Annotated in this window: 56 protein-coding genes, 3 tRNA genes and 1 pseudogene (1 of these 60 only partly in view); 34 read left to right on the top strand and 26 right to left on the bottom strand. The window is 63.0% G+C overall.

Annotated elements, in window-relative coordinates:
* From Q0L62_RS06325 to Q0L62_RS06310, 4 genes are all read left to right on the top strand, one after another.
* Positions 1-1,138, top strand: the 3' portion of a protein-coding gene (locus Q0L62_RS06325; RefSeq protein WP_296677978.1) for a TolC family protein. 260 nt of this gene lie to the left of the window's left edge; 1,138 of the gene's 1,398 nt are visible here — the last part of the coding sequence; the start codon falls outside the window, past its left edge; its stop codon occupies positions 1,136-1,138.
* 104 nt (positions 1,139-1,242) lie between these two features.
* Positions 1,243-3,375 (top strand): type I secretion system permease/ATPase, encoded by a 2,133-nt coding sequence (locus Q0L62_RS06320; RefSeq protein ID WP_296677975.1) that lies wholly within the window; start codon positions 1,243-1,245, stop codon positions 3,373-3,375.
* Positions 3,372-4,499 carry a cell wall hydrolase gene (locus tag Q0L62_RS06315; RefSeq protein WP_296677972.1) on the top strand — a complete coding sequence of 376 codons (1,128 nt, stop codon included), beginning with the start codon at positions 3,372-3,374 and terminating at the stop codon, positions 4,497-4,499. The genes Q0L62_RS06320 and Q0L62_RS06315 overlap by 4 nt, the downstream gene beginning before the upstream one ends.
* Positions 4,496-5,758 (top strand): HlyD family type I secretion periplasmic adaptor subunit, encoded by a 1,263-nt coding sequence (locus Q0L62_RS06310; RefSeq protein WP_296677969.1) that lies wholly within the window; start codon positions 4,496-4,498, stop codon positions 5,756-5,758. The genes Q0L62_RS06315 and Q0L62_RS06310 overlap by 4 nt, the downstream gene beginning before the upstream one ends.
* A gap of 85 nt (positions 5,759-5,843) precedes the next feature.
* Here Q0L62_RS06310 and Q0L62_RS06305 read toward each other — a convergent pair whose 3' ends face one another.
* Positions 5,844-6,767 (bottom strand): transglutaminase-like cysteine peptidase, encoded by a 924-nt coding sequence (locus Q0L62_RS06305; RefSeq protein ID WP_296677967.1) that lies wholly within the window; start codon positions 6,765-6,767, stop codon positions 5,844-5,846.
* Between the two features lie 181 nt (positions 6,768-6,948).
* On the opposite strand from Q0L62_RS06305, the gene Q0L62_RS06300 reads away from it, so the two are divergent.
* The 3 genes from Q0L62_RS06300 (at position 6,949) to Q0L62_RS06290 (ending at position 8,683) form a co-directional block, all read left to right on the top strand.
* Positions 6,949-7,506, top strand: coding sequence for a hypothetical protein (locus tag Q0L62_RS06300; protein ID WP_296677964.1), 558 nt, complete (start codon positions 6,949-6,951; stop codon positions 7,504-7,506).
* Between the two features lie 68 nt (positions 7,507-7,574).
* Positions 7,575-8,195, top strand: a complete 621-nt coding sequence (locus Q0L62_RS06295) for a 6-phosphogluconolactonase (protein ID WP_296677963.1) — start codon at positions 7,575-7,577, stop codon at positions 8,193-8,195.
* On the top strand, positions 8,183-8,683 hold the full coding sequence (locus Q0L62_RS06290; protein ID WP_296677960.1) for an NUDIX domain-containing protein: 501 nt from the start codon (positions 8,183-8,185) through the stop codon (positions 8,681-8,683). The genes Q0L62_RS06295 and Q0L62_RS06290 overlap by 13 nt, the downstream gene beginning before the upstream one ends.
* On the opposite strand, the gene dinB is transcribed toward Q0L62_RS06290, so the two are convergent.
* Positions 8,637-9,767 (bottom strand): DNA polymerase IV, encoded by a 1,131-nt coding sequence (dinB, locus tag Q0L62_RS06285; protein ID WP_296677958.1) that lies wholly within the window; start codon positions 9,765-9,767, stop codon positions 8,637-8,639. The genes Q0L62_RS06290 and dinB overlap by 47 nt on opposite strands.
* A 51-nt stretch (positions 9,768-9,818) precedes the next feature.
* On the opposite strand from dinB, the gene Q0L62_RS06280 reads away from it, so the two are divergent.
* Entirely contained in the window at positions 9,819-11,072 is a 1,254-nt protein-coding gene (locus tag Q0L62_RS06280; RefSeq protein WP_296677955.1) for a multidrug effflux MFS transporter, read from the top strand.
* Here Q0L62_RS06280 and Q0L62_RS06275 read toward each other — a convergent pair.
* Positions 11,069-12,595 (bottom strand): acyl-CoA carboxylase subunit beta, encoded by a 1,527-nt coding sequence (locus tag Q0L62_RS06275; RefSeq protein WP_296677952.1) that lies wholly within the window; start codon positions 12,593-12,595, stop codon positions 11,069-11,071. The two genes, Q0L62_RS06280 and Q0L62_RS06275, sit on opposite strands and share 4 nt — an antisense overlap.
* 145 nt (positions 12,596-12,740) lie before the next feature.
* Between Q0L62_RS06275 and Q0L62_RS06270 the strand changes: the two genes are divergently transcribed.
* Positions 12,741-13,613 carry a c-type cytochrome gene (locus Q0L62_RS06270; protein WP_296677950.1) on the top strand — a complete coding sequence of 291 codons (873 nt, stop codon included), beginning with the start codon at positions 12,741-12,743 and terminating at the stop codon, positions 13,611-13,613.
* A gap of 88 nt (positions 13,614-13,701) precedes the next feature.
* On the opposite strand, the gene Q0L62_RS06265 is transcribed toward Q0L62_RS06270, so the two are convergent.
* Complete coding sequence (locus tag Q0L62_RS06265) at positions 13,702-14,934, bottom strand: aminotransferase class V-fold PLP-dependent enzyme (RefSeq protein WP_296677947.1); 1,233 nt, start codon at positions 14,932-14,934, stop codon at positions 13,702-13,704.
* 208 nt (positions 14,935-15,142) lie between these two features.
* Between Q0L62_RS06265 and Q0L62_RS06260 the strand changes: the two genes are divergently transcribed.
* Entirely contained in the window at positions 15,143-16,501 is a 1,359-nt protein-coding gene (locus Q0L62_RS06260; RefSeq protein WP_296677945.1) for an MFS transporter, read from the top strand.
* Here Q0L62_RS06260 and Q0L62_RS06255 read toward each other — a convergent pair.
* Entirely contained in the window at positions 16,498-17,172 is a 675-nt protein-coding gene (locus tag Q0L62_RS06255; RefSeq protein WP_296677943.1) for an RlmE family RNA methyltransferase, read from the bottom strand. The two genes, Q0L62_RS06260 and Q0L62_RS06255, sit on opposite strands and share 4 nt — an antisense overlap.
* Positions 17,169-18,212: a Ppx/GppA phosphatase family protein gene (locus Q0L62_RS06250; protein WP_296678081.1), complete on the bottom strand. Its 1,044-nt coding sequence runs from the start codon at positions 18,210-18,212 to the stop codon at positions 17,169-17,171. Before Q0L62_RS06250 ends, Q0L62_RS06255 begins: the two co-directional genes overlap by 4 nt.
* A gap of 327 nt (positions 18,213-18,539) precedes the next feature.
* On the opposite strand from Q0L62_RS06250, the gene Q0L62_RS06245 reads away from it, so the two are divergent.
* Positions 18,540-18,613: transfer RNA gene (locus tag Q0L62_RS06245), tRNA-Gln, on the top strand.
* A 16-nt stretch (positions 18,614-18,629) separates the two neighbouring features.
* On the opposite strand, the gene Q0L62_RS06240 is transcribed toward Q0L62_RS06245, so the two are convergent.
* The 4 genes from Q0L62_RS06240 to Q0L62_RS06225 are packed head-to-tail and all read right to left on the bottom strand — an operon-like array spanning position 18,630 to position 20,545.
* Positions 18,630-19,274 (bottom strand): NrsF family protein, encoded by a 645-nt coding sequence (locus Q0L62_RS06240; protein WP_296677940.1) that lies wholly within the window; start codon positions 19,272-19,274, stop codon positions 18,630-18,632.
* 4 nt (positions 19,275-19,278) lie between these two features.
* Positions 19,279-19,806: a sigma-70 family RNA polymerase sigma factor gene (locus tag Q0L62_RS06235; protein ID WP_296677938.1), complete on the bottom strand. Its 528-nt coding sequence runs from the start codon at positions 19,804-19,806 to the stop codon at positions 19,279-19,281.
* Positions 19,803-20,252: a DoxX family protein gene (locus tag Q0L62_RS06230; protein ID WP_296677936.1), complete on the bottom strand. Its 450-nt coding sequence runs from the start codon at positions 20,250-20,252 to the stop codon at positions 19,803-19,805. The genes Q0L62_RS06235 and Q0L62_RS06230 overlap by 4 nt, the downstream gene beginning before the upstream one ends.
* Before the next feature lie 17 nt (positions 20,253-20,269).
* Positions 20,270-20,545 carry a DUF2282 domain-containing protein gene (locus Q0L62_RS06225; protein ID WP_296677933.1) on the bottom strand — a complete coding sequence of 92 codons (276 nt, stop codon included), beginning with the start codon at positions 20,543-20,545 and terminating at the stop codon, positions 20,270-20,272.
* A gap of 19 nt (positions 20,546-20,564) precedes the next feature.
* Between Q0L62_RS06225 and Q0L62_RS14435 the strand changes: the two genes are divergently transcribed.
* The 4 genes from Q0L62_RS14435 (at position 20,565) to Q0L62_RS06205 (ending at position 23,610) form a co-directional block, all read left to right on the top strand.
* Entirely contained in the window at positions 20,565-21,017 is a 453-nt protein-coding gene (locus Q0L62_RS14435) for a hypothetical protein (RefSeq protein ID WP_367183262.1), read from the top strand.
* 88 nt (positions 21,018-21,105) lie between these two features.
* Positions 21,106-21,945, top strand: coding sequence for a DUF692 domain-containing protein (locus Q0L62_RS06215; protein WP_296677930.1), 840 nt, complete (start codon positions 21,106-21,108; stop codon positions 21,943-21,945).
* A complete protein-coding gene (locus Q0L62_RS06210; RefSeq protein ID WP_296677927.1) occupies positions 21,942-22,694 on the top strand; it encodes a DNA-binding domain-containing protein in 753 nt (250 codons plus the stop codon). The genes Q0L62_RS06215 and Q0L62_RS06210 overlap by 4 nt, the downstream gene beginning before the upstream one ends.
* Before the next feature lie 31 nt (positions 22,695-22,725).
* Positions 22,726-23,610: a TIGR00730 family Rossman fold protein gene (locus Q0L62_RS06205; RefSeq protein WP_296677924.1), complete on the top strand. Its 885-nt coding sequence runs from the start codon at positions 22,726-22,728 to the stop codon at positions 23,608-23,610.
* 9 nt (positions 23,611-23,619) lie between these two features.
* Here the strand turns inward: Q0L62_RS06205 and thiD are convergent, their stop codons facing one another.
* The 3 genes from thiD to glmM are packed head-to-tail and all read right to left on the bottom strand — an operon-like array spanning position 23,620 to position 25,933.
* Positions 23,620-24,369 carry a bifunctional hydroxymethylpyrimidine kinase/phosphomethylpyrimidine kinase gene (gene thiD / locus Q0L62_RS06200; RefSeq protein WP_296677922.1) on the bottom strand — a complete coding sequence of 250 codons (750 nt, stop codon included), beginning with the start codon at positions 24,367-24,369 and terminating at the stop codon, positions 23,620-23,622.
* A complete protein-coding gene (locus Q0L62_RS06195) occupies positions 24,369-24,596 on the bottom strand; it encodes a DUF1272 domain-containing protein (protein WP_296677920.1) in 228 nt (75 codons plus the stop codon). Before Q0L62_RS06195 ends, thiD begins: the two co-directional genes overlap by 1 nt.
* Positions 24,593-25,933 (bottom strand): phosphoglucosamine mutase, encoded by a 1,341-nt coding sequence (glmM, locus tag Q0L62_RS06190; RefSeq protein ID WP_296677917.1) that lies wholly within the window; start codon positions 25,931-25,933, stop codon positions 24,593-24,595. Before glmM ends, Q0L62_RS06195 begins: the two co-directional genes overlap by 4 nt.
* Before the next feature lie 99 nt (positions 25,934-26,032).
* Here glmM and Q0L62_RS06185 point away from each other — a divergent pair, with 99 nt between their 5' ends.
* Complete coding sequence (locus Q0L62_RS06185) at positions 26,033-27,286, top strand: cation:dicarboxylase symporter family transporter (RefSeq protein WP_296677914.1); 1,254 nt, start codon at positions 26,033-26,035, stop codon at positions 27,284-27,286.
* Here the strand turns inward: Q0L62_RS06185 and Q0L62_RS06180 are convergent.
* Both Q0L62_RS06180 and Q0L62_RS06175 read right to left on the bottom strand, forming a co-directional pair.
* Entirely contained in the window at positions 27,283-28,407 is a 1,125-nt protein-coding gene (locus Q0L62_RS06180; RefSeq protein WP_296677912.1) for an AI-2E family transporter, read from the bottom strand. The genes Q0L62_RS06185 and Q0L62_RS06180 overlap by 4 nt on opposite strands.
* 66 nt (positions 28,408-28,473) lie before the next feature.
* A complete protein-coding gene (locus Q0L62_RS06175; RefSeq protein ID WP_296677909.1) occupies positions 28,474-29,631 on the bottom strand; it encodes an N-acetyltransferase in 1,158 nt (385 codons plus the stop codon).
* Positions 29,632-29,770: 139 nt separating this feature from the next.
* Here Q0L62_RS06175 and Q0L62_RS06170 point away from each other — a divergent pair, with 139 nt between their 5' ends.
* Positions 29,771-30,850, top strand: coding sequence for a fatty acid desaturase (locus Q0L62_RS06170; RefSeq protein WP_296677907.1), 1,080 nt, complete (start codon positions 29,771-29,773; stop codon positions 30,848-30,850).
* 12 nt (positions 30,851-30,862) lie between these two features.
* Here the strand turns inward: Q0L62_RS06170 and lptG are convergent, their stop codons facing one another.
* The gene (lptG, locus tag Q0L62_RS06165; protein WP_296677904.1) at positions 30,863-31,960 is read right to left on the bottom strand and encodes an LPS export ABC transporter permease LptG; all 1,098 of its coding nucleotides are present in this window, start codon (positions 31,958-31,960) and stop codon (positions 30,863-30,865) included.
* Entirely contained in the window at positions 31,960-33,177 is a 1,218-nt protein-coding gene (gene lptF, locus Q0L62_RS06160) for an LPS export ABC transporter permease LptF (RefSeq protein ID WP_296677901.1), read from the bottom strand. Before lptF ends, lptG begins: the two co-directional genes overlap by 1 nt.
* Here lptF and Q0L62_RS06155 point away from each other — a divergent pair.
* Genes Q0L62_RS06155 through Q0L62_RS06145 form a run of 3 tightly spaced genes read left to right on the top strand, consistent with a single transcriptional unit; the run spans position 33,158 to position 34,821 of the window.
* Entirely contained in the window at positions 33,158-33,325 is a 168-nt protein-coding gene (locus tag Q0L62_RS06155) for a hypothetical protein (protein WP_296677898.1), read from the top strand. The two genes, lptF and Q0L62_RS06155, sit on opposite strands and share 20 nt — an antisense overlap.
* Positions 33,312-34,019: a VIT family protein gene (locus tag Q0L62_RS06150; RefSeq protein WP_296677896.1), complete on the top strand. Its 708-nt coding sequence runs from the start codon at positions 33,312-33,314 to the stop codon at positions 34,017-34,019. The genes Q0L62_RS06155 and Q0L62_RS06150 overlap by 14 nt, the downstream gene beginning before the upstream one ends.
* Positions 34,020-34,059: 40 nt before the next feature.
* Positions 34,060-34,821: a hypothetical protein gene (locus tag Q0L62_RS06145; RefSeq protein WP_296677893.1), complete on the top strand. Its 762-nt coding sequence runs from the start codon at positions 34,060-34,062 to the stop codon at positions 34,819-34,821.
* 12 nt (positions 34,822-34,833) lie between these two features.
* On the opposite strand, the gene clpS is transcribed toward Q0L62_RS06145, so the two are convergent.
* The 3 genes from clpS to Q0L62_RS06130 all read right to left on the bottom strand — a co-directional run bounded on the left by clpS (position 34,834) and on the right by Q0L62_RS06130 (position 38,151).
* Positions 34,834-35,226, bottom strand: a complete 393-nt coding sequence (gene clpS, locus Q0L62_RS06140) for an ATP-dependent Clp protease adapter ClpS (RefSeq protein ID WP_296677891.1) — start codon at positions 35,224-35,226, stop codon at positions 34,834-34,836.
* 143 nt (positions 35,227-35,369) lie between these two features.
* The gene (locus Q0L62_RS06135; protein ID WP_296677888.1) at positions 35,370-36,143 is read right to left on the bottom strand and encodes a phasin family protein; all 774 of its coding nucleotides are present in this window, start codon (positions 36,141-36,143) and stop codon (positions 35,370-35,372) included.
* Between the two features lie 139 nt (positions 36,144-36,282).
* Positions 36,283-38,151 (bottom strand): class I poly(R)-hydroxyalkanoic acid synthase, encoded by a 1,869-nt coding sequence (locus tag Q0L62_RS06130; protein WP_296677885.1) that lies wholly within the window; start codon positions 38,149-38,151, stop codon positions 36,283-36,285.
* Positions 38,152-38,360: 209 nt separating this feature from the next.
* On the opposite strand from Q0L62_RS06130, the gene Q0L62_RS06125 reads away from it, so the two are divergent.
* The 3 genes from Q0L62_RS06125 to Q0L62_RS06115 all read left to right on the top strand — a co-directional run bounded on the left by Q0L62_RS06125 (position 38,361) and on the right by Q0L62_RS06115 (position 41,216).
* Entirely contained in the window at positions 38,361-39,560 is a 1,200-nt protein-coding gene (locus Q0L62_RS06125) for an LL-diaminopimelate aminotransferase (protein WP_296677882.1), read from the top strand.
* A 110-nt stretch (positions 39,561-39,670) separates the two neighbouring features.
* Positions 39,671-40,384 (top strand): winged helix-turn-helix domain-containing protein, encoded by a 714-nt coding sequence (locus Q0L62_RS06120; protein WP_296677880.1) that lies wholly within the window; start codon positions 39,671-39,673, stop codon positions 40,382-40,384.
* A 19-nt stretch (positions 40,385-40,403) separates the two neighbouring features.
* A complete protein-coding gene (locus tag Q0L62_RS06115) occupies positions 40,404-41,216 on the top strand; it encodes a crotonase/enoyl-CoA hydratase family protein (RefSeq protein ID WP_296677877.1) in 813 nt (270 codons plus the stop codon).
* Here the strand turns inward: Q0L62_RS06115 and Q0L62_RS06110 are convergent.
* Complete coding sequence (locus tag Q0L62_RS06110) at positions 41,201-41,731, bottom strand: molybdenum cofactor guanylyltransferase (RefSeq protein ID WP_296677875.1); 531 nt, start codon at positions 41,729-41,731, stop codon at positions 41,201-41,203. The two genes, Q0L62_RS06115 and Q0L62_RS06110, sit on opposite strands and share 16 nt — an antisense overlap.
* A gap of 10 nt (positions 41,732-41,741) precedes the next feature.
* Positions 41,742-41,882 carry a hypothetical protein gene (locus Q0L62_RS06105; protein ID WP_296677873.1) on the bottom strand — a complete coding sequence of 47 codons (141 nt, stop codon included), beginning with the start codon at positions 41,880-41,882 and terminating at the stop codon, positions 41,742-41,744.
* Between the two features lie 95 nt (positions 41,883-41,977).
* On the opposite strand from Q0L62_RS06105, the gene Q0L62_RS06100 reads away from it, so the two are divergent.
* The 7 genes from Q0L62_RS06100 to Q0L62_RS06070 all read left to right on the top strand — a co-directional run bounded on the left by Q0L62_RS06100 (position 41,978) and on the right by Q0L62_RS06070 (position 48,277).
* Positions 41,978-43,363 (top strand): RNB domain-containing ribonuclease, encoded by a 1,386-nt coding sequence (locus Q0L62_RS06100; protein WP_296677871.1) that lies wholly within the window; start codon positions 41,978-41,980, stop codon positions 43,361-43,363.
* Positions 43,364-43,440: 77 nt separating this feature from the next.
* Positions 43,441-43,514 (top strand) — tRNA-Cys (locus tag Q0L62_RS06095).
* A gap of 13 nt (positions 43,515-43,527) precedes the next feature.
* Positions 43,528-43,603 (top strand) — tRNA-Thr (locus Q0L62_RS06090).
* 58 nt (positions 43,604-43,661) lie between these two features.
* The gene (locus tag Q0L62_RS06085) at positions 43,662-45,599 is read left to right on the top strand and encodes a TonB-dependent receptor (protein WP_296678077.1); all 1,938 of its coding nucleotides are present in this window, start codon (positions 43,662-43,664) and stop codon (positions 45,597-45,599) included.
* A gap of 39 nt (positions 45,600-45,638) precedes the next feature.
* A complete protein-coding gene (locus tag Q0L62_RS06080) occupies positions 45,639-46,412 on the top strand; it encodes a class II aldolase/adducin family protein (protein WP_296677866.1) in 774 nt (257 codons plus the stop codon).
* Between the two features lie 13 nt (positions 46,413-46,425).
* On the top strand, positions 46,426-46,962 hold the full coding sequence (locus Q0L62_RS06075) for a (2Fe-2S)-binding protein (protein ID WP_296677864.1): 537 nt from the start codon (positions 46,426-46,428) through the stop codon (positions 46,960-46,962).
* A gap of 34 nt (positions 46,963-46,996) precedes the next feature.
* Complete coding sequence (locus Q0L62_RS06070) at positions 46,997-48,277, top strand: NADH:flavin oxidoreductase/NADH oxidase family protein (protein ID WP_296677861.1); 1,281 nt, start codon at positions 46,997-46,999, stop codon at positions 48,275-48,277.
* On the opposite strand, the gene Q0L62_RS06065 is transcribed toward Q0L62_RS06070, so the two are convergent.
* Entirely contained in the window at positions 48,274-50,307 is a 2,034-nt protein-coding gene (locus Q0L62_RS06065) for a TonB-dependent siderophore receptor (protein WP_296677859.1), read from the bottom strand. The two genes, Q0L62_RS06070 and Q0L62_RS06065, sit on opposite strands and share 4 nt — an antisense overlap.
* A 201-nt stretch (positions 50,308-50,508) precedes the next feature.
* On the opposite strand from Q0L62_RS06065, the gene Q0L62_RS06060 reads away from it, so the two are divergent.
* Positions 50,509-50,853 carry an arsenate reductase family protein gene (locus Q0L62_RS06060; protein WP_296678074.1) on the top strand — a complete coding sequence of 115 codons (345 nt, stop codon included), beginning with the start codon at positions 50,509-50,511 and terminating at the stop codon, positions 50,851-50,853.
* Here Q0L62_RS06060 and Q0L62_RS06055 read toward each other — a convergent pair.
* Complete coding sequence (locus tag Q0L62_RS06055) at positions 50,850-52,229, bottom strand: MFS transporter (protein ID WP_296677856.1); 1,380 nt, start codon at positions 52,227-52,229, stop codon at positions 50,850-50,852. The two genes, Q0L62_RS06060 and Q0L62_RS06055, sit on opposite strands and share 4 nt — an antisense overlap.
* A gap of 101 nt (positions 52,230-52,330) precedes the next feature.
* Here Q0L62_RS06055 and Q0L62_RS06050 point away from each other — a divergent pair, with 101 nt between their 5' ends.
* Positions 52,331-52,957, top strand: coding sequence for a class I SAM-dependent methyltransferase (locus Q0L62_RS06050; RefSeq protein ID WP_296677854.1), 627 nt, complete (start codon positions 52,331-52,333; stop codon positions 52,955-52,957).
* Positions 52,958-52,960: 3 nt separating this feature from the next.
* Here the strand turns inward: Q0L62_RS06050 and Q0L62_RS06045 are convergent, their stop codons facing one another.
* Complete coding sequence (locus tag Q0L62_RS06045; protein ID WP_296677851.1) at positions 52,961-53,776, bottom strand: hypothetical protein; 816 nt, start codon at positions 53,774-53,776, stop codon at positions 52,961-52,963.
* Positions 53,777-53,841: 65 nt separating this feature from the next.
* Here Q0L62_RS06045 and lipB point away from each other — a divergent pair, with 65 nt between their 5' ends.
* Both lipB and Q0L62_RS06035 read left to right on the top strand, forming a co-directional pair.
* Positions 53,842-54,510 (top strand): lipoyl(octanoyl) transferase LipB, encoded by a 669-nt coding sequence (gene lipB / locus Q0L62_RS06040; protein WP_296677850.1) that lies wholly within the window; start codon positions 53,842-53,844, stop codon positions 54,508-54,510.
* A 7-nt stretch (positions 54,511-54,517) separates the two neighbouring features.
* Positions 54,518-54,766, top strand: coding sequence for a hypothetical protein (locus Q0L62_RS06035; RefSeq protein WP_296677847.1), 249 nt, complete (start codon positions 54,518-54,520; stop codon positions 54,764-54,766).
* 45 nt (positions 54,767-54,811) lie between these two features.
* Here Q0L62_RS06035 and Q0L62_RS06030 read toward each other — a convergent pair.
* Positions 54,812-54,999, bottom strand: a pseudogene (locus Q0L62_RS06030) (CoA ester lyase); the annotation flags it as partial.

The raw sequence follows: 54,999 nt of genomic DNA, 5'->3' as shown, positions 1-54,999 counted from the left end.
TCTGACCGGGATTCAGAACAACGAGCTTTATCCGGTCACCGGTGAAGTGCGCGCCGAATGGACGCTGATCGACTTTGGCCGCCGCCGGGGCGAACTGTTGCGTCAGGCTGCGCGTGTCGACGGCGCTTCGCTGCGGGTCGTCGAACGTTCGGAGTTCATCGCGCTTCAGGTTGCACGCCAGTACCTTGACGTGCTGCTTCAGCAGCGTGTTGTGGCCGCCAGCATGGACAACGTTGCCTTCCACGAAGCGCTGGTGAAAGATCTGGGATCGGGTGTCGAACAGGGTTCGATCTCGATTGCCGACCAGCAACAGGCGCAGGAACGCCTTCAGGCCGCCCGCGTCCGCACGATTGAGGCCGAGCAGGCCCTGACCGAGGCGAAGATCAGCTTGCGAACGCTTTCGGGTCTCGACATCGATGCGGTGATCCAGCCGCCCTTGCTGAACGAGGCCATGCCAGGATCGGTGGCCGAAGCGGTTGGTCTTGCCCGCACGCAAAACCCGCTGGTCCGCGAAGCCGAAGCCGATGTCGATGCCAGCCATGCCCTGGCCAACAGCGTCAAAGCGGATCAGTTGCCCAAGATCGGGATCGATGTGACGGGGCGGATCGGCCACGACATTGACGGAGTCGACGGGGCTACCCGCGACGTCCAGGGCCGCGCCTTCCTGCGCTGGAACATCTTCGATGGCGGGATCAATCGCGCCAATTACCAGGAGATGGTCCGCCGCGCGAGCGAGAGCCGCTACCGCCTTTACACAGTGGTGCGCCAATCGGAAGAAGATGTGCGCACAGCCTGGTCCAAGCTCGACAGCCAGACACGGATCACCAGCGACCTCGAAACGCAAAGCAAAGTCAGCGACGACCTGCTGCTTTCCTATCGCAGCCAGTTCAGTGTTGGCCGCCGCTCGCTGCTTGATGTGCTCGATTCGCAGAACGCGCGCTACAACACGCAGGTCCGCCTTGAAACGTCGCGCTTTTCAGCGATCTTTGCCCGCTACCAGACGCTGGCCGCGACCAATCGCTTTCTTTCGGCGATGAATATCGCGCCCGGCGCCGGTGCGGGCGAGAAGGAACGTGATCGCTTCAACTATGGCCCGGCCAAGCCGGCTGAGCTCGAATACCGCACCCGGCCCAAGTAAACGGGCGCGGGTGTACGGGGCGGCTATCCACCCCGCATGATCGAAGTGAGTCCCTGCCTCCTCTTCCCCGGGGGCAGGGGCATCGCACAACAGGAACTGACCATATGGCCGATGGGCCTTCTGCTTTTACCGCCCAAGCTGACCCGCTGGTCGCCGCACTGGCCCAGCTGGCAGAGCGGTTTGGCGTACCGTTTTCACAGGCCATGCTGGCGGGCCTGGCGCTGGATGCTCGGGGGCAGCTGCCGCTGCATCAGGCCGAACCGGCGCTTGAGGTTCTGGGTCTCAACAGTGATGCGCAGCGTCCCAAGCGTCTGCCGCACCGGGCTTCCAGCTATCCTGCGCTGATCGCGCTGGGCGATGATCGGATCGCGGTAATCCACGAACTGCGCGACGGTGATGCGCTGGTCTGGCGTCCGGAAACAGGGCAATCGCAATGGGAGCCGATGAAGGCGCTGGAAAGCGACTATGCGGGCTGGATGTCGACGGTGTTCGGCGATCCCTCTGCCCTGCGCGCCGAAGGTCAGCCGTGGGAAGTCGGCGCCCGCACGCACTGGTTCTGGTCGGAAGTCGCAAAGTTGCGACGCCGTTTTGCCCCGGTCTGGGTGTCGACCCTGATCATCAACATGCTGGCGCTGGCGCTGCCGCTGTTTTCGATGAATGTGTATGACCGCGTCATTCCCAACCGCACCCAGGCAACTCTCTGGGTGCTGGCGGTGGGCGTGCTGGGGGCCTTTGCGATCGAATATGCGCTGCGCCGTGCGCGCTCGGCCGTGCTTGACGAGATCGGACACGAACTCGACATGAAGCTTTCGCAAAAGATCTATTCCAAGATCCTTGCTGCCCCGCTTGCCGACCGAAAGGGCCACACTGGCAACATGGTCGCACGCGTGTCCGAATATGCGCTGGTGCGCGATTTCTATGCTTCGACCACGATTATGCTGGTCATTGATCTTCTCTTTCTTGTCTTGTTCGTTGCGCTGATCGCGTGGATCGCGGGTTGGCTGGCCCTGGTCCCGCTGATTGCCATGGCAATCATGGCGCTGATCGGCCTCAGGCTACGCGGCCAGGTTATCCATGCTGCGCGCGAAGCGCAGGCTGACCACGGCCTTCAGCAGACACTGTTGGTGGAATCGATCGCCGGGCTTGAAACCTTAAAGTCCATTGCGGGGGAAGGTGCGATGTTGGGGCGCTGGCGCAAGCTGGCGGAACTTGGCGCCCATTCGCAGCAGCGGTTGAAAGACGTCAGCACCACTGCCATCGGCATGGCCAGTACGTTCCAGCAGGTGTCCAACATCGCACTAATCGTAGGCGGATATTACCTGTTCGATGCGGGCAAGATCACCATGGGCGCGATCGTTGCAATCGTCATGCTGTCGTCGCGTTCGCTGGCCCCGGCCGGTCAGCTGGCATTTTTGCTCACCCGCGGTCAGCAGGCACAGCAAACCCTGCAATCAATCCAGAAGCTGTGGGATGCACCGGACGAACGCCGGATGGGCAGCGCATCGCTGACCCCGTCGGTGCGTTCAGCCACCATCCGTCTTGAAGACGCCGCGTTCAGCTATCCCGAGGCGTCGGGCGAATCGCTGAAGGACATTAATCTGACCATCAACCCCGGGGACCGGATCGCGATTGTCGGGCGGGTCGCATCGGGCAAATCGACCCTGGGCAGGTTGCTGTGCGGGCTGTACCAGCCCGGCGCCGGGGCCATGCTGATCGACGGGATCGACAGCCGCCAATACCGTCCCCAGGAACTGCGCGATGCTTTTCGCTTTGTCGGCCAGGATGCCAGCCTGTTCTCTGGTACGATCAAGGACAACTTGGCACTGGGTGCGGGCGTGGTCGATGACGCAGCGATGATTGATGCGCTGCGCTTTGTCGGTGCGGACCAGTTCCTTAGCCAGGACGCTGGCGGGTTCGACCGCGGGGTGGGTGAGGCAGGCAGCTGTCTGTCGGGCGGCCAGCGCAGTTTCCTGACGCTGGCACGCGCCTTTGTCCGTCCATCAAAGCTGCTGTTCCTGGATGAACCTACAGGCGCGATGGACAGCCAGACCGAGAAACTATTCGTCGACCGGCTGTCCCAATCGCTGACATCTGACCAGACACTGATTATTTCGACCCACCGACCGGCACTTTTTGCCATTTGCAACCGCCTGATCGTACTCGACAAGGGGCGGATTGTGGCCGACGGACCAAGGGATGAAATCATCGCATCTGCTGGAGTGGGGCTCAAGCCATGACCACGCATAACGCTTCGCTTCTTGACCTGTCGCTACCGCTTGATCTTGCGGACACAGGCACGGCCGTGCGCCGCTGGAAGCCAGAACATTGGCTTTTGGCAGCGATCGCCGCGTTGGTTGCAATGCTCGGTTTGTCGTTTGCGGTACCTTCGCTGACCCGCGCTTTTGCCGCTGGCCAAGCCGCGCCCCAGGTCAGCATCGACCTTGCTGAGGTGGGTAACGTTGCCAACATCTCGGTCGACGACAAGGACCAGATCGTGGTCGAAGGCCAGGCCGCAAAAGATCAAAACGCCGCTATCCCGACGCTCAACCTGCCGCTCGAACAGGTCAAGGCGTTTGGCCTTGCCGCGGCGAAGAACGAAACGTACTCCACTGCGCTGAAATGCCTGACGCAGGCGGTTTATTATGAGGCGGCGGTTGAGCCGTTGCAGGGCCGCCGCGCCGTGGCCCAGGTCATCCTGAACCGCATGCGCCATCCTGCCTATCCCAAGAGCGTATGCGGTGTGATTTATCAGGGCGCAGAACGCCGCACCGGTTGCCAGTTCAGCTTCACGTGCGACGGCGCCCTGCTGCGTACGCCGGCTGCGGGGCCGTGGCATGAGGCAGAAACGGTTGCCAAGGCGGCGCTGGCTGGCTCGGTCGAATCCAGCGTCGGTACCGCAACCTTCTATCATGCCGATTACGTTCTGCCGAAATGGGCTTTCCAGCTTGGCAAGATCGGCCAGATCGGTCGTCACATTTTTTATCGCTTTGGCGGCGCCTGGGGTGCGGCCGCAACGTTCAATGGCCGCTATGCCGGGACCGAACGCATTCCCGCGCTTGATTTTTCCGCCCTGCGCGATCGCGCCCTGGCCGATGGGCTGACGGTAGACAGCGCCGTGGCAGCGGCAGAACAGTTCACACCTGGACTGACCGTTGCCCCTGACGTGAAGGATCGCCACGCCGTCAACGACGTCGGCGGAAGGATTGACATGACCAAGACCTGGCGTCCCGCCATGCCTGATCCGGTTGCGATGGGCAGCCATTTTCAGGAGACAGTTGCTGCCACATCAGCCAAGCCGGACGAACCTGCGCCCCGGCAGGTTGCAGTGGGCGAACTGACCGGGCCAATGGTCGCGCAATGAGCGGAACCGGCTTTCGCAATGTTTGGCATGGCTGGGATGCCAACCGCCGCCTGATCGCGGTTTGTGCCCTTGGCCTGTTCCTGCTGATCGCATGGGCCGCCGTCGCCCGCGTCGATGAAGTGACGCGCGGCATGGGCAAGGTTATTCCGTCCAGTAAGGTCCAGCTGATCCAGGCGAGCGAGCCCAGCACCATCGCTTCGATCATGGTCCGGCCCGGCCAGCTGGTGAAACAGGGGCAGCTGCTGGTTCAACTCGACACCGCGCAATCGCAATCGCAAATGGGCCAGCTTCAGGCCGAGAACGAACGGCTGACGGCGCGCGCTGCGCGGCTGCAGGGTGAAGGTAACGGATCGGGGTCGTCGGCTTGCGGCGAAGGTACCATCTGCGCCGAAGAATCACAGCTGGCCGCCGTGCGCCGCGCCACAGCAGCAAGCAAGCAATCGGCACTGTCCGCCCAAATTGAACAGCGCCGCCGCGATCTTTCCGAGGGTCAGGCGACCATCGCCAGCCTGGAAGGAAGCGTGCGGCTCGCTCAGCAGCAGGTCGATACATTGGCCCCAATGGTTGCCAAGAAGGTCATTCCGCAGACTGAACTGATCTCTGCCCAGCGCGAACTGGTCGACGTCCAGGGGCGCTTGTCTGCGGCGCGCCAGGGTGCTGCGCGTGCATCGGCGGCGATCCAGGAGGCCCAAGCTCAATACAGCGAAGCGCGGCTGGATTTTCGGCAGCAAGCGCTCAGCGAACGAAGCGAAGTAGCGACCAAGCTGGCGGTCAACGAACAGACGATCAAAGCGGGCGCGACCGAACTGCGCGCGCCAGTTACCGGCTTCGTCAACGACGTAAAGGTCAATACCGTGGGCGGTTTCGTTGGTGCCGGCGAAAAGGTCATGCAGATCGTGCCCCAAGGCGACAAGCTGTTGATCGAAACCCGCGTCACGCCAAAGGACATCGCCTTCATCAAGGTTGGTGACCGCGCGGTAGTCAAGGTAACCGCCTATGATTTCTCGATCTACGGCGGGCTTAACGGCCAGGTTCGCAATATCAGCGCAGATTCGATCTATGACGAAACTGAACGCCAGGCCTATTACATCGTGGTCATTGAAACCGACCGCGCCTTCATCGAGAAGAACGGCCGACGTCTACCGATCATGCCGGGAATGATCTGCGATGCAGAGATCATTACCGGGCGCAAATCGATCCTCAGCTATCTGTTCAAACCGGTGCTCAAGGCCTTTGACGAGGCGATGACAGAGCGCTGATCCTAACGGGAAAAGGTTGGGACGAAGCAAGCCAGGGGGCTCTAAATTCCCTGGACTGCTCCGCCCCGCTGGCGCGGTTAGCGCGTCAGTAGCCGTGTATCCAGCGCTTGTTTTCGCTAAATGACACAATTGGCCGATAATCGTAGCTGGCGCTGGCATCGAGCACACGGTCGGTTGCATTGTCGAGTAGCCAGGCCTTGCCGTCCAGTTTGACAACCAGCACCGCGTGATCAGCAGCGCGCACGGTATCGCGCGCGATGGTGAGGTACATGGCACCGCGGGCAACGCCCAGTGCGGCCAGCAATTGCATCTTGGCGATCGCGATATCCTCGCAGTCGCCTGCGCCGCGGCGAATTGTTTCTCCGGCTGTGGCCCAATAGTCGGCCTTGCCGTAAAGTACGCGATCCTCGACATAACGGATGCGCCCGTTGGCCCAGCTGTTGACAGCGGTCAATTCAGCCATGCCAGGCACCCCGTGGTCTACCGCAACCAGCCGCGCGGCCGCCGATCCGGAAAAACCCTTGGCGCTGACCCGGGCCCAATCCTTGTCGAAACTGGTGCGGCGGATTGGCAAGCGCTTGCTGGCAAGGAAGTTGTCGGGTGAAAGCGGCACGATCGGCGCGGCGGCAGCAGTGCCCAGCTGCAGGGCTGGCACAACCGGGCGCACCGCGGCAATAAACCCAGGGGCATTGCAGTTTGCGGGCCGGGCGAGCGGCGAGAACGACGGACCGGTGGCGGGTTCCAGCATCCCGCTCATCGCCAGAGCGGCATTGGGCTGCGCCAAGGATGCGGCCTGCTGCTGGCGGATCAGATCAAGCTGGCTTACAGCCCCGCCCAGGATCGCGGCGGACTTGCTTTGCAGGGAAACGCTTGGTGCTTCGGCGAAGCCGGCGGCCGGCGCGATTCCAACGGGGCACGGCTGACTTGCGGCAAAGGCCGACGCAGCGACAGCCATCGGCAGGGTCGCCACGCCCAGCGACGCCGACGCAGGTTGCGCCAACAGGCTCATGCCAGCGATTGCAGCAGAAGCAGAGCAAAGGGTCCTGGTGCGGATCATGTCGCAGCGATGCCGCAGACCTGTTCAAGGTTGCGTGTAGGCATGTAGTTAACAGCGCATTTCGGATTGCGCCGGGGACGGGGTCCGTGCCGGCCTTGACGGTCGCGGCTCGTGGGGCGCAACCACGACTGCGATGGCCGCACTCCTTTTCAGCCTCCTGGCAGTCGTGATCGTCGGCCTTGGCGCGCGCGACCAGATGACTTTGGCGGCAATGACTGCGCGGCAGGGACAGCGCCCGGCTTTGCTGATCGCTGCCGTGTTGACCGGCGCGGCCAGCATCGCGGTTGCGGTCTGGGCCTCATTGCTGATCGCCCAGGCAATTCCTGCTCCGGCGCGGCAATTGTTTGCGGTAATGGCGCTGGGGCTGGCCGGATTGGAAATGCTGGTCTTGCGCCGCGCCGGTCAGCCGCTTGAACCGACCAATTCGCTGGGAGCTTTCGTAGTGGTGATGCTGGCCCAGCAGCTGACCGATGCGACACGCTTTGTAGTGATGGCGCTGGCCGTGGCGACACTCGCGCCAATCCCAACCGCGCTTGGCGGCGCGGCGGCAGCCATGGCACTGGCAATTGCCGGCTGGCTGGCGGCAGAATGGCTGGTCGCGCATGACCTGACCCGCGTACGGCGCGTAACGGGCGCTGCGATCCTGGCAGGCGCGGCGGCGCTGGCTGCGGGAGTCTTGTCCGCAATCTGACCATCCCGAGCGTCGCATAGCATTGCGGCGATGTTCCCCGCACGGTCCGCCGATGCTACTGCGACAGGATGGATAATGTCACAATCATTCCCGGCGCTGATGATGCCCGAGTGGCCGATTGGCTGGAGGCGCGCCTATGCGCAGCGCTTGCGCAAACCAGGGGGCCGGTTGTGATGACGATTCCGGGGGGGGCGACCCCTTTCCCGATCCTCGCCCGGCTTGATCCGAACGAGCTGCAGTGGGACCGGATCGTGGTCTGGCCGGGTGATGACCGCACTGTGCCCGAAGATCACCCGGCCAGCAATGTCGGCCGGATCCGTGCCGCACTGGAACCACTTGGGGCTACCGTTGTCGCGCTGGCTGAAGGTGCAGAGCCGCCGCACTTCGCGCTGACGTGGCTGGGCATGGGCAGCGATGGGCACATCGCGTCACTGTTTCCCAACACTGATCCCCGGCTTGATGATCCCGTAACTGTGCGCCGCCTGGTGCCCGATCCTTTGCCGCCCGAGGCGCCCTTTGCGCGTCTCAGCCTGACGATCCCGGCCTTGTTAAATAGCGATGCAGTGGTGTTCGTGATCCGCGGCGAAGACAAACGCGTGATTTTTGACGCGGCGCTGGCGGGCGAAAACGACTTTCCGGTGGCCCGCTTTCTGGGTGCGGCGCGTCAGCCAGTGACATGTTTCGCCTGATCCCGGCGCCGCTGCACCGCGGCGGCCTGATTGCTGCTCATCGCATGCGCCGGGTGTGGTGGCGCCTGCGCAAGCCGTTGTTGACCGGATGCCGGGTGCTTGCCCTTGACGGCGCGGGCCGCGTCCTGCTGGTCCGCCATTCCTATGGCAGCGGCCGCTGGATGCTGCCCGGCGGCGGACTGGCTCGCGGTGAGGACCCGGTGGCGGCGGCTTTGCGCGAACTGGGTGAGGAGGTTGGGTGCGGTCTGCTGCAGCCCCTGCATATCGCGACCATCGAAGAGCCGCTGTCCGGCACCACTAACCGCGTCCATCTGATCTGCGGCATGGCCGATGGACTGCTGCGCGCGGACGGCCGAGAGATCGTGGAGGTCCGGTTCTTCGCGCTTGAAAGCCTTCCCGTCGATGTGTCGCCGACCGTAGCTTTGGGTCTGCCCGGCTGGGTTAAAAAAGCGGAAGCTGTCCTGTCTTTCGAGCCGGTTGAGGAATAGCTTCCTCTTCTCCGTCGAGTTGCGAGAGCGTCAGACCCATGAGCCGCACCGGCTGGGCCAGTGGCAGGACTTCATCTAGCAACGCGTGGCCGATCGCCGCAAACTCGTCCCGTGTCGCAACAGGGCGAGCCAGCGACCGTGCGCGCGTCAGCGCGGTGAAGTCGGCGTGTTTAAGCTTCAGAGTTACCGTCCGGCCCTGAGCCTGCGCTTTGGCAATCCGTTCCCAGGTGATCGCGATGATCCGTTCCAGCACCTCACGCAGCGCCGAGCCCGAGGAAATGTCCTTGTCGAAGGTCCGTTCCGCACCCAGCGACTTGCGCGCGCGGTTAGCCTTGACCCGGCGCAGGTCGATTCCCCGCGCCGCGCGATAAAGGTAATCGGCCTGACTGCCGAAATGGCGACGCAGGAAATCGATGTCGTGCGCGGCCAGGTCTGCGCCGGTTTCGATCCCCAGCGCCGCCATCTTTTCCGCGCCGCGCGGGCCGATACCGAAGAATCGCCGCACCGGCATGGCAGCCACAAATTGCGCCCCTTCTCCTGGTCGGATCAGGCACAGACCATCGGGCTTGTTCTGGTCACTCGCCAGTTTCGCCAGGAACTTGTTGTAGCTCACCCCTGCGCTGGCGGTCAGCCCGGTTTCTTCCCTGATGCGCTTGCGGATCAGTTCGGCGATGCGGGTGGCAGACCCGATACCGCGCAGATCCTCGGTTACGTCAAGGAATGCCTCATCCAGGCTGAGCGGTTCGACCAGCGGCGTATAGTCGAAGAAGATCGCCCGTACCTGGCGCGACACGCCGGTGTAAACGTCAAAGCGCGGGCGTCGAAAGATCAGACCGGGGCATAATCGTTTGGCCGTGGCCGAAGGCATGGCCGAGCGGCAGCCGAACTTTCGAGCCTCATAGGAACAGGTGGTCAGAACGCCGCGCGGGCCGTCCCCGCCAACCGCGACCGGCTTGCCGCGCAGTGCCAGATCATCGCGCTGTTCTACGCTGGCGTAGAACGCGTCCATGTCGACGTGGATGATCTTGCGCAGACCCTGCGCCGGATCATCACCGTCATCGTCGGGGCTGGCGGAATCGCTCATAGTGTCAACAATAGGCTGGCCTGCCCCGCCAAGAAAGGCCAAGGGGACGCGATGAACGCCGCCATACCCCCTCCTGCCCGGCAACGCACTATCGGCGAGCGCGAACTGGTTGTGATGATGGCGACGCTGATGGCGATGCAAGCCCTGTCGATTGATTCTATGCTTCCGGCCCTGCCGAATATTGCCGGCGATCTGGGCGCGGGCGATCCTAACCAGCGGCAACTGGTTATTGGTACCTATCTGATCGGGACATCGCTTGGTTCGTTATTTCCGGGTGCGCTGGCGGACCGGTTTGGCCGGCGGCCTGTCCTGTTCGGCTGTCTTATACTGTATTGCGTACTTGCGCTGGTATGCACCTTTGCTCCCGATTTCACCGTCATGCTGGGTGCTAGGTTGACTCAGGGTTTCCTCAGCGCCGGGTTGACCGTGCTTCCCAGTGCGATCGTGCGCGACCGCTATTCAGGTGATCGCATGGCGCGTATTCTGTCAACAATTGCGCTGGTGTTCCTCGCCATACCGATGATCGCGCCCTCATTTGGTCAGGCCGTGCTGCTGTTTGCCGGATGGAGATGGATATTCGGGATTACCGCGGCGATGGCGCTGCTGGTCATGCTGTGGGTATGGCTGCGGCTGCCCGAATCCTTAGATCCCGCCAATCGGCAGGCCATCCATTTGCGCACAATTACCGGCAACATGAGCGGGGCGCTGCTTGAGCGCAGCGCAATTGGCTATGTCATTGGCGGAGGCGTGCTGTGGGCCGGTCTGTTTGGGTTCCTCAACAGTTCGCAGCAATTGATCGCCGAGCGGTTTGGCGGTGGACAAGCGTTTCCATTGATCTTTGCGGGTATGGCGGGCGGGATGGCCGTAGCCAACCTGGCCAACTCGCGGATCGTGGAGCGGTTCGGCGCGCGGCGCGTATCACAGGCGGCGCTGTTCGCCTATATCGGCGTCGCCATACTGCAAGTCTGGCGGGCATTCAGCGGGACCGAGGGGCTGTGGGATTTTGTTGGCCTGATGGGCTCGCAGATGTGCCTGATCGCCTTCATGGGCGCGAACTTCACCTCTATAGCATTACAGCCGTTCGGGCGGACGGCAGGTGCAGCCGCATCGGCGCAGATGTTCGTGCGTTCGGCCCTGTCTTCGTTGCTCGGCATTGCAATTGGCCAGTCCTATGACGGATCGGCGCGCAACCTGTCGCTGGCACTCTTGACCGGCGGATTGCTGGCCTTGGGAATGGTGCTTTACAGTGAGCGCGGCAAACTGTTTCGCCGGCTTTATGCCCCTGGTGCCGAGCGCCCGGCCTAGGGTTTTTCGCCCAGCGATCGCCACGCAAGGTCCGCAAACTCGCACAGCAGCGGCCGGGTATCGCGCGGGTCGATGATGTCCTCGATCCCAAAGATTTCAGCGGTGCGGAACGGGCTGCGCACACGATTGAGGCGGTCGCGAATCCCGGCAAGATGTGCCGCCGGGTCCAGCGCAGCTTCGATTTCCGCCTTGTAGGCAACCTCGATCCCGCCCTCGATAGGCAGACTGCCCCAATCGCCCGATGGCCAGGCAAAGCGGTACTGGAAGGTCTCGGCATTACTCATTGCGCTGCCAGCAATGCCATAGGCGCGGCGGATCACGACGCAGGCCAGCGGTACCGTGGCTTTGTAAACCGCATTCATTGCCTGGACGCCGTAGCGGATCGTGCCGGCCATTTCGGCCTCGCGACCGATCATGAAGCCCGGATTGTCGACCAGGTGGACCACCGGCAGGCGAAACTGATCGGCAAGTTTTATGAAGCGTTCGACCTTCTCGCTGGTCCGCGCTTCCCATGATCCGCCCAGAAAGCTGGGATCGCTGGCCAGCACTGCGACTGGCCATCCATTTAGCCGGGCAAAGGCGGTGATCGCCGCGCGGCCCCACAGCTTACCCATTTCAAACACGCTTTCCCGGTCGAAGACCATGTCGAGCAGGCGGCGCATTGAATAAACCTGTTTTGCTGCGCGCGGCACCAGGTCGATAAGCGCCTGTTCACGGCGGTCAACCGGATCGCTGGCCACTATGCGCGGCGCTGCCTGTCCGACATGGCTGGGAAGGTAGGACAGGAAGCGGCGGGCACGCTGGAACGCTTCGTTCTCGCTGCCTACCTCCTCGTCGACCACGCCGTTGCGGGTGTGGATATCGCTCCCGCCAAGGCTTTCCTTGTCGCTCGCCTCGCCAATCGCCTCGACCACGGCAGGCCCTGCGGCAAAAAGCTGGCTGAGGCCTTTGACCATCAGCGAGTAATGACTGGCCACCACGCGGGCTGCGCCAAGCCCTGCGGTTGGCCCCAGCGACAGCGCTACAACTGGCACGGTATCAAGATTCTTGACCACATCGCCCCAGCCGGGAACCGCCGGCACATAAGTCGCCCCGATCGTTTCCAGGGTCTTGACCGAACCGCCGCCGCCGGTTCCATCGATCATCCTGATAAGTGGAATCTTCAGGTTGTTGGCCATCGCTTCACACTGTTCGAACTTGCGTTTGATCGCGGCATCTGCCGCTCCGCCGCGGACGGTGAAATCATCGGCGCTGGCCACTACGGGACGGCCCTCGATATTGGCGCGGCCGAAAATAAGGTTGGACGGCGCCAGATCCTGCAATTCGCCGTTCGCATCATAGCGGCCTTTGCCCGCGATCTTGCCGATTTCGCGGAAGCTGCCGGGATCTACCAGGCCCTTGATACGGGCCCGTGCGTCCAATTTCCCGCGGCCGTGCTGGCGGGCAACTTTGTCGGCCCCTCCCATTTGCTCGGCCAGTTTGCGTCGGCGGCGCAGCTCTTCAACTTCGGGCTTCCAGCTCATCTGCGCTCCTCGGCGACCGGGAATTCGGGGAATAGTCCGTGCTCTGGCTAACCCCCGCCGTCTCTGGCCGCAATGCCCCTTGCACTCGGCCCGTGCCGACATTAGAGCGGCGCGCAAATGCAGGGTTTCCCAACGGGGCTGTTCCATGGCTGAGTCTGATAATTTCAATACCACCGCCGGCTGGGTGCTGTTTTCAGGCATCGTCGCGCTGGGACTGTCCGCGGTGTCGAGCGGCTATTTCGGCGCCGATAAGGTCCACGCACCTAAGGAAGAAGCGGCTGAAGGCGGTGACGGCGGCAAGCCGGCCGTAGCAATTGAAACGCTGCTCGCCAGCGCTGATATGGCCAAGGGCGAAGCGACCTTCAAAAAATGCGCCAGCTGCCACACGGTCAACCAGGGCGGCGCAAACGGGATCGGGCCCAATCTTTATGGTGTGCTGGGCGAAGCGGTTGCAGCGGGCCGCGGCGGGTTTGCCTTCTCCGATGCGCTCAAGGGGAAGGGCGGCAAGTGGGATTTCACCACACTCAACGCCTGGCTGACAAATCCCAAGGCTTTTGCGCCGGGCACCAAGATGAGTTTTGCTGGCCTGCCCGATGCAGCTGAACGCGCCAACCTGATGGCATGGCTTAACACGCAGGGTTCCAACCTGCCGCTGCCCGCCGCGCCGGCTGCAGGCGCAGAAGGTGCGGCTGCCGCGGTTGCCGTGGTCGGCGATGCTGCTGCCGGCGAAAAGAGCTTTGCCAAGTGCAAGTCATGCCACACCATTACACCGGGCGGCGCCAATGGCATTGGCCCGAATCTGGCTGGAATCGCCGGCGATTCTGTCGCTGAAGGCCGTGGCGGCTTTGCTTTTTCGGATGCACTCAAGTCCAAAGGCGGAAAGTGGGATGACGCCAGCCTTGATGCGTGGCTGACCAATCCCAAGGCCTATGCGCCAGGTACGAAGATGAGCTTTGCGGGAATCGCCGATGCTCAGGAACGCGCCAACGTGATCGCGTACCTGAAGACCGCCAAGTAAAGCCGGACTTCATCGAAACGGACAACGGGCGGCGCTGCAAAGCGCCGCCCTTTTTCATGGCGGCTTGCCGAAGCGCGCGGATGATGGCCTATCCAGCGATCGCGCGCACTGCACCCACCAGCCGGTCCAGATCGCCGGTCGATGTCGACAGTGCCGGAGTGATTCGCACACAAGAGCCTGATGCGAGCCCGTCGCGGTGCACGCAAAAGATGCCGTGATCGTCCAGAAGCCTTTTGGCCAGCGCAACATTTTCCGCGTGCGAAGTTCGGCCTGTCATCCTGAACGAAGTGATTGCGCCATAAAGATCGGGATCATCCGGGGTCAGGATTTGCACTTGCGGCAGTCCGCGAAGTGGACGAACCCAGCGATCGCGCAGCACCTTCAACCGGGACTGGCGCAAGTCCGCGCCGATCGCTGCCTGAAAGTCCAAGGCCGCGGGAAGCGTCAGCTGCGCCGCATAGTCGGGCGTGCCGGTGTGCACCCGTGCGGTAATGCCTGCGCTGTCCGGACGCTCTGCCGGGTCGGGATCGATTGCGCCAATCCGCTCACGGCGGATATACAGCGCTCCGACCCCCAAGGGTGCACCAATCCACTTGTGGAGGTTGAAGCCGACAAAATCGGCGCCAAGATCGGGCAGGCGAAAATCGATCTGGCCAACGCTGTGCGCGGCATCGACCACCGCATCGGCGCCGTAGCGCCGGGCAATCGCGGTGATCGCGGCGATCGGCAGGACCAGTCCGGTGCGGTGGCTGACATGGGTCAGCAGAACCAGTCGGATCGCCGGATTGGACTTGAACGCTGCCTCATAAGCATCGATCAACCCTCGCCGCGTTGCGGGTTCTGGTAGCGGGATCCTGATCACGCGGACACTGCGCCGCGCAGCGAGCGATTCCATGCTGGTCTGCATGCTGTCGTAATCAAGATCAGCATAAAGCACCGCATCGCCAGGCTTCAGACGGTTGTACTGGAGGATCAGCGCCTTCATCGCTTCGGTGGCGTTTCGTGTCAGGACGATTTCATCGCTGCCAACGCCCATGGCCATGGCCAATTTGGCCCGAACTCCTTCGAGATCGCCGATCATCGTGCGGCGCGCGTAGTAGCTTGTGTCGCGGTTCACCCGTTCAACCATCGCGCGATAGGCGCGGAGAACCGGGCGCGGCATCATCCCCCAGTTGCCGTGCTCCAGCTGGATTACTTCGCGGGTCACGGCATATTCGCTGGCGATGGCAGACCAATCGCCGGCCTTCGCCCGGGCGCCCAGCGCGCTGGCGGCAAATGGCAGGGCCGCTGCCCCCATCAGCGATCTGCGATCGATTTCCATTCATGTGCCTTTCGCCAGCGAAGGGATGATGGTGACCCATCACAGTCGCGCTGTCGACGGGGCATAGTCCAAAACTTAGGGCTTTGTGATTTCCGGATTGGACACTAGGCACCGGTAACAAGCGTTTGGCGGCGCGGAAACGCCCTGCCGCGATAGAACCATAGCTCAGGCGTCGCCAATTTTTCACGCGTTTGTGTGGGGCACAATCATGGCAGCAACGCTTGCATCCCGATCCGGCAACCTGATCCTCAGCACCAGCAAGCCGCTGCGGCTGCTGACGCTGATCCTGTTCTATTTCACCCAGGGTTTTCCAGTCGGCTTGTTCTTCTATGCCGTGCCGGCCTGGATGAGTGCCAATGGCGCCAGCACCGCCCAGGTGGCATCCGTGGTTTCGGCGGCTTCGATGCCGTGGACGATCAAGCTGATCAACGGTTTCCTGATCGATCGCTACACATTCCTGCCCATGGGCCGCCGGCGGGCATGGATCATCGGCGCGCAGTCGGTTGCTGTCCTTGTCTTGTTAGCTGGCGCACTCGTTGCCCCAGCGGCCAGTAACGTTTTCCTGCTGTCCGCGCTCGCTTTTGGCGCCAACAGCGCCATCACTTTTCAGGACGTGGGGATCGATAGCCTGGCGGTCGACATCATGCCCGATGATGAACGGGCCAAGGCCGCCGGAATCATGTTCGGTGCCCAGCTGCTGGGTATGGCCACAGCCACAAGTCTGGGCGGTTACCTGTTCCAGCATGCCGGGATAACGGTAGCACTGGGAGTGCTTGCGGGGTTTCCCTTGCTTGTCGCGTTGTACGGCGTGGCTATCCGCGAGCGGCCGGGTGAACGGCGGCTGCCGTGGACTGCCGGTTCCAGCCATCCGCGCAATGTCGGCATCCAGGTCGATGCGTGGCGGCCGCTGCTAAAGTCGACTGGCAAATCCCTGCTGGTGCCCCTGACGCTTGCCATTGTGCCAATCCTGCTGCTGCGTTCGGTCCCCTCGGGCGGCTTCGAAGCATTCCATCCTGCACTGTTCACGCGCATGGCGGGCTGGCAGATCAGCGAATACACCAGCCTGGTGTCGACATCGCAAATGATCAGCGGCGTGGCGGGCTTGCTGATCGGCGGCGCGCTGATTGACCGGATTGGGACACGCGCCGGCCTGGTTGCTGCAGCTTCGCTTGGCGCTGCGGTGCTGTTTATCATGGGCCTTGCCAAACCACTCTGGGGGGAAACGTGGCTACTGGTGTCGCTGCAGATTTCCGCCGATTTGATCGGTCTGCTTTACAATATAGCCGTCATTCCGATCTGTATGCGGCTGTGTTCGCCGCGCGTTGCGGCCACTCAGTTCACGATCTACATGGCGTTGGGTAATTTTGGCAGACCAATCGGCGCCTCGCTCGCAGCGATGACTGCGGGAAATGGCCTTCCGGAATGGCTTTACTACAGCGGCGCGCTTGGCTGGACCGTAGTGGCCGTACTGGCGTTCATGGTCCGCTTCCCGGTTGGCAGTCAGGGCGAAGCTGAACTCGTGCATGATTTGCCCGACGCGGGCGGCATTGCTCCCAAAATGGACTAACCGCCGCCGTTCGCGCCCTTGAAACCCTGGGCGATCACATACCATTCCGAACTGTCCTTGCGGCTGGCAGGCGGCTTGGCGTGCTTGACGCTGGTAAAATGCTGCTTGAGCAGGGCCAGCAGATCGGCATCAGTCCCACCGGCCAGCACCTTGGCCACGAAAGCTCCGCCCGGCATCAGCGTTTCGATGGCGAAATGCGCGGCTGTTTCGACCAGGCCCATGGTGCGCAGGTGATCGGTCTGCTTGTGGCCCACCGTGTTGGCGGCCATGTCCGATATGACCAGATCGGGCGCGCCGTCCAATGCGCCGGTCAGCGCGGCGGGGGCATCGTCGGCCATAAAGTCCATTTGGAAAATCTCTACGCCTTCGATCGGATCGGTGGGCAACAGATCAATTCCGACGACTCGTGCCTGGGGGCTGCGCTGGCGCACCACCTGACTCCACCCGCCCGGGGCAATGCCCAGATCGACCACCCGGCGCGCCTGTTTTACCAGGCCGAACTTGTCGTCAAGCTCGATCAGCTTGAACGCCGCGCGGCTGCGCCAGCCCTGCGCCTTGGCCGCCTTGACATAGGGATCGTTTAACTGGCGTTGCAGCCACTTGGTCGAACTCTGGGTGCGCTTCTTGGCGGTCTTGACCCTTACGCCGGGGTCCTTGCCCGAACGGCTCATGCCAGGCCCCCTTCGCGGCGCGCCTTGCGCAGCGCGGCACGGCTTTTCTCCGCAGCCCCGCCGGCTGCCATCAGGCTGCGCAGGATCCCTTCGCGGATGCCGCGATCGGCCACGCCCAACCGGTCGGCGGGCCAGATATCAAGGATTGTTTCCAGGATCGCGCAGCCAGCCACCACCAGATCAGAGCGTTCGCGCCCGATGCAGGCCTGGGTGCGGCGCACTTCCGGGCTCATCCCTGAAAGCCGCGCGGCGATCCCGCGCATCGATTCGGCCGGAACGATCAGCCCATCGACCGCGCGGCGATCGTACTGCGGCAATTCCAGATGGACGCTGGCGAGGGTGGTGACGGTGCCGCTGGTGCCCAGAAGACGCAGCGGCACGGCACGTTTGCGTTCGTTCTCAAGCCGGTCCCAGACCCGCACCGTGAACGGCGCAAGACTGTCGCGCACCAGTTGGCGCATCCGGGCATAGCGGGCAGCGCGTCCGGCATCGTCATCGGGCTCGTCCCCGCAGGTTTCAGTAAGCGAGACAACGCCCCACGGCACCGATTGCCAGTCGTGAATACGCGGCACTTCGCCGCGTACGCTCTCCACCAGCACCATTTCTGTCGATCCGCCGCCGATGTCGAAGATCATCGCTGGCCCTTCGCCCTGTTCCAGCAGGAGATGGCAGCCAAGCACTGCCAGCCGCGCTTCTTCCTTGGCGCTGATTATGTCGAGCATGATGCCCGTCTCACGCTGGACCCTTTCGATAAATCTCTCGCCATTGGCGGCGCGGCGGCAGGCCTCGGTTGCGACCGAGCGGGCAAGGTAGACATTGCGGCGGCGCAACTTGTCAGCGCAGATGCTCAGCGCTCCCAACGCCCGGTCCATGGCCTCGTCGCTCAACCGACCCGCTTGCGCCAGCCCTTCGCCCAACCGGACGACCCGGCTGAAAGCATCGATCACGACGAAGTTGTCGCCTTGCGGCCGGGCGATCAGCAGCCGGCAATTGTTGGTGCCAAGATCAATCGCGGCAAAGGCCTGGCGATGAAAGGGCATTGCGCCCCACTGCGCAACGGGGCGTACCAAGGGATTGTTGTTCAGGCCGTCCGGGCGGTAAGAAGAACTGTCGGCTGGCGCCTTACCGATCGCGTCACCGCGTCCATCGGGTTCGTCGTCGGGGCCGCTGTGGTTCTCCTCGCGCATGGCCGGCGGATTGTTCTCCGCCATGATACGTGCACTCTTTATCGTTTTCCCACCGAATGCGGCGGGTACCTGGCGATGATGGTAGCGGCGGCGGCGGAAGGGGGCAAGCGCTGCGTGCAAATGTGCCCGCTCGCGCAGGCTTGACCTCGGTCCCGCGCCCTTCTAGAGGCACCGGCCTGTTGCCCGATCGTCTAATGGTAAGACTACGGACTCTGACTCCGTCAATCGAGGTTCGAATCCTCGTCGGGCATCCAATCTTTCCGCTTTGACCTACCAGGCCAGCAGGCGCGGCAGCAGCGTGCGTCCGGCTATGCCGCCGACAATGACGGTAAGCCCATGCCAAATGCCGATGTGGGGCAGGCCGTCGTGCTGGCACCATAGCGAGGTGGCAAACACGCCCGCCGATCCGGCTGCCACGCCGACCAGCAATCCCGCGCGCGGCGGCGAGGAAGGGGCACCGCGGCGCAGCCATATGATCAGCGCCGCTGCCGAAAGCACACTTGCTGCGCTGCCCAGTGCCAAGCAGTAGAGGCCGGCCGGGGCGAATGCCTGAACCAGACCGCTCATCCCGTCCTGTACGGCCAGAAACAGCGCGCCGGCGGGCAAAACAGCCGCCATCAACGCCGTCCAGCCCCAGCCATCGCGCCGCGCACCCACGGCTGGCCTCGCCATGGCAATTGCTGCGGAGGCCGAAGACAGTGCCAGCACGAGGAAAATCCCGGCCGCAATGACGGGCAAGGCGGCAGGGCGTCCTGCTGCAAAATCGGGGCGCATCCCCAAAATGCCGGTAACGAGCGCGGCGCCGGCCAGCAGAGCCAGCACGGCATAAGCCATGCCCCGGCTTTGATAAAGCGGTGCGGCCGGGCGCAGATCATCGACCAGCGCGGCAATCAGGGTGTCGGGATGATCGGACATCGTTTCAGGCTCTTTCAATCAGCGCCGCCAGCCGTTTCAGGCCGCGGTGGATATTTACTTTTATCAGGCTTTCGCTTTGCCCGGTCGAGGCTGAAGCTTCGGCAATCGACAACCCTTCGATCTTGACCAGTTCGATTGCCTGGCATTGGGCGCCGGGCAGCGCTTCGAACAGCCGGTCCAGGCTGAGCCGGGCAGACAGTGCCGGTTCGTCATCGGTGGCGATGTTGATCCCGTCGTCGACTGCAGCTGCAGCGTGACGATAGACCTGGCGCAGATGATCAACGAAGCGGTACCGGGCAATCGCGGCCAGCCACGGAATGACCGGTCGCTCTGGATCGTAACTGGCCAGTTTGCGGTGCACTGATAGCAAGGTGTCCTGCACCAGATCCTCGATCTGGTCGGGAGGAACCTTGCGCCGGAAATAGCGCAGCAACCAGCTGCGGCTTGCGCTGAGCATGGCGGCGTAGGCTTGCCGGTCGCCGCGCTGGGCAAGCCCCGTCAGGCGGGTCAGGGTGGCTTCATCGGCGATCATCCGCGGCTGCGCTGCCAAGTCAGAAGAGCATCCAGTGACAGCGCGCCGCCGCCGCGCAGGATCAGGATCAGGGCGAGGCCGATCCACAGCGCATGTTCGGACCACCACGCATCGGGATAGACGAACACTTGAATGACCAGCGTCATGATCGCCAGTCCCAGCGCAGAGGCACGGGTGAACAGGCCGACCAGCAACGACGCCGGCAGAATGTGTTCGGCTGAATTGGCCATCATCGCCGCCAGATCTGGTGGCAGCGGGACCCCGGCATATTCGCTGCGGAACAGCTCTCGAGCATTATCGGTGAGAGTAAACCAGGTACCTTCCTCGACCTTGGTTTGGCCTGAACGCCAGAATATACCGCCCAGCACAATCCGCACGAACAGCAGCATCAGGCTGTCAGGTACGCGTCCCGTCAACCAATGCGTCATTCGGTCATAGTGCGTCATCAGGGCGCCTACAGGTTTCACGGCTGCGGTTCGAGGGTGCCATGCCCGACCGGCGTTTTGATCGACAGACAGGTGCCGGCCTTGACCAATTTCCAGGCATTACCCTGATAATCGCGTGTCGAACTGCCGGCGCAACTGGTGCCGGGGCCGGCCTTGCAATCATTCTTGCCGGCCTTGGCTACGCCATAGCATTTTTCCGCTGGCGGCCTGGTGGCAGGCTGGGCCAGAGCGGCGGCCGAAACCGCGGCCATGGCGATCGCTGCCAACGCGGAACCTGTCGTAAATGCGGTCATAGGGATCTCCCGTTCGGGCATGGCCACCGCCGTGGTGACCCTTACCGTCCGGTTCGCTGGCGGGCCAGCACTGGTTACAGCCATTGGCCTGAGCGCGATCTTTTTTGATCGGCGTAACCGGCCGTGGGGATCGCGCGAACCAGCCAATGCCAAGTCGGCGCACAACCCCAAATGCTGGAGAGCACCCATGTCCACTCTCAAGACCGGAACTACCTTCGCCTCAGCCGCTGCAATGTTCGCGCTGTCGGCGCTGGCACATGCCGCTACGCCGCCCGCCGAAAGCACTGGCGCAGCGGTTGGCGCAAACGATATGGTACATTGCTACGGCGTCAACAGCTGCAAGGGCACAGCCGATTGCAAGACCACCGCCCATGATTGCAAGGGCATGAACAGCTGCAAGGGTCACGGCTTCAAGGCCATGGCAGCGGGCGCATGCCTGCAGCGCGGCGGCACTATCGGCGATATCGGATAAGGCCCCCCGAAAGGGTCGCACAGGCCCGGCCGGGTATCTCCCCCCTCCGCCCGGCCGGGCCACATTTCCCGCTTTCAAGGCTTGTTTCATGAACAAAAGCATCGGCCGCTTTGCCGGCTTCGGCCTGGGCCTGCGCAAGGAACATCATGCTCGCTTCCTGGAAGCCGATCAGCCGGTCGATTTTGTAGAGATCATTTCGGAAAACTTTATGGCTTGCGGCGGCCAGCCGCTGCGCACGCTTGACGCGGTGACCGAACGGTATCCCACCGCGATGCACGGTGTGGCGATGTCGCTCGGTTCTTCAGCCGGGCTCGATAGCAACTATCTGGCCGAGCTCAAAATGCTGGCCCACCGCGTCAAGCCGCTGTGGCTGTCGGACCATCTGTGCTGGACCGGAGCAGGCGGACGCGGCAGCCATGATCTTCTGCCGCTGCCTTATGACGACGAGGCGCTCGACGTTTGCATTGCCAACGTTACCCACGCCCAGGACGTGCTCGAACGCCCGCTGCTGATTGAAAATCCTTCAAGCTATGTCAGTTTTGCGCAAAACACGATGAGCGAGTGGCAATTCCTGGCCGCATTGACGCAAGAGACCGGATGCTATCTGCTGCTGGACGTCAACAACGTCTACGTCAGCAGCGTCAATCACGGCTTCGATGCGCTGGCTTTCCTCGATGGCATTCCGGCAGACCGGGTACGCCAGATACACCTGGCCGGGCACAGCAGCGGCCCACAAGGGCTTTTGATCGACACGCACGATGCGCCGGTTTGTCCGAAAGTCTGGGCGCTGTATCAAGCCGCAACGGCACGGTTTGGCCCCTGCGCGACCATGATTGAGCGCGATGATGCGATCCCGCAGCTGGAAGACTTGCTGGCCGAGCTTTCAATTGCGCGCTCCCATGCCGGGATCAAAGGGCTTGCAGCATGAGCCTTGCCGCGCTTCAGAAGACTTTTCTGGACGCAGTCAGCGCCGACGATGACGCGCCGGCTGTATCGCTTGGCATGGCGGTGTATCGCGATGCTTACCGCACCCGCTTGCTGGGCGCGCTGGAAAGCAGCTTCGAGCGGACCCGCCGCTGGACCGGAGACGCGGCTTTTGCCGCGGCGGCGTGTCACTACATCCTGACCCGGCCGCCTTCCAGCTGGACACTGGACGAATACGGCGCAGACTTTTCCGCTGCGCTTGAGACGTTGTTTGCCGGGGATTGCGAAGTAGCCGAACTGGCATGGATCGAATGGCACATGCAGCGCGCCTTCGCCGCGCGCGACAGCGCTACGCTGGACGCGGCACGGCTGGCTTCGGCCGGCCTTGAAGGCAGCGATTGGGACCGGCTGCAGTTCGTGCCCGCTGCCGGGTTTGCGCTGCGCCGATTGGGAACGGGTGCCCCTGCGCTGTGGACCGCGCTGGCCGACACCGGGGCGGCAGAGCCGGTGCTTGGTGAACCCGAGGAAAACCACATCATAGTCTGGCGCCGGGGACTGGTCCCCCAATTGCGCGTAATCTGTGCGGGGGAATACGCTGCGCTTAACCTGATCAGCGCAGGCGGGACGCTGGGCGAGCTAGCCAGCAGGCCGGACAGCGCAGAATTGGGCAGCTGGTTGGCCTTATGGCTCGTGCATGGGCTGTTTGCGGATTTCGCATTGGCTTCAGACCAGCCGGCTACAGCCTTGCTTTGACACGGCGCACCAATCCGGCAATCAGGGTTTCATGAGCAATGAACCCACGGACAAACGGCTCCATCGACGCCGTTTCTACAAGGCGGAGCAGGAAGCCAGCTTCGTCGAATCGCACAGCCATTCAACCCCGCAAACCTGCGATCCGGCCTATCGGCTGGCTTTCCGCGATACCGATTTCCTGCTGCGCGAAGAACTGCGCCCGGTGCGCTTTCAGCTGGAATTGCTGAAGTGCGAAATGCTGCTGGACGAAGCGAAAATCGGATCGACGCTGGTCTGTTACGGTTCTGCCCGGATACCATCGCCCGAAGCAGCACCCGAAGCGCTGAAGGTCGCCACCACGCCGGAACGCAAGGCGGTGATCGAACGGCTGGTGGCCAAGTCAAAATACTATGACGTGGCCAAGGAACTGGCCCGGATCGCTTCTGCTGCGGCGATCGTGGAAAAGGACATGCGCCAGTTCGTAGTGTGTTCTGGCGGCGGGCCATCAATCATGGAAGCGGCCAACCGCGGCGCGGTCGAGGCGGGGGCAGAAACCATCGGCCTCAACATCGTGTTGCCGCACGAACAGGCACCTAACACCTATGTCACCCCGCACCTGGCATTCCAGTTCCACTATTTCGCGCTGCGCAAGATGCACTTTTTGTTGCGGGCCAAGGCGGTAGCGGTATTCCCCGGTGGATTCGGCACCTTCGACGAGTTTTTCGAGCTGTTGACCCTGATCCAGACCGGCAAGATGAAACCGATCCCGATCCTGCTTTACGGCCGAGATTTCTGGGACAAGGTGGTCAACTTCGATGCCCTGGTTGAAGAAGGCGTGATCAATGCCGATGACATCAAGCTGTTTCACCGTGTCGAAACAGCTGACCAAGGCTGGCAAGTGATCTGCGACTTTTACGATATCGCAGCCCAGAACTGAAAAATGGCGCTAACCCCGCGCGTCGGCATGGCCAAGCGGGCCGCTGCCCGCCCCAAAGCCGGGCGCAGCGCGCAACGCGGAACGGACGAACAGGCGCGCCCGGTCGACCGCCTCGGGCAGTGGCAGACCTTTGCCCAGATAGGTGGCAATTGCACTGGACAAGGTACACCCGGTGCCGTGGGTATGGGAGGTGTGGATGCGGGTGCCAGCCATGACATGCGGCGGTTCGCCGGGCAGACACAGCACGTCTTCCACCCGCTCGCCGGTTCCATCGCCGCCCTTGGCAAGATAGGCCACTCTACGCGCCGCCATGCCGTCATGCCCGCCCAATGCTGCTAATTCGGCCACATTAGGTGTGGTCAGCGCGGCAAGCTGCATCAACCGTTCGAAAGCGCTGATTGTGTCCGCATCGGCCAGCGCCGCCCCGCTGCTGGCAACCATCACAGGATCGAACACGATCGGCAGCCCGGCATGTTCCAGTACTTCGGCGACGCAGCCGGCAATCCCGGCCGATCCAAGCATCCCGATCTTCACGGCATCCGCTCCGATATCGGACAGGCACGCATCGATCTGCGCGCGCACCAGATCAGGGCCGATCACTTCAACGGCTGTCACCCCCAGAGTATTTTGCGCGGTGATCGCGGTGATCGCGGTCATCGCATAACCGCCCAGCATGGTGATCGTCTTGATATCTGCCTGGATCCCGGCCCCGCCCGAACAGTCGGATCCGGCGATCGAAAGGATGCGCGGCGGGGGCATTACCCCTTGAACTTCCGCTCGGCCGATGGCGGATGCTTGGCGTGGAGATGTTTGGCGCGGGTCGGGCGATCCAGCAATTCGCCGCCGCAATTCGGGCAACGTTCGTCGATGGCGTCGGCGCAGGCAGTGCAGAACGTGCATTCGAAGCTGCAGATGAACGCACCAGGCAGGTCTGCGGGAAGATCGGTGCCGCAGCGTTCGCAGTCGGGGCGCATGTCCAGGCTCATGCCGCGACATCCTGCACTGCGGCGCAGATCGCATCGACCACCTTTTCGACCTGGGCGGCATCGTCACCTTCTGCCATGACCCGGATTACCGGTTCGGTGCCAGACGGGCGGATGACCAGGCGCCCCTTGCCCGCAAGCTGCGTTTCGGCATCCGCAATCACGCTTTTCACGCGTGCATCGTCAAGCGGCTTACCGCCGCCAAAGCGTACGTTTTTCAGCAGCTGCGGCACCGGATCGAACAGGTGAAGCAGATCGCTTGCCTTTTTGCCTGATTGAACCAGCGCGGCCAGCACCTGTAGCGCAGCCACGGTCCCATCGCCTGTCGTGCCGTGATCGAGCAGGATCATGTGGCCCGACTGTTCTCCGCCCACGTTGAAGCCGCCGGCCTTCATCATTTCCAGGACATAGCGGTCACCCACTCTGGCGCGTTCGAGCGTCAGGCCATGCCCGGCAAGATAGCGTTCGAGGCCCAGGTTGGACATGACCGTTGCGACCACACCGCCGCCGCGCAAATCGCCGCGCGCGGCCAGCTGCGTGCCGATCAGCGCCATTATTTGATCGCCATCGACAGTCTGGCCTTTTTCATCGACCACAATCAGCCGGTCGGCATCGCCGTCCAGCGCGATGCCAATGTCGGCGCCGCTGGCCACGACTGTTTCCTTGATCAATTCAAGGTGGGTCGAACCGCACTTGGCGTTGATGTTGGTGCCGTTGGGTTGAACCCCGACGGCGATCACCTCGGCCCCCAGTTCCCACATTGCCGAAGGCGCAACCTGATAAGCGGCACCGTGGGCGCAATCGACCACAATTTTAAGCCCATCAAGACGCACGTCATCGGGGAGCGATCCCTTGACGGCATGAATATAGCGTCCGCGCGCATCCTCAATCCGGCGGGCGCGGCCGATATCGGTGGCGGGCGCCAGCGCAAGTTCCTGGCCAAGCATGGCCTCGATCGCCAGCTCGTCCGCGTCGGACAGCTTGAAGCCATCGGGACCGAACAGCTTTATGCCGTTGTCCTGGTATGGATTGTGGCTGGCCGATATCATGACGCCAACATCGGCGCGCAGTTCGCGGGTCAGCATGGCAATAGCAGGGGTTGGCAACGGCCCGGTCAAGACCACGTCCATTCCCACACTGGTGAACCCGGCAACAAGCGCATTCTCGATCATGTAGCCCGACAGGCGCGTGTCCTTGCCAATCACCACCCGGTGACGGTGGCTGCCGCGCAGAAAGCGGGTGCCTGCCGCCTGGCCAACCTTCATCGCCACGGCGGCGGTCATCACCCCTGCATTGGTTAGTCCGCGAATTCCGTCGGTACCAAAATAATTGCGTCCCATGCCCCTGCCCATAGCATCGCTGCGCCGAAAAATTGCTATGTCGCGCCGCGCCGTTAATGTCACGCGGCGAGTGTGCCCTATTCGCCGGAGCAAGCCTTAATGAACGAGAGAACCCAAGCCGCCACGTTCCCCGAAATCAAGGTGCCGGCAGGGCTGACGTTTGCCGGGCTGGTGCTGGGCTTTGCAGTCGGCGTGGCTTTGGCCGGAACGCCGATACTTGAAGGGCTGCTCAGGTTTGCGACACCGGCTGGTGCGCTGTGGCTGCGTGCGCTCCAGATCACCATTCTCCCCCTGGTCATCGGTCTGGTCTACACCGGGATCACCCAGACCCTCGAAGCAGCCGGCGGCGGCGCGCTGGCCCGGCGTGCCGTGACCACATTCTGCGCCATCCTGCTGGCTTCCGGCTTGATCTCGGCATTGCTGGTTCCAGCCCTGCTGACCGCTTTTCCGATCCCGGCGCGGGCGGCTGCCGCGCTCAGCGGGGGTGCAGCCGAGGCAGGGAAGGTACCCAGCTTTTCCGAAATCCTGATGGCAATGATGCCCGATAACATCTTTGCTGCGGCCAGCAACGGGGCAATGCTGCCAATCGTCCTGTTCGTTTCGGTTCTGGCCGTTGCCGCGACCCGCGTCGCACCAGAGCCGCGCCGCCAGATGGGCCTGCTGTTCGAAGGCTTGGCGGCCGCAATGATGGTGGTCGTCGGCTGGGTGCTTATGCTGGCCCCGATCGGGGTCTTTGGCCTTGCCGTGACACTGGCGGGTGCCAGCGGAGCCGATGCCATCGGGGCGCTGGCACACTACATCCTGATCGTGGTCGCGGCGGGCACGGTGGTCCTGCTGGGCGCGCTAGTCTTCGCAGTCATCGCCGGCAAGCAAGCGCCTGCGGCGCTGGCCCGGGCGCTGATGCCGGTTTACGCCGTTGCCATTTCGACCCAGTCCTCGCTCGCCAGTTTGCCGGCCATGCTCAGCGCAACCCGGCGGCTCGGCGTACGCGAATCAACCGCCGATTTCGTCCTGCCGCTGGCCGTGGCAATCTTTCGTGCGACCAGTCCGGCAATGAACATGGGGGTTGCAATCTACTGCGCCTACCTCACCAACACGCCGCTGACTGCGATTGCACTGGCAGCGGGCGTCCTTGTTGCGTTCCTTGTCTCGCTCAGTTCGGTGTCGCTGCCCGGAACGCTAAGCTTCGTCGTTTCCGTCGGTCCGATTGCTTTGGCCATGGGCGTGCCCGTGGGTCCGTTGGCGCTGCTTGTCGCGGTGGAGGTACTGCCCGACATCATGCGTACACTGGGCAATGTCACCGGCGATGTGGCCGTCACCACGGCTGTCGATCGGCGGCATCAAGCCGACTAGGCCGGTTCAGGCTCGCTTTCAGGAAAAAGGGGCTCGCCAAATACGAAACCGATCAGGTTGGGCCGCCCGACGTGGTGGAACAGCGCGGTCAAAACCAGCAGGATCGGCATGGCCAGCAGTGCGCCAACCACACCCCAGATCCAGTAAAACACGCTGATTGCTGCCAGGATCATCACGGGGTTGAGCGTAAAGCGGCGGCCCAGTACGGCTGGCGTCACAAAGTTGGCCTCAATCGCGTGGAGGCCAAGATACAGTGCCGGGGGCAGCAGACCTTCAAACACGTTTGGCGCGCTGCCAAGTCCGAACAAGGCAAGCAGCGCCATCATCACCAGCGGTCCCAGATAGGGCAGGAAGTTTAGCATCGCGGCAAGCCCGCCCCACATCAGCGGTGCCTTCAGCCCAAGCAGCGCCGCCCCTATCGTTACGATCACGCCGACGCCCAGATTAATGAGACCGACGGTCGCCATGTAGGAAGCCACCAGATCCTGCACTTCGCGCAGCACCCGGGCGGCCTTGAGCTTGGTCGATCCGTGACTGCGGTCCTGCAACAACCTTTCGCGCATGCGCACGCGCGATTCGATCATGAAAAAGCTCATCAGAACAGTGACCAGCGTTTCGATCACGACCGCGGGGGTGGCGAAGACGAACTGTTCGACCACGTTGGGGCCGGCCAAGACGACTTCGCGGGCCTTGTTGTGGCCAGCCAGGCGGTCCAGCGTGTTGTTTATATCGTTGATCCAGCCCAGATTGCCGCGCAGTTGCGAAACCCGCTGGGCAACCTTCTGAGTCATCGACGGCAGCTGATCGAATGTATCGAGCATGGGCTGCATGATCGCTGACAGCAAGATGCCGAACAGCCCCAGCGCCGCGACCAGAGACAGGAACGAGGCAAGCGGGTTGGGAATCCCGAGGCGCGCAAGCTGATCGGCCAGCGGCGAAACCAGAATCGACAGGATGAGGGCGGCAGTAAGTGGCAGGAAGACCACCGATCCGATCGACAGCACAAACGGAAGCGCCAGCAGCACTCCGATCCCCAATAACAGGACGATCGCCGACAGCAGCCGCGGCACCCCATGGTCCGAGGGCAGATCCGCCGCAGTGTTGGTGTTGTTACTATCCATGACGAGCCGCCAGCGCCTTCCCCGATTGCATATCCTGCCTAACGCAGGACAGCGCGAAAGGCTCCGCTACAGTGCCTTGGCGTAGATGGTGTATTCCTTGTTGACGTGGCTGTCGATTGCCTGGGCAATGGCGTTCATCCCCTGGTTGTCATCCAAAATCCAGCCGATCTCGCCCCGTGTGGCGCCGTAACGGGTCACAGCATTGCGGCGAATAAACTCGATCATCATAAAAGCCAGCTGGCTTGCAAGTCGGCTTGACTGATGCTGCTTGACGACGCCCATCAGCGGCACCCGCATGGTTCGCACTTTTGGTTTGCGCAGCCAGGCCAGCAACTTGATCCAGCCGAAAGGAAACAGCTTGCCGCGCATCGGCTTCAGCACTTCGTTCATGTCGGGCAGGGTCATCATGAAGGCGACCGGCTGACCTTCGTATTCGGCGATCATGATCAAGTCTTCGCGCACGATCGGTTTGAACTTCTTGCCGGCGTAGGCGATCTCCCGGTCGGTAAAGGGGACGAAACCCCAGTTGTCCGACCAGGCATCGTTGAGAATGTGGAGGATCAGTGCTGCTTCGGCATCGAACCTGCTCTTGTCGACGCCGCGGATGCGGATTTTGGCGTTCCTCTCTCCTGACTGAATGATCCGCTCGATCAGCGGCGGAAACGGCATGGTGATGTCGAGCTCATACGTGTTGAGCAGCTTGGCCGGCTTGTATTCCAGTGCCTCGATATAGTGTTGATAGCGCTGCGGCTGATGGCCCATCATTACCGTGGGCGAATGGTCGAAACCCCTGGTCAGCTGGCCAGGCTCTTCCCAGATCGACATCGAGAGCGGGGCAAGCACACGGGTCATGCCCTTTTCGCGCAGCCATTCTTCGGCGCGCCCAATCAGCGCCTGAGCCACTGCCTCGTCCTCGGCTTCCAGCAGGCCCCAGTTGCCTGTTCCCGGCCCCATACCCTGTTCGGCTGGCTGAGCCGTGGCCAGATGATCGATATGCGCGGATATCCGCCCGACAACGGCATCGCCGCGCCGGGCCAGGAACAGCTGGACATCGGCATGGTCAAAGAACGGGTTCTTGCCCGGCGTGATCAGCTCCAATGCCTCCATGCGCAGCGGCGCAACCCAGGCCGGATCATCAGCGTTAAGCCGGTACGCCAGATCGACAAAAGCGGCGCGTTCAGCCTTGGTTTCGACCGGAGTGATAAAAAGGTCTGCTTTTGCCACGATCATGCCTTTGTTGGGGTGCAGGGGCGACTGCGATTTGGCCGTTTGGCTTGTCAGGCACGCCTTGGCGACCCATTTTGGCGAAAATGTGTGCAGGCCGCGATTTTGCCGGCCGGGCCAAGGCGGATTTTGTGAAGAAATGAGCGTACATCAACCGATCACCGCGACCAGCGGCCCTAACACCGCGCAGCGGATGGCAGCGATCCCCGATGACATGGGGATGTTGCGCGCCGCGGTGGAACTGACCCGCGACATATCCGCCGCGCGCGGTGCGATCTACTGGCCCGACATGCTGCTGTCGGCAGGGCTGGGTTATGCCGGGATTGCCGGGGCAATCCTGCTGGACAATCCCTGGGCGGCGCTTGCCAGCGGCGCCGTGGCGGTCATCGCGCTGTACCGCGCGCTGCTGTTCATTCATGAACTGACCCATATCCATCGCACAGCCTTGCCGGGTTTCCGTTTCGGCTGGAATGTACTGGTGGGCATTCCGGTGCTGACCCCGTCGTTCATGTACGAAGGCGTTCACACCCTGCATCACGCGCGCACCCGCTATGGAACGGGGGAAGATCCGGAATATCTGCCGCTTGCCCTGATGAAATGGTGGAGTCTGCCGGTGTTTGCGCTGGTCGCCTTGCTGCTGCCGATCGGCCTTTTGATCCGTTCTGCGTTGCTTGTGCCGCTGGGCACAGTCGTTCCGCCGCTGCGCACCTTGGTGTGGGAACGGGCCAGCGCGCTGTCGATCAATCCCGATTTCCGCCGCCGCCCGCCTGAAGGCGATTTTGCCCGCATGGTGTTCTGGCAGGAACTGGGGGCCAGCCTGTGGGCCTGGTGCCTGCTGGCCAGCACTCAGGTGCTGGGCTGGCGTCCGCTGGTGATTGCTTTGGCGATTGTCTCGATCACCGCCCTGTTCAACCAGGTGCGCACGCTGGTGGCGCATCTGTGGGAGAATGAAGGCGATCCGATGACTGTCACCGCGCAGTACCTCGATTCGGTCAATGTGCCCCCGCCGGGTATCTGGGCGGAACTGTGGGCGCCGGTCGGCCTGCGCTATCACGCGCTGCACCACCTGCTGCCCTCGATGCCATACCATTCGCTGCCCGAAGCGCATCGCCGCCTGCGCGCCGCGCTGGGCGCTGGATCAACCTATGACGGGGCAAATTATCCTGGCCTCGTTCCGCTGGTGGCCCGGCTGGCACGCAGCACGATGATCGCGCGCTGAAAGCCGCCACCGCTATTCCTCGGTTCGGACCAGAACGGTTTCGCCAACCAGCGCGAACAGCAGGAACGGTGCCCAGGCCGCGATAAGGGGAGTGTAGCCGCCGAAATTGCCTACCGCGAGCGCGGCGTTGTCGACCACGAAATAGGCAAAACCCAGCGCCATGCCGACCACGGCGCGGACCAGCAACTGGCCGGACCGGGCCAGGCCAAACGCCGCGACCGATCCCAGCAGCGGCATCAGCAGCGCGGAAAGCGGGCCAGACAGCTTGTGCCACCATTTGGCGTCAAGCGCATCGGTGCGGCGCCCGGCAGCGCGCAGTTCCTCGATCTGGCGACCAAGCGTGATGATATTCTCGCCGTCCGGATCGATCTTGCTGATCGCCACCTGCGCCGGGGTCACGCTTTGTGAGACAACCGTGTCGCCCAGCTTCTGCGTCTGCGTGGCCGCAACATTGAAAACGGTCGGCTCCTGCAGCTGCCAGCCCGGATTGGCATAGACCGCGCGCGGGCTGCGCATTTGCTGGATGACCATGCCGCCCGGATCGCGGCGATAGAACGATACGTCGTCCATTATCGTAGCAGGTCCGCTGCCGGTCACTGTGCGGGCGGCCAGGATGTTGTCCCCATCGCGCAGGTAGACGTTTGATCGCGATCCGCTTTCGGCCGGGATGGGATAATATTTGAGGTCATTCCAGACCTTCAGCGTGCCGGCCGATCTGGCCACGACGGTTTCGTTGAAGACAAGGCTAACAAGCGAGATTACGCCAGCGGTCAGCAGCAACGGGGCCAGCACCTGGTGCGCCGAAAGCCCGCCGGCGCGCATGGCGATAACCTCGCTGTTCTGATTGAGCGGCCAGAAAGTAAACAATGTTGCCAGAAGGACCGAATAGGGCAGGAAACGGGAAATCAACTGGGGCACATTAAGCTGGACAAAGCGCCAGATTTCAGCCTGACCATTCCCCGGCACCGCCAGGATATCGCCGCTTTCGGACAGCAATTGCAGCGCTTGCAGTACCAGCACCAGCAGGACCAATACGCCCAGAATGCGGCCGACGAACAGCTTGACCAGGTACCACGTCAACGTGGGCGAGGGGAACAACGAGGCAAACATCAGGCCGTCTCCGCCGCCGCTGGACCGCCGGTGCGCCGCCGGATCAGCTTCATGATCCGCTTGCCCAGATTGCCCACGACCTTTTCAAGTGCTCCGATCGCCTGCCCGCCCGGTACGTAGGCGACGCGCCAGTACATCCATACGATCAGCGCGGCAAACAGCACGAACGGCCCCCACAGGATCACCGCGGGCGAAAGGCGGCCCAGCGCTGCCACGGCCTGCCCGTATTCGTTGATCTTGTGATAAGCCACGACCATCACGATCGATACGAACAGCCCGAGCGACGAAGTCGACCGTTTGGGCGGGATCGCCAGCGCAACGGCCAGCAGCGGCAACAACAGCATCATCACCACTTCGACCAGCCGGAACGAAAGGCTTGCGCGGGTCTCATTCCTCATCTGGCTTGAAGCGTCCTGGCTCCACCCGATCTTCATCAGTTCAGGCAGGATGTATTCGCGCTCCTTGCCGCCGCGCTGACGGAACTTCTCGATCGCTGGAAGGTCAATCGGCAGATCGTGGCGGGTGAAAGTCAGCACGCGCGGGGTCTGTCTGGGATCGTCCTGGATGATCTGCCCGTCGGTCAGCCGCAGGATGATAGTATCGGGGTTTTCCTGCAGGGCCAGGAAGCGCCCTTCGCGGGCGCTGATGGTCAGCACTTCGCCGCGCGGGCTGTTGACCCGGGCGTAAATGCCGATCAGGCGGCGGCCTTCCTCGCGGCTCTGCTCGATCCGCAGCGCCATTTTGTCCTGCAGGGTGGTAAACTCACCCACCTTGATCGAGGCGCCCAGCGCCCCTGATCGCAGTTCAAACTCAAGCTGTTCGTACCAGTACCGCGAAAGCGGCTGGAGATAGCCGACGATCACCAGGTTAAGCGCGGCCAGTACCAGCGTGATGGCATAAGGCATGCGCAGCAGCCGGGTATAGCCCAGCCCGACCGCGCGCATCACGTCCAGTTCGCTGGACGTCGCCAGCTTGCGAAAAGCCAGCAGGATCCCCAGCATCAGCCCCAGCGGGATCGCCAGACTGGCGTATTCGGGCAGCAGATTGGCCAGCATGCGGAACACCACGCCGATCGGACCGCCTTCGCTGGCGACAAAATCGAACAGCTTCAGCATCTTGTCGAGGATCAGCAGCGACGCGGCGATCAAAAACACCGCTGCCATCGGGACGAGCGTCAGGCGCAGGATATAGCGATCGATGGCAGGGAGAAATTTCAAAGGTGAGGCAATCGGTTCCGGTCGGGTCAAGGTCTCCATACCCATCGCGGCGCATGGGCGAAAGCGCGAAAGTGCCGCTGGCGCCGGGGCGGTGACAGTCATAGATCAGGGTCAGGGTGACGAAGGGGACGGCGATGACGATAGCTGAACAGGGATCGGCGGAAAACCATGCTGTAGCGCGTATCGGCTGGTTGCGCGCCGCAGTTTTGGGTGCGAATGACGGAATAGTTTCCACAGCCAGCCTGGTCGTCGGCGTCGCAGCGGCGGCCAGCGCCAAGCACGAGGTTGTGGTTGCCGGCGTTGCCGGCCTGGTTGCCGGCGCCATGTCGATGGCGGCCGGCGAATATGTTTCGGTATCAAGCCAGGCCGATACCGAAGCTGCCGATCTTGTTCGTGAACGCGGCGAACTTGCGGCTTTGCCCGCCAAGGAGCTGGACGAACTGACCGGGATATACCGTGGGCGCGGCTTGTCTGAAGATCTCGCCAGGCAGGTGGCCGAATCGCTGACGGCGCACAATGCGCTGGCTACACACGCCCGCGACGAATTGGGCCTTGCCGAGATGCACCGCGCCCGTCCGATCCAGGCCGCGCTGACCTCGGCCGCGACCTTTTCCGTCGGCGCGGCGCTGCCTCTGGGGGCCGCTGTCCTGACGCCCCTGGGACAAATCCCGCTGAGTGTGTCCTTTGCGGCACTGTGTTTCCTGATGCTGCTGGGCGCAATTGGCGCGGCGGCCGGCGGTGCGCAGGTTACCAAAGGTGTGGTCCGGGTGGCGTTTTGGGGTGTCATGGCCATGGCCGCGACCTATTTCATTGGCAGCCTGTTTGGAACGAGTGCGGCCTGATTAGATGGAACTTGGCAGCGTTTGTTTTGTTTGCAAAAAGATGAAATCGCTTCGCCCGATCGCCCTGAACCTTATCCTGGCCAGCATGGCGTCATGCACCACCCTGCCGCAAACTGCGCATGATCGCTTTGCGCTTACCGGTGCGGCATTGGATGCTGACGGCATGGCCTCGATCGGCAAGGTTCCGGCCAGTCCGTGGCCAAGCGTGGCCCCGCCTGAACCGGGGGCAAGCGAAACGGGGGGCGAGATCTATGCGCGTGAAGCGCCTCCCGCCCAGGTTGAGGCCGACGCCCGCTATCCGTTTCACCTGTTTCCGCGGTCGAAATCGGCGGCGACCATCGTCCTGACTTCGGCAACCTACGGGACCGTCTTGCTTGATCACGGCTGCTTCCGGCGAGCGGACCGAAAGGGCAAGCCCGGCAATCTGGTGCTGTTCGATCGCAATGCCCAGATCGGGCGCGACAGCCAGGGCTATCTGGCTGTGTTCGACAGCGGCAAGCCATCAGCGCGCGTCGGTGAGCCCGCGATCTGGGGCGGCTATCCCGGCGCAAACGAACGCGATCCCGATGTGCGCAAGCTGCGCGAAGTATGCGGCGAGGGGCCGATCGATGCGGTTGGCATTCCATCCAGCGTCCGGCTGTTTTCACTGCCATACCCTGAATGGGTCGCAAATTATGCCCGTGTGAAGAAGATCAGCTATCAGGCTGCGTGGGACCGTGCGATTGCCTGCATGAAGCGCCGTGAGGCTGATGGCACAGGCGGGCTGGAAGCGCGCGACAGCTGCATCGACCAGTATAACTGACCGGGTGGCCGTTCAGGCCTTTTCCAGCGTGCATTGCAGCGGGTGCTGGTTCTGCTTGGCAAAGTCCATCACCTGATTGACCTTGGTTTCGGCGACCTCATAGGTGAAGATACCGCAAACTCCCACACCCTTCTGGTGCACGTGAAGCATTACGCGGGTCGCCTGTTCCATATCCATGGAAAAAAATCGCTTCAGGCAGACCACCACGAACTCCATCGGGGTGTAATCGTCGTTGAGCATCAGCACCTTGAACTGGCTGGGCTTCTTGGGCTTGGCCCGGGTCTTGGTGGCGACGCCGATCTGGTTCTGCCCACCGGCATCACCCCCCTTGTCAGGGTCATCGGTGGCACTGTTGGCCAGAGGATCGGGTAGGCGGTTGAGCTGCATCATCGCAAAATATCGCATCGAAGGGATGTCCGGACAAGTGCTTGCGGCAAAAGCGTTGCCAAAAAACGAACGGGCCGGACAGCGCATTGGCTGTCCGGCCCGGGTTTTCGGCTCGCGGCGCGGCGGGGAGAGAGGTGCCCGGCGCCGCGAGGAACGGCCGCTTACGCGGCCTGCTTGACCTTTTCGATCGCTACGCTGACGCGGGTCGAGATCGGGGCAATCGCTTCGTTGGCCAGCTTGAGCATGGCTTCCGAACGCTTCGAACCGGTCGCGACGACAGCGTCGAAGTTGCGGCGCATGATTTCGCCCTGCAGCTTGAAGAAGTCAGTCGGCGACTTGACGGCGGCCATCTGCTTCACGTCGGCCTGGACGGTTTCGATCACGGCCTTGCCTTCAGCGACATAGTCCTTGCCCATGTCCTGCAGGCCGGCGGCCAGGATCTTGCCCGATTCGACCAGAGCTTCGACGTTGCCCTTGGTGAACGCGCCGGCATCGCCGAACATTGCCTGGCTCTTTTCAAACGCGACCTTGGCGCGGTCCTGCGCTTCGGCAACGGCGTCCTTCATCTTTGCGGTGAAGTCTTCGGTGGTGGTCTTGGTCTTGGTCATGACGGTATCCTTAAACTTGTTCAGGGTGGAAACCTGCGCTGCCGGCTGTGCAGCCTTGGCAGGGGCAGGCTTGGTGATCTTCTTGGGCGCAGCCTTTTTGACGCCAGCTTTCTTGGCGGCGGGCTTTGTTGCGGCGGGCTTGGCCTTTACAGTCCTGGCAGCGGGCGCCGGCTTGGTCGCAGCCTTGGGGGACGCGGCCTTCGGCGCGGCAACCTTGGCTACGGGTTCTGCCTTGGCTTCGGTCTGCTCGGCAGCGGCTGCATAAGCCTTCTGCGCGGCGGCTTCCGCCTTGGCGGCGTCAATCTTTGCTTCAGCGGCGTCGGCCATCTGTCACATCCTTGTTTGTCCCGTGCCGACCTTCGGCCCGGTCATTGTTGCACTGCACAAAATAGATATTGCGAGTGCGAAGTCAAGGAATTTTTGTGCAGTGCAGCATAAACCCGATTTAGACTGCAAGATGATGGACTTACCGCGCCTTTACATAGCTGCCCGGCGCATCTTCCAGCACCGTATCGCCCTTGCCGCCGGGAACACGCTTGCCATTGGCGGGTACTTCGGCCGCGTCCTGTCCGCGCAGCCATGCGATCCAGTGGGGCCACCAGCTTCCCGGCGTCTCGGTTGATCCGGCGATAAACTCGGCCAGCGTGTCAGCTGGCCCGCCATTGGTCCAGTACTGGTACTTCTTTGCCGCCGGCGGATTGACCACGCCGGCTATGTGGCCTGAACCTGCCAGCAGAAATGTTGCCGGTCCGCGCAGATGCCGGGTCAGACGCCAGACGCTTTCAGCCGGGGCGATATGATCCTCGCGCCCGGCCTGGATAAAGGCCGGCGTCTCGATCCGCGTCAGGTCGATCGGTGTACCCAACGCCGACAGCGCATCGGGTATGACCAGCTTGTTGTCGCGGTACAGATCCTTGAGATAGGCCGCGTGCCACTTGGCTGGCAGGTTGGTGACATCACCGTTCCAGTGCAGCAGATCGAACGCGGGATAGTCTTCGCCCAGCAGATAATTCTTGACCACGTAGTTCCAGATCAGATCGTTGCCGCGCAGCATGTTGAAGGTGGCCGACATGACCCGTCCGTCAAGGTAACCGGTCTGCGCCGAAAGTTTCCCCAGCGCATTGAGCTGCTGATCGTCAATGAACACTTTGAGTTCGCCCGATTGCTCGAAATCGACCTGGGCGGTGAAGAAGGTCGCGCTTTTGATCCTGTCCGCCTCGCCCCGCCGGGCGAGCACGGCCAGCGTAGCAGCCAGGGTCGTACCGGCCACGCAGTAACCAATGGTGTGAACCGCCTTGACCCCCAGCCGCGCGCGGACCTGTTCGACCGCGTCGATCTGTGCGGCGATGTAATCGTCCCACAACAGGTCGGCCATGGTCTCGTCAGCCGATTTCCACGACACGACGAAAACTGTCACACCCTGGTCGACCGCCCACTTGATAAAGCTTTTCTGCGGGGCCAGATCCAGGATGTAAAACCGGTTGATCCACGGCGGAAAAATGACCAGCGGCACGTCCAGCACCGTGTCCGTCGCCGCTCTGTACTGGATCAACTGATACAGCGGCGTCTGGTAAACCACCTTGCCCGGCGTGGTGGCGATATTTTCGCCCAGTTTGAACGCATCGGGATCGACGTGGGTCAACTGCCCGCGGCGCAGGTCCGCCAGCAGATGTTCCATCCCCTTGACCAGGTTTTCGCCGCGCGATGCCAAGGTTTTTTCCACCACCAGCGGATTTGTCAGCGGGAAATGAGCCGGGCTCAACGCCTCAACCAGAGTGCGCGCAGCAAACCGCAGCTGTTCGGCTTTGGCGGGATCGTCGGTATGGGCCGCATCAGCCATGGCCATGACTTGTTCCGCCAGCATCAGGTAGGTTTGGTGCACCAGTGCAAAAAACGGCTGTTCGCGCCATTTGGGATCGGCAAACCGGCGGTCCTTACGCGGCAAGACGGGAGCATCGGAATTATCGCCTGCGGCCTTGGGGCCGATGCCGTATTGACCCAGCACGCCTTCCCACAAAGCCAGGCTGTCTTCCCACAACCGCTTTTGGGTATCGGGATTGGCCAGCGGCAAGGCTTTGAGCCAGCCCTGCATGATGTCCAGCCAATTGCCTGGATCTCCCAGCATCGAAGGCATTTTCTGGGCGTTGACGGACAGTTGCTGTTGCTGGAAATCGAACCACAGCATCTGCATGCGCTGCGCCACGCTGGCCCATTGTGCCAGATCCTGGGCGCCGGGCCCCGGATCGCCCGAGCGGCCCAGTGGCGCAAACAGCTGCTGCGGTGCCTTGAACAGGTCAGCCAGGAAAGCGGCAGGGTCGGCGGGCTGGTCAGTCATCACAAAGGCTCCATCACCGGGCGCCTTGCGGCGCCTTGCGCGTTGCACCTCTTCTCCGCTTTCGTCCCTGCCAGCATTGACGCTGCGATGCAACGCGAAGCACGGGCTGACGGCTCCGCAGGATAATCGAAAAAGGCTGGCGCAAAGCGGCGCTATTCCTGATAAGGCGCCCGCGCGCCGGACTGGCGCAGGCTAACTGGAAAGGCCCCATGGAAGACGAGTTCTACCGCATCAAGCGACTGCCGCCCTATGTCATCGCCGAAGTCAACGGCATGCGGGCCGCGGCGCGCGCCGCGGGCAAGGACATTATCGACCTGGGCATGGGCAATCCCGATCTGCCCCCTCCGGCCCATGTGATCGACAAGCTGTGTGAAGTTGCGCAGAAGCCGGACGCCCATGGCTATTCGGCGTCCAAGGGCATTCCCGGCATCCGCAAGGCCCAGGCCAATTACTATGGCCGCCGGTTCGGCGTTGACCTTGATCCCGAAACCGAAGTGGTCATGACCATGGGATCGAAGGAAGGTCTGGCCAGCATGGCCACGGCAATGACGGCACCGGGTGATGTGGTGCTGGCACCCAACCCCAGCTACCCGATCCACACCTTCGGATTCATCATCGCAGGCGCGACGATCCGATCGGTGCCGACCACCCCGGACGAGAATTACTGGCGGGCACTGGACCGGGCGATGGCCTTCACCGTGCCGCGTCCGTCCATCCTGATCGTCAATTATCCATCGAACCCGACCGCCGAAACGGTCGACCTGGCGTTCTATGAACGGCTGGTCGCCTGGGCCAAGGAAAACAAGGTCTGGGTGCTGTCGGACCTGGCCTATTCCGAACTTTATTACGATGGCAACCCGACCGTTTCGATCCTGCAGGTACCGGGGGCCAAGGACGTGGCGGTCGAGTTTACGTCGATGTCCAAGACCTTTTCCATGGCCGGGTGGCGCGTCGGCTTCGCCGTGGGCAACCCGCGGCTGATCGCGGCGCTGACCCGGGTGAAAAGTTACCTCGATTACGGGGCTTTCACCCCGATCCAGGCGGCCGCTTGCGCCGCGCTCAACGGGCCGCAGGATATCGTTGAGGCGAACCGCGCACTGTATCAAAAGCGCCGCGACGTGCTGGTTGAGAGCTTTGGCAGGGCCGGCTGGGAAATCCCCAGCCCCAAGGCCTCGATGTTTGCCTGGGCGCCGCTGCCACCGGCGCTGCAACACATGGGCAGCCTTGAGTTTTCCAAGCAATTGCTGACCCATGCCGAAGTGGCCGTTGCCCCCGGCGTCGGGTACGGCGAGGAAGGCGAAGGTTTTGTCCGCATCGCCATGGTCGAAAACGAACAGCGCCTGCGCCAGGCTGCCCGGAATGTGCGGCGCTATCTGGCCAGCATGGGGGTCAACACCACCGCGGCATAGGTCGCCGCCGACCTGCGATCCGGTGCCTGTAAGCCGTTTTGGTTGCAACGCGTCTTGCATGGCAAGAGCAAGCCCCCAATGCCTGGCAGCAAGACAGGCGCGCCTTGGGGTTGCCATTTTTGCGAGAGTTTAGCTGGCTGGCGGCGGGGCCTGTTCCTGCAGTCTGCGATCTGCGCCGGCTGGGCTGGCGATTGCGCCGTGCGCCGGACGATCCTGGCCCGGTCGATCCGTGCCCGTTGCTGGCGGTACCCAGCGGCCTGCCCTTCAGCCAGTGGCTTTCCCTGACAGGCGGGCCTTCGCAGCGCCGCCGCGCCACGGCCATGCTGGGGATTGAAGATGCGCAGCAGCGCTCGCGTTTGCTGCGAATGGGCTTTGGCGAGGCATTTGGCTGGCCTGTCAGCCTGGATGAATTGGCCGTGCGGATCGAGCGGATGACCGAGCGCGCGCTGACCCTGCCGCGGCGCCGCCGGATAGGAACACTGCTGCTCGACATGGTGGCGCGCGACGGGTTTGTCGCCGGGCGGCCGATTGGCCTTCACCCGCGTGAGTTTGCGCTGCTGTGGCGACTGGGCGAACAGCCCGGCTATGCTGTGTCCGGCGCTGCGCTGCTGTGTGATGTCTGGCGGCTGTCGTTCCGCCCCGAAACAAACAGCCTGGCTGTCCATGTCAGCCGCCTGCGGGCCAAGCTGCGCATTGCCGGGCTTGACGGGCTGATCGAAACCGCGCCGCATGGAGGCTATCGGCTTGCCGTGGGGCTGCCCGCTGATTTCGCGCTGGACGGCTATGCCAGGATGGGCAAGGAACGCGCGCACGAAACCAGCTGAACGAAGGGCAGGGCTAGCGATGCGGCAGGAAATGAACCCCGGCGGGCGAGTGACGGTCGAACTGGGTACGGATGGCGTTGCTCAGGTCCGCCTGATCCGCGCCGACAAGATGAACGCGCTTGATCCCGACATGTTTGCTGCGCTGATCGGCGCGGGCCATGCGCTGCACGAAATGAAGGGCCTGCGGGCCGTGGTGCTGGCGGGCGAAGGGCGCAGCTTTTGTGCCGGGCTCGACATGGCCAGCATGGCCAACACCAGCCGCCATGACCGCGCCCCGCTGACCGAGCGGACGCACGGCGCCGCCAATATGCCGCAGCAGGTGGCGATGCTGTGGCGCAAGCTTGCCGTGCCGGTGATCGCGGCGGTCCACGGGGTGTGCTTTGGCGGCGGGCTCCAGGTGGCCAGCGGTGCCGATATTAGGGTGGTCGACCCCGCCGCACGGCTGGCTGTGATGGAGATGAAGTGGGGGCTAGTTCCGGATATGGCTGGCTACGCGTTGTGGAAAGGCATGGTCCGCGATGACCTGCTGCGCGAACTTACGTATACCAACCGCGAGTTTACCGGCGAACAAGCCGGCGCATATGGCTTTGCCACCATCGTCGATGCCAATCCGGTCGCCCGCGCCACAGCCATCGCGGCCGAGATCGCTGATCGTAACCCCCATGCGCAGCGCGCCGCCAAGCGGTTGTTCAATCGCTATCTCGAGGCGACCACGGACGAGATCCTGATGGCCGAAAGCGTGGAGCAGCAAGCCCTGATCGGCAGCAAGAACCAGATCGAAGCCGTGATGAGCCAGATGGAAAAACGCAGGGGCGTCTATTCTGATCCGTGATCGGGAACGCTTGCCAGATCTGCGGGTGTATTGATGTTGATCGTTGCCGCCGGCAGTGTGATGGCGCGCGCGCCCACGGCTTCTGCCAGCGCCATCATCGAATGCCTCGCGTCGCTTTCAAGGATTTTCACCACCGCCCCTTCTGCATGGGCCGGCCACAAGGCGATTACCGGCTGGTCGGCAACATAGGCCGGTGCTGGGTCCAGGCGGGCTGGCAGATCGTCCGGCAGGCCCAGCGAATCGACGCCTATTGTCAGGACCAGGTCAAAGCCTTCCTGGCGAGCCAGGCGCAGCGCGGCAGCGATACCGCCTAAGGGACCCATGCCGGGGCCGGGCCAATCGGGCAGGGTCGGGGTAGGGGCCTCGTCGCGCCCCACCACCACGACCTTGTCGCACCAGCCCGACAGCTTGCTGACAGCGAGGCTGAGCAGAGTGTGACCCTTCACGTTAGCCAGCGCCTTGTCACTGCCGAAGCGGGAGGATTGCCCCCCGGCGAGCACCGCGCCCAGGATCATGCTAGCTGCATCATGCCGTCAGACCCTCGGCAAATAATTCCCCTTGATCAACCGTGTAACAGCCGGTGACGTTAAACGAGCAGTAGTCGCCCGCCTGCGTCGAAATTGTCGAAGGGATTTCGGCCTTGGCGCTGAAGGCGCGGGTATGCATGACGGCGGCACTCCGGCAATTATAGGTGGAGGCGCTTGTGTGCGCACTCGGTCAGCGCTTGGCAAGTGGCTGGCAGCGGTATAGCCCGGTGCGCGATGAAGGCCTTGCATGATCCCGCCCTCGCTCTTGGCCAAGGGCTCGCCGCGATTCGCGCCCAGTTCAAGGTGCCCGATCATTTCCCGCCCGAAGTCGATGCCGCCGCTGCCCAGTCGGCCCGGCGAACACCAGGCGAGCACGCCGACCGCACGGCGATGCCTTTCGTTACGCTTGATCCAGCAAGTTCGACCGATCTCGATCAAGCCTTCACTATCGAGGCCGCGGGCAATGACCTGCTGCTGCATTACGCCATTGCCGACGTTGCCTGGTTTGTTGCCGACGGCGATCCTGTCGATACCGAAGCATGGCAAAGAGGTGAAACCTTCTATCTGCCCGATGGGAAGGCAGGCCTGTATCCCCGGGTGCTGGCCGAAGGCGCGGCCAGCCTGCTGCCCGATGGTCCCCGCCCGGCGGTAATATTCACTACCCGCGTTGCACCCGATGGCACGGTCAAGCTCGATTGCGCGGAGCGTGCCGTGATCCGCAGCCGTGCCAAGCTGGCCTATGACGCTGTGCGCGACGATCAGCTGCCGGACGGTTTCATCGAGCTTGGCGACCGCGTGGCGCGCGCCGAAGCGGCGCGCGGCGCGGCCCGGGTCGATCCGCCCGAACAGGAGGTAGAGCGTGATGCAGCCGGGCACTATACCCTGCGATTTCGCCCAATAGCGATTTCCGAAACCCGCAATGCCGCGCTGTCCCTTGCAACCAATATGGCTGTGGCCGACGCACTTTACGCGGCAAAGACGGGCCTTTTCCGCGTTATGGCCGAACCCGACGCAGGAGCTGTCGCGCGACTGCGTCATACCGCCCGCGCCTTTGGACTCGATTGGCCTCAATCGCAGGGGCTGAAAGATTACGAAGCTGGCCTTGATCCCCGGGACCCGGCTCAGGCAGCCTTCATGCTGGCAATCCGCCGGGCCGGTAACGGCGCGTCCTATGTACCTTTCAAGGCGGACGTCAAACCATGGCACGCGGCGATGGCGGCGACTTACGCTCACGCCACCGCTCCCTTGCGCCGCCTGGCCGATCGCTATGTCGTGCGCGCTGCCCTTGCGGTGGCCAATGGACAACCGGTTCCCGCTGCTGTCGAGAGTGCGTTTCAGAAGCTTGGACCGGTTATGGGCAAGGCCGATGCCCGCGCTGGCCAGATCGAACGCGCTGTGGTTGATCTCGCTGAAACTGAAGTGCTTGCCGGACAGGAGGGCCAAAGTTTTGCCGCGATGGTCACCGATCTTGGCGAAGCGGGCGCCCGGATCCAGTTGTGCGACCTGCCGGTCGTGGCGCGCACCGTCGCCAGGTCTGTAACTCCGGGTGAAAAAATCACCGTCCGGCTTGACCGCGCCGACCCCGTTCGCCGCGAACTCGCCTTCAGCCGGATCGCCTGACCTTGCTCCTCGCAAAGCGGGTTGCGCGGCCAACGCGCCTCGGCTAGTGGCGCCTTTCCCGCTTCGGCGGGATGGATGGCCCGATGGCGGAGTGGTTACGCACCGGATTGCAAATCCGTTTACGCCGGTTCGATTCCGGCTCGGGCCTCCAGCACAGTGGGTTTGCCGCTTTAGCTCAGTCGGTAGAGCACATCATTCGTAATGATGGGGTCACGTGTTCGAGTCACGTAAGCGGCACCACTTATTCACCCGGGCACTTGCTGCCGGGTACTGCTATTTTGCGAGCGCTGCGCCGGCTCTGGCGGCAGATGATCCTGCATCGGTGATCGTGGTGACCGGACGGCCGCTGGCCGTGCCGGAATCGGCGGCGGCCTATGACCAGGTTGCGATCGATGCCGAGCGCCTGCGTTCCAGTGCATCGGGACGGATCGAGGATGCCTTGTCCGCCGTGGCAGGCTTCCAGCAGTTCCGGCGATCGGACAGCCGATCGTCCAACCCGACCGCGCAAGGGGTGACCTTGCGTGCGCTGGGCGGCAACGCTTCGAGCCGGACGCTGGTCCTGCTTGACGGGGTGCCGATGGCCGATCCGTTTTTCGGCCATGTGCCGCTGTCGGCACTGGCCCCGGAGCGATTGGCTCAGGCAAGGGTCACTCGCGGCGGCGGGGCAGGTGCGTTTGGCGCGGGCGCGGTTGCCGGGACCATTGAGCTGGACAGCGCCGGGGCAGACGATCTGGCCTTGCTGGAGGGCGAGGCGCTGGTCGATGATCGCGGCGAAACCGCACTTTCGGCCATGCTGGCGCCGCGGCTGGGTTCCGGCTTTGTCGTGGCTTCGGCGCGGTGGGACCACGGCCAGGGTTTTTGGACGACACCCAAAAGTCAACGAGTGCCGGCATCGGCCCGGGCGCGCTATGACAGCTGGTCGGCCAGCCTGCGCGGAGTTGCGCCGCTGACTTCCGAAACCGAACTGCAGGCCCGGATACTGGCGTTTGACGATCACCGCACCTTGCGGTTTGCCGGTGCGGATTCGACTAGCAGCGGGCAGGATGCCAGTCTGCGCCTGGTCGGACGAGGCGCGTGGGGCTTCGAGCTGCTCGGCTATGTCCAGGCGCGCGACTATTCCAACGTGGTGATCAGTGCGACCAATTTCAGGAAGACGCTTGACCAGCGCGCGACCCCTTCGACCGGATGGGGCGGCAAGGCAGAACTGCGCCCGCCCGTTGGCAGAACGCTTGCGCTTCGGCTGGGCAGTGACTGGCGCGTGGCCAGCGGCACAATGTACGAAGATGCCTACAGCACGGCGACCGGGCTGGTTTCCGCGCGGCGCAGCGCGGGCGGGCGTAATGCCGATCTGGGGTTATATGCCGAAAGCGATTGGCGGCTGGGCCGGATCACGCTGACGGGCGGGGCGCGGATCGACCGCTGGAGCATCGGCGATGGATTTTTCCGCGATACGACCCGGCCAGACAGCTTTTTTGCGGGCCGCAACGGCTGGGCAGAAAGCCTGCGCGGCGGCGCCTTGTTGGCAATAGGCGGCGGGCTAACGCTGCGCGGTTCTGTCTATTCCGGCCTGCGCCAGCCGACATTGAATGAACTGTACCGGCCCTTCACGGTCTTTCCTGTCACTACCCGCGCTAATGCGCTGCTCGGCAATGAGCGGCTGGTAGGGTTCGAGGGCGGCATCGATTACGCGCCAAGCACCGCCGTACGCCTGTCAGTTACGGCGTTCGACAACCGGGTCCGCCACGCCATCGCCAATGTGACCATTGGCACCAACCTGCGCGAACGGCGCAATGTCGATGCGGTCCGCGCGCGCGGACTGGAGCTTGGCGCGGGGCTGCGGCTGCGGACGGTATCGTTTGATGGCTCGCTGGCTTTGACCGATGCCCGGGTGGAGGCAGCGGCCAGCCCGGCGCTTGATGGCAAGCGTCCGGCGCAGACGCCCAAATTGGCTGCCAGCGCCACACTGGCCTGGGCACCGCGCGGCGGCTGGCGGATCGCCGCAACGGTCAAGCCTGTCGGCGCGCAGTTTGAGGACGACCTGCAGACCGACGTGCTGCCTGCGGTGACGACACTGGACGCCTTTGTTCAGGTTCCTCTGCGCAGCGGGGTGAGCCTGATCCTGCGCGGCGAAAACCTTACCGACAGGCAGATCGTCACTCGCAACCAGGGCGGATCGATCGATCTGGGCGTTTCGCGCACGCTGTGGGCCGGATTGCGCGTTGCCCTGCCGCGCTGATCGGTTACACTGGTTGCAAAAGCGAACTGGAGCAGAGCGATGGCCACCAAACTTTCCGCGCATAGTCGCAACCTTGATTGCAGCGAGGCTGAATGGCAGGCCCGGCTTGAGCTGGCGGCCTGTTACCGCGTCTTCGACCACCTTGGCTGGTCGGAATCGATCTATAACCACATTTCGGCCCGGGTGCCGGAAGAGGATGGGGCGTTCCTGATCAATCCGTTTGGCTTGCTTTACAGCGAAGTCACAGCATCGAACCTCGTCAAGATCGACATTGATGGGAATACGCTGGATGGCAGCCAGTATCCAGTCAACCGGGCCGGCTTTGTCCAGCACGCGCTGTTCCACCGCCATGCCCCTTGGGCCCATGCCATTGCCCATTCGCATACGACCGCGATGATGGCTGTATGCAGCCTGGAAGGCGGGCTGCAGCCCGTTAATTTCTACGCCTGCAACTTTGCTGGGCGGCTGGCCTACCACGATTTTGAAGGGATCACTGTCCGCGACGAGGAAGGTGAGCGGCTGCTGGCCAACCTGGGTGACCGGCGCATCCTTATGCTGCGTAATCATGGCCCGGTGATATTGGGTCGATCGCTGCCCGAAATGTTTCTTCAGCACTGGAGCTTGCAGCGTGCCTGCGAGGTGCAGCTGGCTACCATGGCCGCAGGCACGCCGCTGCTCGTCCCCGACGATGTGGTAGCGGTCCACCAGCGCGACCTTGCCCAGGGCGTGGTCCCAGGCACGCGGCCGGGACAGGCTGATTTCGATGCCTGGGTACGGCGGATCGACACGATTGACCGCAGCTGGCGCGACTGAGGATCACAGTCCCTTGCCCAGCCTGACCGTTAACGACCGCCCGGTCGATTTCCAGCTTGATCCGCAGACCCCGTTGCTGTGGGCGCTGCGCGATGCTGCCAATCTGACCGGAACCAAATACGGTTGTGGGGTGGGGGATTGCGGGGCCTGCATGGTGCTGGTTGATGGCCAGGCGCTGCGTTCCTGCCTGGTCAGTCTGGCGGAGGCCGAGGGCCGCAGTGTGACTACGATCGAAGGCCTGTCTGCCGATCGCTCGCACCCGGTGCAGCAGGCCATGGTGGCAGAGCAGGCAATCCAGTGCGGGTTCTGCACTCCCGGGATCGTCATGGCCGCAGCCGCGCTGCTGGCGCGCAATGCCGACCCTTCGGCACAGGACATCAAGGCCGCCGTCCCCAACCTATGCCGCTGCGGCGTCTATCCTCGGCTGGTCCGTGCCATCCAGCGCGCGGGGCGGGTGGCCCGCCGGATCGAGACGATCAGCGCAGCGCCCGCGCCGGGGATCACACCCGAAGATGCGGCCCGCGCCGTTCCAGCGATGCGGCGCCAGTAGGCTGTCAAACACGACCAAGGGGGAGTGGTAGGGGATGATCAATACACCATTGAAGCTGCCGTGCGGCGCGGTCTTGCCCAACCGCCTGGCCAAGGCCGCGATGACCGAAGGGCTGGCCGATCCGCAGGGACTGGCAACGCCGGAGCTGGAACGGCTTTATTCCATTTGGGGGCAGGGCGGCTGCGGCATGCTGTTGTCGGGAAATATCCAGATCGATGCCGATCATCTGGAACGACCGGGCAACATGATCCTTGATCGGCCTGCAGACGGCGCAACGCTGAGTGCGCTGCGGCGGATGACCGTCGCGGCCAAGGCCGGCGGGGCGCAGTTCTGGGCGCAGATCAGCCACGCCGGGCGGCAGACGATGAAGACGGTCAATCCGCATCCCAAGGCCCCGTCGCCGGTCAAGCTGGGTCTGCCCGGCGGCCAGTTTGGCGAACCAGTGGCCCTGACAAGCGCTGAGATAGAGGACCTTATTACCCGGTTCGGGCAGGCCGCGGCGACCTCGATCGATGCCGGGTTCGACGGAATCCAGGTTCACGCCGCGCACGGATACTTGATTTCGCAGTTCCTCAGTCCGCGCAGCAATCAGCGCAGTGACGAATGGGGTGGCAGCCTGGAAAACCGCGCCCGGTTCCTGTTGCGCGTGGTTCGCGCGATGCGCGCGGTCGTCCCCACCAGCGCGGCGGTGGCGGTTAAACTCAACTCGGCTGATTTCCAGAAAGGCGGCTTTGCCTTCGAGGAAAGCCTGCAGGTGGTGCAATGGCTTGAAGCCGAAGGGGTTGACCTGATCGAGATTTCAGGCGGCACCTATGAACAGCCCAAGCTGATCGGGATGGAGGGGATGGAGCCGCCCGAAATGCCCAAAGTCGCGGCATCGACCCTGGCACGGGAAGCCTATTTTGCTGATTTCGCGCTCGCCATGAAGAGCGCCGTCAAGGTTCCGCTGATGGTTACCGGAGGGCTGCGCAGCCGCGCGGCGATAGAGCAGGTGCTGGCTGCAGGGGCCGGTGACGTGATCGGCATCGGCCGTCCACTTTGCGCCCAGACCGATGGAGCCCGGCGCCTGCTGGATGGCGCGGACAGTCTGCCGCGGCCCGAGGCTGGGCTGACCATGTTTACAGGCGTTCTGGCCGGGTTGAAGCGCTTCAAGATGGTCCGCGCGATTGATGGCTTTGCCGCGCAGGACTGGTACTACAGCCAGATCTACGCACTGGGCCGGACCGGGCGGACCAATCTTGACCAGAGCGTGTTCAAATCGTTCCTCGAAGTGGAACGCACACACAAGGCCTGGCTGAAAGCGCGCCGGAGTTAAAACGTTATCCGCGCCGTCAGCCGGGCGTTGATTGGTTCGCCAGTGGCGATGTTGTTGTCGGTGTGGGCGCTGGGGTAATAACGGGTGTCGGCCAGGTTTTCGACATTGAGTTGCAGGCTGAAGCGGTCGCTGATGTCGTAAAAGGCCGATGCGTCGATCCGCGTGAAGCCGGGCAGAGTGACGGCATTGCTGATGGTGGCGAACTGGCCCGACTGGTGGACTACGCCCAGCCCCAAACCCAGTCTGTCGCTAAGATCATAGCGGGTCCAGGCGCTGAACTGGTGATGGGGCAGCTTGTCGAGCTGGCGTCCGGCGGGTGCAGCGCTGGTGGCTTGGCGGATTTCGCCCTCTTGGTAAGTATAGCCTAGTGTCGCCGACCAGCGCCGGGCAATCCGTCCCGAAAGTGCTGCTTCCAGTCCTTTGACGCGGCTAGCCCCTGTCAGAACGAAAAAGCCGGGATTGGCCGGATCGGCGACGCGGGTATTGCTGCGGTCAACCTGGAAGGCGGCGGCAGTGACTACCAGCGCCGGGGCTACCTCCCATTTCGCGCCTAGTTCCAGGTTGCGGAACGCCTCGGGATCAAGGCTTTGGTACGCAGGATCGAGCGTTGAAAATTGATCGCCCGATTGCGGCAGGAAGCTTCTGGCATAGCTTGCATAAAGCGAGAGGTGCTGCTGCGGTTTGATCACCAGTCCAAGACGCGGCGACCATTTGCTGTCGGTTCGGTTCGGCGTGGACGCATTCAGACGATTGATCGCGGCAATTTCGAAACGGTCATGCCGCACCCCGGCGATCACCTGAAGGAACGGCAACAATTCGATCTGGTCCTGGACATAGGCGGACAGGCTGCGGACGCGGGTGTGGCTGTCCGTAACCAGGCCGGTGAAACTGGTGGCGGGCAGGGCCAGGCTTTGCGCCAGGGGCACCGTGGTTGCCGCCGAGGTGCCGCCGGTTCCGGTGGCGAACAGGACGTTCCGCCGCGTTGCATCGCTGATCTGGCTGGCACCTTCTATGCCCGCCAGCAGGGTGTGGGCGATTGTGCCGGTATGCCCTTTCCAGACCAGGTTAACCTGGCCGATCGCGTTGGTCCGCTGGGTTGCGCTTTCATAACCGCTAAGCGTAACCGTGGCCGCCGTTGCTGATGCCGGCAGGACATTGGCGTAAAGCTTGTCATAACCGGCGAACATTCCCGCCACCGACAGGGTCAGCCCATCGGCCAGTTCATGATCCAGCCGCGCGCGGGCGATGTGCGCGTCGACAGTGCCGCGATTAAGCCGCGGGCTGCCGAACAACGTACGGTCGTAGCCGGTCAGCGGAGTGCCGCCGAGTGAGGGCACCCCCCGGTCTATCACGCGGTCATCACGGCCGAATTCATAAGCCAGCGTCAGCGTGGTTGCCTGGCCCAGCTTGACGCCGAGTGTAGGCGCGAGCCCGATGAAGTGCCCGTCATATCCGTCGCGGTGGTTGGCCAATTTTTCATATATGCCGTTGATGCGCAGGGCCACCTGATCGGCCAGCACCACGTTGGCGTCTCCAGCCAGGGACCACGCACCGAAGGTGTCGATCCCGATCGAAGCACCGCCAACAGTGCGGCTGAACCCCGCCGACTTGGACACCCGGTTGACGATCCCGCCGCCGCCGCCCCGGCCAAACAAAAGTGCGTTGGCACCCTTAAGCACTTCGACCCGCTCGGTATTGAACAGCGGGCGGTAGTACTGCGCATCATCCCGCAGGCCGTCGAGAAAGAAGTCTGCCGTGCTGCTTTGCCCGCGCAGGACGATCTGGTCACGGTGGCCCTCGCCCTGGCCCAGAGTTACGCCTGGGACGTAACGCAAAGCGTCGTTCAGTGCCTCGACCGCCTGATCATTGAGCTGCTGGCGCCCGATCGTCGTGACGCTTTGCGGGGTGTCGAGCAGCGGCGTGCCGGTCTTTGTCGCGTCGGCCTGATCGATTACATAGCCATCGCGCTGGCCGGTGACGATTATCGGAGCCTGATCATCTGTATCGGCACCGCCGGCCCGGGCCGTCACGGGAAAGAAACAGGCGATTACGGCAGCAGAAAGCAAATAGCGGCAGGCAAAGTTCACGACATAATCCAGAGTGTGTTGTTGCGATTAATTCTCATTAACGAGATCAGCCGCTAATGCGAATCGTTCGCATTGACAAGGCGCAAATTGCCGTTTGCGGATAAAGTTTATAGGGATCCCGAAATGGCCGACGACGGAGATTCCATGAAAGCGACAATCTGGCACAACCCGGCCTGCGGTACCTCGCGCAAGACGCTGGCGATCCTGAAAGAAATACCGGGCGTTAATGTTACAGTGGTCGAATATCTGAAGAACCCGCCGCCCGCGGCCAAACTGGCGCAGCTTTACCGCGATGCCGGCATGACGCCGCAGCAGGGACTGCGCCTGCGCGGGACCGACGCCGAAGAACGCGGCCTGCCCCAGGCCAACGAAGCGACCGTTCTTGCCGCAATGGCCGCAGATCCGCGCCTGATCGAACGGCCATTGGTGGAAACAGACAAGGGCGTGCGGTTGTGCCGGCCCCAGGATCGGGTGCGCGATATTCTCTAGCGCGGTTTCATCAGTGCATCGTCATCGGCCATGCCGCGCCAGCCCAGCACAAGGACCGCAGCGCACAGCAGCTCGATCACGGTAAAGCCGACCACCGGCGAATGCCCATAGAGCCAGACACCAATTGCCGGCGCAACAATATAGGCCGCGCCGTTGGTTGATGCGACGATCCCGGCAGACTGGCCCTGTTCTGCGCGGCTGACAGACAGTGAAGCGCCTGCGGTGAAACCGGGACGAAACAAGCCAAAACCCATCGAAGACAACGCGATGCCCAGCGTAATACCATGAAGGTCCTGCGCCACAGAAAGCAGCGCCACGCCGATAGCCGCCAGTACCATCCCCGACAGGCACGATGCGCGCGGGCCCATGTGGAACAGCGGGATTATCCCCCATTGGGCCAGCAAAGTGGCCATGGCGCCAGCCATCAGGACCAGCCCGGTCGGGCCCGCCCCCGCAGTCGGATCGCCGCGCAGACCAAGCCGGTCAAGCACCAGAAAGCCGACAATTCCCATCACCGCTGCCTGGGCGTGGCCGCCGATCAGGCCGGCCACCAGCCAGGGACGCAGCCGCTGGTCGAACCACGATAACTTGGCCACGTCGGTAATGGGCGGGGGCAAAGTGCTGTGACCAGGTTCGGGGTCGCTATCTGCGCTGGCGTCACGTCGGCCGGAATTGGAATTGGCGCTGAACGGAGCGGCCATGACCTCACCGCGCCCGGCAAAGGCAGGCGTATCGTCCGGCAGACGCAGGCGCAGCGCAACCAGCACCACCACCGCGATCAGGGCAAAGGCCAGAAACGGGCTGACGAGGCCCAGGGCTGGCAGAATCAGCATCGGCGCCAGCGCGGGGCCAAGCACCGTGCCAAGGCCGAAGCTGGACGATATCAGGGACAGGGCCTGGGTCCGTTCAGCCCGGCTGGTGCGGCTAGCGACATAGGCCTGGACTGCCGGCGGCGCGGCCGATCCAAACAGGCCGTAGAGCGAACGGCACAGCGCAAAGGCCAGCAGCGTGGCCACTCCGCCCAGCATGCCGTTCAGGCCAAAGTACAGGGTCAGACCACAAAGCGAGAAACTGGCAATGAACCCGGTCAGGCCAATAGCCATCATCGCTTTGCGTCCGCGCCGGTCGGAACGGCGCGCCCACATCGGCGCGCAGGTCATCCACAGCAGCGCCGACCAGGTATAGGCCAGGCTGATCCAGAAATCCTGGACATGGAGCGCTGTGCCGATCGAGGGCATGACCGATTGCATCGCCGTATTGCCAGCCGCCGTGACCAGCATGACCAGATAAAGCAGCACCAGACGACCGCGCGGCAGCGAGCCTGTGGTGGGCGAAGGCACAGTGCCCGCTTCGCCAGCTGTCTCGGCATGGTCCATCATTTCGTCGCTAGTCGTGTCGCTCTTGCCTTGCAATGGGCGGACAAATTTGTGAAACGCGCGGAGCTTTTCTCCGCGGCTTTCAGGATAACACCCCCAGCATGACCAGCACCGAGCTTGCCGACGAGGCATTGCCGCATCGGCTCAGGCGCCAGATTATGCGGAAGCTTGGCCCGTGGGGGGTGTTTCTCGAAGGGTTCTTCGAGCACCCGGTCATGGTCGGTTCGATTATCCCGTCATCGCGTTTCACCATTGCCAAGATGCTGGGCCCGGTAAAGTGGAACGAATGCAAGCTGTTCGTTGAATACGGGCCCGGTGTCGGCACATTCTGCCGCCCGGTACTGGAGCGCCTGCCGCGTGACGGCGCGCTGATCGTGATAGACACCAACCCGCTGTTCATTGATTATCTGAAAGCGACGATTGTCGACAGCCGCTTTACCGCTGTCCTGGGTAGCGCTGCCGATGTCGAAACGATCGTGCGCGCGAACGGCCATGCCCATGCCGACTATGTTCTGTCAGGGCTTCCGTTTTCTACCTTGCCCGGCGGAGTCGGGGCTGAAATTGCTGCGGCAACGCACCGCGTGTTGCGGCCGGGCGGCGCATTCCTGGTCTATCAGTTTACCGCTGCCGCGCGCGATTTCATGGCCAAGCATTTTGCCCGCATCGATGCCGGGTTCGAATTGCTGAACGTCCTGCCGTGCAAGCTGTTCTGGGGCTGGAAGGAATAGCGCCTAGCTGAATGTCCGTGCCTCAACCTCGGCGCTAGGTCCGGCCAGCTGGCGGTGGCACGCGGCGATGATAGCGACCGAATAGACGCTCAGCACTGCCTGCAGGAACGAGGCGATCAGATCCTTGATCGCCGCTTCGGTCGATCCCGAAGCGATCAGGGACACGATCAGCCCGATGCCCGCCGCCAATACGATGTAGATCACAACCGCTGCGACCAGCAGGATCGCAAAAAAGCCGGCCAGTTTGCCGGTCGATCCTTTGGTCAACTGCCAGGACCGGTTTAGCGCCATGATCGGATTGCGCTGATCTTCAACAATCACGATCGGGCTGACCAGTGCAGTTCGAACAAGCACATAGGCCACGGCGCCAACCAGCAGCAGGCCAGCCGCCAGCTTCAGCAGGGCCGCTCCGCTTGCAATCGCCGCTATCATCAGCACGGATACCAGCAGGCCCAGACCAAGCGCCATGATTACCTGCGCGGCGATCACGGGCAGGACGCCCCGTGCGCCGCGCTTGATCGCCTCACCCACAGTGGGCCGGCTGCGATCGGTGAACAGCGTCAACATGGTCAGCGTGCCCAGCAATTGCAGCAAGGCTATGCCCAGCAATGCGAGCCAGGAATGGGTGTAATATTCGCCCATCAATGCCAGGGCTGCTTCCGGTGTTGCGCCGGAAGGCGGTTCTGGCGGGGGCATGAAGATTGCCAAGGCCAGCGCCGGCAGTGCGATGAACACCCCGGCCAGAGCCAGCAGAACGTCGCGGTTTGCCATGACCGAAGCGCTTGCATCCTTCCAGGCCTGATTGCTGTCAAACTTCATAGTGCGCCCCTTTGCAGCCTTTGGCCCTTGATAACCACAGCGATTGCCGCCACGCAACACGCGCCATGGCCGATAACCACCGCCACGATATCGAAATGCGCATCGGCAGCCATCAGGTGCCCTATCGCGAAGCGCTGGAAGCGATGACCGCGCGCAACGCGCAAATTGCGGCGGGCACTGCGCGCGAACTGATCTGGCTGCTGGAACATCCACCGGTGTACACCGCGGGAACCAGCGCTGCTGCGGCCGAATTGCTCGATCCGCGATTCGATGTGGTCGAGGCAGGGCGCGGAGGGCGCTATACCTACCACGGGCCGGGTCAGCGGGTGGGTTACGTGCTGCTCGACCTCAAACGCCGATCACGCGATGTGCGCGGCTTTGTTCATGCGCTTGAGGGCTGGGTGATCGACACCCTGGCCGATGTGGGGGTCGAAAGCTGGCGCGCGCCGGGCCGGATAGGGATCTGGACCAACGACATCGACGGGCGTGAGGCAAAAATCGGCGCAATTGGCGTGCGCATTCGTCGCTGGGTGACGATGCACGGATTCTCGGTAAACCTGGCGCCCGATCTGTCGCATTTTGGCGGCATTGTCCCTTGCGGGATCGAAGAGTTCGGCGTGACCAGCCTGGAACGGCTTGGCGTGCCGCTTGATTTTGCGCAATGGGATCGGGCATTGCTGGCGCGCATGGACGATTTTCTGTCCCGGCTTGACCGGCCCAGCCTGAAGGATTGATTTGTCGATGGCCCGCTTGACCCCTTTGCTACCAACCCTTGCGGCGGCTTGCCTGGCTGCAACTCTTTGCGGGTGCGGGGGTGATGCCAAGAAGGCCGCGGGCGGCAAGGCTGAAGGCGAAGTCCTGCCAGGATCGGCCAGCGATGCAATGCTGCCCTATGACACCGTGCGATCGCAGGCTCCGCTGGCGCCCAAGGCTGACAGTTCCGCAAACAAGGCCAAGAACGCGGCCGCAAACGACGACAAAGCAGACTGACCGTGTGCCGATAACGGCGCCGCGCCGCGCGTCGCGGCTTTTGGGTCACGGCGCGTTTGCCAGAATACCTTGGGCCAGCTTGAGATGCGGCCGGTCGATCATCTTGCCAGAAATCTGCAAGGCCCCCGCAGCCGGATTTGCCGCAAACGCTGCGACGATGGCCTGAGCCTCCTCGATTTCGGCAGCTGTCGGCGTAAACGCCTGGTTGATTATCGGGACCTGGGCTGGATGAA

Origin of the sequence: Novosphingobium sp., assembly GCF_024642085.1 — a bacterium.
Classification (GTDB): Bacteria; Pseudomonadota; Alphaproteobacteria; order Sphingomonadales; family Sphingomonadaceae; genus Novosphingobium.
This window is presented reverse-complemented; position numbering and strand designations above follow the sequence as displayed.

Coding starts and splice junctions, on each gene's coding strand:
- Q0L62_RS06320 (WP_296677975.1), top strand. CDS start 1,243: ATGGCCGATGGGCCTTCTGCTTTTACCGCCCAAGCTGACCCGCTGGTC.
- Q0L62_RS06315 (WP_296677972.1), top strand. CDS start 3,372: ATGACCACGCATAACGCTTCGCTTCTTGACCTGTCGCTACCGCTTGAT.
- Q0L62_RS06310 (WP_296677969.1), top strand. CDS start 4,496: ATGAGCGGAACCGGCTTTCGCAATGTTTGGCATGGCTGGGATGCCAAC.
- Q0L62_RS06305 (WP_296677967.1), bottom strand. CDS start 6,767: ATGAGCCTGTTGGCGCAACCTGCGTCGGCGTCGCTGGGCGTGGCGACC.
- Q0L62_RS06300 (WP_296677964.1), top strand. CDS start 6,949: ATGGCCGCACTCCTTTTCAGCCTCCTGGCAGTCGTGATCGTCGGCCTT.
- Q0L62_RS06295 (WP_296677963.1), top strand. CDS start 7,575: ATGGATAATGTCACAATCATTCCCGGCGCTGATGATGCCCGAGTGGCC.
- Q0L62_RS06290 (WP_296677960.1), top strand. CDS start 8,183: ATGTTTCGCCTGATCCCGGCGCCGCTGCACCGCGGCGGCCTGATTGCT.
- dinB (WP_296677958.1), bottom strand. CDS start 9,767: ATGAGCGATTCCGCCAGCCCCGACGATGACGGTGATGATCCGGCGCAG.
- Q0L62_RS06280 (WP_296677955.1), top strand. CDS start 9,819: ATGAACGCCGCCATACCCCCTCCTGCCCGGCAACGCACTATCGGCGAG.
- Q0L62_RS06275 (WP_296677952.1), bottom strand. CDS start 12,595: ATGAGCTGGAAGCCCGAAGTTGAAGAGCTGCGCCGCCGACGCAAACTG.
- Q0L62_RS06270 (WP_296677950.1), top strand. CDS start 12,741: ATGGCTGAGTCTGATAATTTCAATACCACCGCCGGCTGGGTGCTGTTT.
- Q0L62_RS06265 (WP_296677947.1), bottom strand. CDS start 14,934: ATGGAAATCGATCGCAGATCGCTGATGGGGGCAGCGGCCCTGCCATTT.
- Q0L62_RS06260 (WP_296677945.1), top strand. CDS start 15,143: ATGGCAGCAACGCTTGCATCCCGATCCGGCAACCTGATCCTCAGCACC.
- Q0L62_RS06255 (WP_296677943.1), bottom strand. CDS start 17,172: ATGAGCCGTTCGGGCAAGGACCCCGGCGTAAGGGTCAAGACCGCCAAG.
- Q0L62_RS06250 (WP_296678081.1), bottom strand. CDS start 18,212: ATGCCCTTTCATCGCCAGGCCTTTGCCGCGATTGATCTTGGCACCAAC.
- Q0L62_RS06240 (WP_296677940.1), bottom strand. CDS start 19,274: ATGTCCGATCATCCCGACACCCTGATTGCCGCGCTGGTCGATGATCTG.
- Q0L62_RS06235 (WP_296677938.1), bottom strand. CDS start 19,806: ATGATCGCCGATGAAGCCACCCTGACCCGCCTGACGGGGCTTGCCCAG.
- Q0L62_RS06230 (WP_296677936.1), bottom strand. CDS start 20,252: ATGACGCACTATGACCGAATGACGCATTGGTTGACGGGACGCGTACCT.
- Q0L62_RS06225 (WP_296677933.1), bottom strand. CDS start 20,545: ATGACCGCATTTACGACAGGTTCCGCGTTGGCAGCGATCGCCATGGCC.
- Q0L62_RS14435 (WP_367183262.1), top strand. CDS start 20,565: ATGGCCACCGCCGTGGTGACCCTTACCGTCCGGTTCGCTGGCGGGCCA.
- Q0L62_RS06215 (WP_296677930.1), top strand. CDS start 21,106: ATGAACAAAAGCATCGGCCGCTTTGCCGGCTTCGGCCTGGGCCTGCGC.
- Q0L62_RS06210 (WP_296677927.1), top strand. CDS start 21,942: ATGAGCCTTGCCGCGCTTCAGAAGACTTTTCTGGACGCAGTCAGCGCC.
- Q0L62_RS06205 (WP_296677924.1), top strand. CDS start 22,726: ATGAGCAATGAACCCACGGACAAACGGCTCCATCGACGCCGTTTCTAC.
- thiD (WP_296677922.1), bottom strand. CDS start 24,369: ATGCCCCCGCCGCGCATCCTTTCGATCGCCGGATCCGACTGTTCGGGC.
- Q0L62_RS06195 (WP_296677920.1), bottom strand. CDS start 24,596: ATGAGCCTGGACATGCGCCCCGACTGCGAACGCTGCGGCACCGATCTT.
- glmM (WP_296677917.1), bottom strand. CDS start 25,933: ATGGGACGCAATTATTTTGGTACCGACGGAATTCGCGGACTAACCAAT.
- Q0L62_RS06185 (WP_296677914.1), top strand. CDS start 26,033: ATGAACGAGAGAACCCAAGCCGCCACGTTCCCCGAAATCAAGGTGCCG.
- Q0L62_RS06180 (WP_296677912.1), bottom strand. CDS start 28,407: ATGGATAGTAACAACACCAACACTGCGGCGGATCTGCCCTCGGACCAT.
- Q0L62_RS06170 (WP_296677907.1), top strand. CDS start 29,771: ATGAGCGTACATCAACCGATCACCGCGACCAGCGGCCCTAACACCGCG.
- lptG (WP_296677904.1), bottom strand. CDS start 31,960: ATGTTTGCCTCGTTGTTCCCCTCGCCCACGTTGACGTGGTACCTGGTC.
- Q0L62_RS06155 (WP_296677898.1), top strand. CDS start 33,158: ATGGCAGGGAGAAATTTCAAAGGTGAGGCAATCGGTTCCGGTCGGGTC.
- Q0L62_RS06150 (WP_296677896.1), top strand. CDS start 33,312: ATGACGATAGCTGAACAGGGATCGGCGGAAAACCATGCTGTAGCGCGT.
- Q0L62_RS06145 (WP_296677893.1), top strand. CDS start 34,060: ATGAAATCGCTTCGCCCGATCGCCCTGAACCTTATCCTGGCCAGCATG.
- clpS (WP_296677891.1), bottom strand. CDS start 35,226: ATGCGATATTTTGCGATGATGCAGCTCAACCGCCTACCCGATCCTCTG.
- Q0L62_RS06135 (WP_296677888.1), bottom strand. CDS start 36,143: ATGGCCGACGCCGCTGAAGCAAAGATTGACGCCGCCAAGGCGGAAGCC.
- Q0L62_RS06130 (WP_296677885.1), bottom strand. CDS start 38,151: ATGACTGACCAGCCCGCCGACCCTGCCGCTTTCCTGGCTGACCTGTTC.
- Q0L62_RS06125 (WP_296677882.1), top strand. CDS start 38,361: ATGGAAGACGAGTTCTACCGCATCAAGCGACTGCCGCCCTATGTCATC.
- Q0L62_RS06115 (WP_296677877.1), top strand. CDS start 40,404: ATGCGGCAGGAAATGAACCCCGGCGGGCGAGTGACGGTCGAACTGGGT.
- Q0L62_RS06110 (WP_296677875.1), bottom strand. CDS start 41,731: ATGATCCTGGGCGCGGTGCTCGCCGGGGGGCAATCCTCCCGCTTCGGC.
- Q0L62_RS06105 (WP_296677873.1), bottom strand. CDS start 41,882: ATGCATACCCGCGCCTTCAGCGCCAAGGCCGAAATCCCTTCGACAATT.
- Q0L62_RS06100 (WP_296677871.1), top strand. CDS start 41,978: ATGAAGGCCTTGCATGATCCCGCCCTCGCTCTTGGCCAAGGGCTCGCC.
- Q0L62_RS06080 (WP_296677866.1), top strand. CDS start 45,639: ATGGCCACCAAACTTTCCGCGCATAGTCGCAACCTTGATTGCAGCGAG.
- Q0L62_RS06070 (WP_296677861.1), top strand. CDS start 46,997: ATGATCAATACACCATTGAAGCTGCCGTGCGGCGCGGTCTTGCCCAAC.
- Q0L62_RS06060 (WP_296678074.1), top strand. CDS start 50,509: ATGAAAGCGACAATCTGGCACAACCCGGCCTGCGGTACCTCGCGCAAG.
- Q0L62_RS06055 (WP_296677856.1), bottom strand. CDS start 52,229: ATGGACCATGCCGAGACAGCTGGCGAAGCGGGCACTGTGCCTTCGCCC.
- Q0L62_RS06050 (WP_296677854.1), top strand. CDS start 52,331: ATGACCAGCACCGAGCTTGCCGACGAGGCATTGCCGCATCGGCTCAGG.
- Q0L62_RS06045 (WP_296677851.1), bottom strand. CDS start 53,776: ATGAAGTTTGACAGCAATCAGGCCTGGAAGGATGCAAGCGCTTCGGTC.
- lipB (WP_296677850.1), top strand. CDS start 53,842: ATGGCCGATAACCACCGCCACGATATCGAAATGCGCATCGGCAGCCAT.
- Q0L62_RS06035 (WP_296677847.1), top strand. CDS start 54,518: ATGGCCCGCTTGACCCCTTTGCTACCAACCCTTGCGGCGGCTTGCCTG.